Consider the following 55,469-nt stretch of genomic DNA (forward strand, 5'->3'; position numbering starts at 1 on the left):
ACGACCGTCAGCAAGGTCGACGGCAAGCACGGCGAACCGCCCGGAGCGGGCAGTGCCACCGTCGACGTCCCCGGCGAGAAGGGCAAGGCGGTCAAGGCCGGCACGCTGCCGGTCGCGGTCTCCTCCGCCGGCTCGGTGGGCAAGGCGAAGGTCGAGCTGCTCGGCCAGGACGCCGCCACCAAGGCCGGGATCCACGGCGTGCTGCTGACCGTCTCCGGCGCCGACGAGAACAGCGGCCTGGCCGTCGACTACTCGTCCTTCGCCCAGGCGGCCGGCTCCGGCTTCGGCTCGCGGCTGAAGCTGGTGCGCCTGCCCGAGTGCGCGCTGACCACGCCCAAGCGGCCCGAGTGCCGGGTCCAGACCTCGCTGCCGGGCGGCAACGACGTCGAGCGCCAGACGGTGGCCGCGGACGCCCTGACCAGCGCCCCGGCCGGGTCGATGCGGCTCGCGTCGGCTCCGGGGGCGATGGTGCTGGCCGCCACGACCGGCAGCTCCGGGCCGAGCGGCGACTACAAGGCGACCCCGCTGTCCTCCGCGTCGACCTGGTCGACCGCGCTGAACAGCGGCTCGTTCACCTACAACCGTCTGCCGAACTGGAGCGCCGGCAAGTCGGAGACCAAGTCCGTCTACACCGTCCCGGTGTTCGGCAACAACGCCGGTGAGCCGTGCAACGGCGCCGCCCGGGCCCCCGTGGCCGCGCGCGCCGCCGAACGCGGGCGGGCATGGCAGACGTTCGCCGCGGGGTTCCCGCCCGCCGTGCCGTTCGAGGTCTTCGCTGAACGCGCCCGCCAGGACCTCGTCGGCTACCCCGTCGCCCGCGCCCGCGCCGACTACTACGAGCAGCCGCTGATCAGGGCGGCCAACGACTCGCCCGAGGTCTGCGGCCTCTTCCCGCGCCTGACCGACCCGCTCCACCACTTCCGGGGCGACCTGGCGGAGTTCGTCCGCCGTGAGACGGAACGGGTCATCCCGACGAACTGCCTGCTGCTCCTGGACGGTCAGTGGATCGACGGCACCGTCGAGGACTGGGGTCGGAAACTCGGCCGGTCCGGTGACTACCACCGGTTCGCGGACGACTACCTGGAGACCCTGCCGGGGGACTGCCTGGTGATCCGGCTCCGCTTCCACTACTGACGCAGCGCGTGCCCGCACGCGCAGTGCAAAGGGCGGCCCCGGCCGTTCCACCAGCGCCAGGCGCCCTTCGCAGCGCCGTACCTGACTCCGCCGTGTTGGCACGGACTCCGTTTACTGCAAGGACCTCTGTCGTTCCATCAGGTATCGTCGCACCTCGCTGAAATCCGAGCGTCAGTTCGAAGAGTCTGTGAGGAACCATGGACGCGCAACAGAGGGTGGACCAGCCGCGCGAGGTGCTGCTGACCGGTGCCGCCGGCCGTATCGGGACCTGCCTGCGGGAGCTCCTGCCCGCCTACGGCTACCGGCTGCGCTGCTTCGACCGCGCCCCGGTGCCCGGTGAACCCGAGGCGATCATCGCCGACCTGCGGGATTCCGCGGCGCTGGCCTCGGCGACGGACGGCGTCGATGCCGTCGTCCACCTGGCCGGGATCCCGGGGGAGGCGCCGTTCGCCGACATCCTCGCCGCCAACATCGAGGGCACGTACCGGCTCTACGACGCCGCCCGGGCGGCGGGCGTGCGGCGGATCGTCAACGCCGGCAGCAACCACGCGGTGGGTTTCACCGAGCGGCCCGCCGACGGCGCCACCGTGCCGGTGGACACCCCGCAGCGGCCCGACACCTACTACGGGCTCTCCAAGTGCTTCGGCGAGAACCTCGCCTCGCTGTACGCCGACCGGCACGGGATGGAGACGGTCTCGCTGCGGATCGGTTCCTTCACCGCCGAGCCCCGCAGTGTCCGGATGCTCGCCACCTGGCTCAGCCCCGGCGACTGCGCCCGGCTGGTGCACGCCGCGCTCACCGGGCCGGTGGCCGGCCACACCGTGGCCTACGGCATCTCCGCCAACACCCGGGCCTGGTGGGACCTCGCGTCGGCCCGGGCGCTCGGCTACCAACCGCTCGACGACGCCGAGGTGTTCGCCGCCGAGCTGATCGCGAAGCTCGGTGAGCTGCCCGCAGACGACCCGGAGTTCCGCTACCTCGGTGGCGGATTCACGCAGGCCGGGCGCTGATTCCCGAGAATTCGCCCGAGGCGCCCCGAGGATCGGGCGTCACATCCGCCGGACGCGCAGCACGCCGGTCAGCATGGGCAGGGTGAACTCGCCGTCGCCGGTTTCCGGTCGGCTCGCGAGGTAGGCGCGGGTCCGGGCCAGCGCGGCCTCCCGTTCCCGTTCCGGCATGACCAGCATGCCCGCCTTCGTCCCGAGGGTCGCGACGAGGGAGTCGGCGGTCCGGCGCTGCCCGTGCGGGAACTCGGCCTGCTCCGGCGAGTCGAACCGGGCGTCCCCACCCGCCGTGGGACGGTGCAGGCCGGCCGTCTCGGCACGCCAGCCGGCGGGCACGTCGCGCGGGCCGACGGCCGCGCTGCCGCTGACCCGCGCGAGCCCGGCCACCCAGTCGACCCCGTCGTCGAAGACGTTCCACAGCCCGGCCAGGACCCCGCGGGGGGAGAGGACCCTGGCGATCTCCGGGCCCGCGAGGTCCATGTCGAACCAGTGCATGGCGTTGCCGGACACCACGGCGTCGACGGACCCGTCCGGGAGCGGGATCGCCTCGGCGCTGCCCGGCAGCGCGCGCACGGCCGGGAGGCCTCGGCGCAGCTCGGCCAGCATCGCCGGGTCGGGCTCGACCGCGACGACGTCGACGCCCATCGCGAGCAGTGTGCCGGTCAGCTTGCCCGTCCCGGCACCGAGGTCGAGCACCCGCGGCCCGGGCGCCGGTTCGAGCGCCCAGCGCACGGCGGCCTGCGCGTAGTCCGGGCGGTGCTCGGCGTAGGCGCCCGCCGCCGCGCCGAACGACGAGCTGTGGAGCAGCCGTTCATCCATCGCAACTCCTCTGACGTCACTGAGGTGACTGACCTGACTGTCAATGACTGACGCGACCGGGGTAGCCCAGCGTATCGGTGCGACGTACGACGCAAGGGTCCAGTTCTGCTGACCCGACCTCAGAACGCCATGAGAAGGCGGTGCCTCGCCCGACCCGGGCGAGGCACCGCTCAGCGGGACTGCTCAGAGGAGCCCGAAGTCGAACTCCCCGGTGGCGACGGCGTTGACGAAGGCGGAGTGGGCGGCGCGGTCGAAGGACAGGGCGGGGCCACTCGGGTCCTTCGAGTCACGGATGCACGTGGTCGATTCGTTCGGGATGGCGATTTCGACGCAGTTGTCGTTACCCCCGCTGTAGCTCGACTTCTTGAAGGCGAACCCGGTGGTAGAGGCGTCGGGGTGGTGGTGAGTCACTTGATCTCGTCCCTCTGTGCGGTGATGAAGTCGAGCGATGAGTCGACTGACAGGGCCTCGGCCGTGATCTCCTGAAACTTCGCTCGGTAGAGCTCGACGTCGGCTGGTTCCTCAACCCAAAGGCTGCTGATCAGAGCTTCGACGAGGACGACGTCCAGGTCCGCACGTTGGGGAAACCCGAGCAGGGCGAACGCACCGGCCATGCCGGGATGGACTGCTGCTCCTGCCGGCATGACCTGGATGTTGACATTGGACAGGCGGCTCAACGAGATCAGCTTGTCCAGCTGGCCGGACATGATGTCGGGCCAGTTGGCATTCGTCCGGAGTGCGGCTTCATGAATGACGGCCCAGACCTGGACGGGATTCGGCCGGGTGAGGATCGACTGCCGCGCCATCCGGACCTGAACCATGTCCTCGACCGTGCCGCTGGACTCGGTTCGAAGCCGGTCGATGACGATGCGGGCGTACTCGGGAGTCTGGAACAGTCCGGGGATGAACGCCGGCTCGTATGTCCTCAGCGTCGAGGCGTCGGACTCCAGCAGGATCAGATCCGTTGCGGTCGCGTGAAGGACGTCTCGGTAGCTCAGCCACCAACCTCGCTTGCTCCCGTCCTTGGTGATGGCGATCAGTCCGGCCCGGAAGTCCTCGTCGTCACATCCGTAGTAGTCGAGGAGCTTGTTGACGTCCTCGATCTTGGCCGCAGTGTGAGCTGTCTCGATCCGAGTGAGCTTGGGCTGGCTCATCCCGGTGGCCTCTGCGACCACCTCTGCGGTGAGCTTCCGTTCCTCGCGAAGCTTCCGCAGCATGCCGCCGAGCCTCCGCCGCCGAACGGTCGAGACTGCCATGTTGTCCCCTCCTGAGCTGTCAGTTGACCAGTCTGCCTGTGTGAACGGCACCAGCGCTACCAACAACTGGCAGCCTGGGCCGCCGAATTCAGGTTCGATTTGTATATATGCGAGTGGAGGTCTCTTCGTGTTCTCCCTCGAACTTCCCCCTGACTGGTCGGCCGCGCGCGAGGAGTTGCGCGAGGCGACGGCGCGCGCCGGGTGGCAGTCCGACCTGGGCGCCGACGCGGAGCTCGCGTTGCTCGAACTGTTCGTCAATGCCTGGCGGCACGGCGGCAGTCCGTCGCCGCTCGTCGTGATCGTGGTGCTCGACCGGGTCCTCCGGGTCTCCGTCAGCGACGCGAGCCCCGTCCTCCCGATCCAGCGGGACGACTCGGACCCCTACGCCGTCTCCGGCCGGGGGCTGCACCTCGTCCGCTCCCTCACCCACCGCTTCGGCACCGGGCCCCGGAAGTCCGGGAAGTCCTGCTGGTTCGAGCTGGACGCCGCCGCGTGACCGCCGCCGATGGCCGCCCGATCGAGCCGGCCGACCCGCTGATGCGGACCTACACCGAGCCGGAGGTCGCCTACCTGATCGCCGAACTCCAGGAGCGCGGCCGGAAGTTCGGCCTGCTCTGGCCGTCCGTCACCACGGACAGCGTCGTGGACGGCCGCGTGCTCGTCCGCTTCGGCAACGCCCCGGCCGGCACTGTCCTGAACCTGCTCGCCCTCCTTCGGGAGCACGGGAAGGCCGAGGCCCCGTGCGACTCCTGATCGGCCTCGCGGCGTTCCTCGCCATCGCGGTCGTCGCGCTCGGCGCGGTGGCCGCCCGGGGGATGCCCCACCGCCCCGACCGCGAGCGCCGATCGGTGGCCTGACCCACAGCCCGACTCCAGCCGCCCGGCCGGGCCCGCCGGGCGGCCGAAGCATGGCCCTGCCATCGCGTAGCGGTCGTCTCTTGGGGTGTTACCGTTCGCGCGCTACTCGTTACTCGTTCGGGTGTTACTCGTTCGTGCGCTACTCCGTGGTGTCCGGTGCGTCGCTGAGCCCGAGCCGCAGGTGCTCGATGTGGTAGACGGCCTGGTCGAGGAGTGCCGCGACGTGGTTGTCGTACAGCGCGTAGACCACCGAGCGGCCCTGGCGCTGCCCGACGACGAGGCCGAGGTTGCGCAGCAGCCGCAGTTGGTGGGAGCAGGCGGACTGTTCGAGGCCGACCTCGGTGGCGAGTTCGGTGGCGGCGCAGGGGCCCTCGCGGAGGCGGGAGAGGATCAGCAGGCGGGAGGGGGTGGCCAGGGCCTGGAGGGTGGTGGCCACCCGGGCAGCGCTGACGGCGTCCAGGCGTGTGTGCTGGACGGCGGTGGCGGGGGCGGCTCCATGACCCATGCGGCCAATACTACAACTCATCCATGAAGGAGCGTTCATATGTTCATGTATGGTGGATGAGTCCTTGGCTCGCCCTGCCCCGAAGGTCCTCCCCGCCATGCCCTCCTCCACCCTGACCGAGCGCCCCGCACCCCCGGCCGCCCGGCGCCCGGACCCCGCGCCCCGGCGGCGCACCCGGGTGCTCTCGCTGCCCGAAGCCCGCTGGGCCGCCACCGCGACGGCGCTCTTCCTGATCGCCCTGCCGCTCCAGCTGACCGGCGCCCCCGCCTGGGCCTGGGGCCCGCCGGCCGCGCTCGCGTACGCCACCGGCGGCTGGGAGCCCGCCTGGGCGGGCCTGCAGGCGCTGCGCGAGAAGACCCTCGACGTCGACCTGCTGATGATCGTCGCCGCGCTCGGCGCCGCCGCCGTCGGCGAGGTCATGGACGGCGCGCTGCTGATCGTCATCTTCGCCACCTCCGGCGCCCTGGAAGCGCTCGCCACCGCCCGTACCGCCGACTCCGTGCGCGGGCTGCTCGACCTCGCCCCGGCCACCGCCACCCGGCTGCTGCCCGACGGCCGGGAGGAGACCCTGCCGACCGGGGAACTGGCCGTCGGCGACACCGTCCTGGTCCGGCCGGGAGAGCGGATCGGCGCCGACGGGCGGGTGCTCGACGGCGCGAGCGACGTCGACCAGGCCACCATCACCGGCGAACCACTTCCCGTTGCCAAGCAGATCGGCGACGAGGTGTTCGCCGGTACCCTCAACGGCACCGGCGCGCTGCGCGTCACGGTCGACCGGGACGCTTCGGACTCGGTGATCGCCCGGATCGTCGCGATGGTCGAAGAGGCCTCCGAGACCAAGGCGCCGACCCAGCTGTTCATCGAAAAGGTCGAGCAGCACTACTCGATCGGCATGGTGATCGCCACCCTCGCCGTCTTCGCCGTGCCCCTCGCCCTCGGCGCGGCCTTCACCGGCTCACTGCTGCGGGCGATGACCTTCATGATCGTCGCCTCGCCGTGCGCCGTCGTCCTGGCCACCATGCCGCCACTGCTCTCCGCCATCGCCAACGCCGGACGGCACGGCGTACTGGTGAAGTCCGCTGTGGTGATGGAACGCCTCGGACAGACCGACGCCGCCGCCCTGGACAAGACCGGCACCCTGACCGAAGGCACACCCCGGATCAGTGACATCCACCCGCTGAGCGGATCCGGCCTCTCCGACGACGACCTGCTCGCACTCGCGGCCGCCGCCGAACACGCCAGCGAACACCCGCTCGGCCGCGCCGTCGTCGACGCCGCCCGCGCCCGAGGACTCACCCCGGCGCCCGCCGAGGACTTCGCCGCCGTCCCCGGGGCCGGCGTCACCGCCACCGTCGGCGGGCGGGTCGTCGCGGTCGGCGCGCCGGCGCGGCTGATCAACGACCGGACCGACACCGCCTCCACCGAAGCCGCCGAACTCGCCGCCGAACTGGAGGAAGCCGGCCGTACCGCCGCCCTGGTCGAGGTCGACGGCATCCCGGTCGGCCTGCTCGGACTCGCCGACCGGCTGCGCCCCGACGCCGCCGCCACCGTCACCGCGCTGACCCGGCTCACCGGCCGCACGCCGGTGCTGCTCACCGGCGACAACCCGCGCGCCGCCGCCCGGGTCGCCGCCGAGGTCGGCATCGACGAGGTCCGGGCCGGGCTGCTGCCGAGGGAGAAGGTCGCCGCCGTACGGGAACAGGAAGCGGCCGGGCGCAAGGTGCTGGTGGTCGGCGACGGCGTCAACGACGCGCCCGCGCTGGCCGCCGCGCACACCGGCGTCGCCATGGGACGGGCCGGCTCCGACCTGGCCCTGGAGACCGCCGACGCGGTCGTCGTCCGCGACGAACTCGCCACCGTCCCGGCTGTGGTGGCGCTCTCCCGGCGGGCGCGGGGCCTGGTGGTGCAGAACCTGGTGATCGCCTCGGTGTTCATCTCGACCCTGGTGGTCTGGGACCTGGTCGCCACCCTGCCGCTGCCGCTCGGCGTGCTCGGCCACGAAGGCTCCACCGTCATCGTCGGCCTCAACGGGCTGCGGCTGCTGCGCGAGGCCGCGTGGGCCAAGGCCTCTGCCGAGGACGGAAGCTGAGGCCCGGCCAGGCCCAGGCCCGGCTGCCGTACCTCGCCCGGGGGAGGAGCCGCCTCCCCCGGGCGAGGGCTACTTGACCTCGTCCTTGGCCTCGTTTTCGGCAGGGGCGGAGGTGGTGGAAGGAGCGGAGGTGGTGGCGGGAGCGGCGGCGGCCTCCGGCTCGGGGGCCTGGGCCTGAGCGGCCTCCATCGCGGTCATCCGGGGCAGCAGGAAGAGCACGGCGACCAGGAGGACGAGCAGCAGGGTGCCGCCCGTGACGAGCGGGGTCCGGATGCTGGTGACGGAGGCGATCCACCCGCTGAGCGCGGCGCCGCCCATGATGCCGAGTCGGCTCAGCAGCATGTAGCAGCTGTTGACCCGGCCGAGCAGCTCCTTCGGGATGGCCTGCTGGCGCAGCGAGAGCGCCTGGATGTTCCAGGTCACGATGCCGAAGCCGATCACGCCGTACAGCGCCGCGATCTCGAACACCGAGGTGCTGAACGCCATCAGGATCAGCGAGACGCCCATCAGCAGGAAGGAGAGGGCGATCCGGGTGCCCCGGCTGAGCAGGCTGCTGAGCCGGCCGGCCAGGGTGCTCGCGGCGGTGCCGCCGATCGCGCCGGCCGCGAGGACGATGCCGTAGGAGGCGGCGGGGGCCTTCACGACCTTGGTGACCATCAGCACCATCATGGTGGTGCCCATGAAGCAGGTCAGCGCGCCGAGGGTGGAGAGCACGGCGAGCATCCGCACCTCGCGGTGGCGGAACAGCCAGCTGACGCCTTCGCGGATCTCGGTGAGCACCGGGCGGCCGGCCTTGGCGCGGGCGGCGGTGGAGCGGCCGGTCGCGGCGACCAGGACGGCGGCGAGCGCGAAGGAGACGCCGTCCACCGTGAAGGGGAAGCCGGCGGCCACGGCGAACAGCACCGAGCCGAGCAGCGGGCCGATCAGGTTCCCGCCGACGAGCATGTTGGCCTGCATCCGGCCGTTGGCGGTGTCCAGCTGGTCGGGGCGGACCAGCTCCGGGACGGCCGAGGTGGCGGCGTTGGAGAAGACCGTCTCGCCGCAGCCGAGCAGGAAGGCCAGTGCGGCGAGCGCGACCAGCGGCGGGGTGGCGAGGAAGACCCAGCAGGCGAAGCCCAGGACGACGACGGCGCGCAGGGCGTCGATCGTCCACATCAGCCGTCGCCGGTCGGCCCGGTCGGCGAGTACGCCGCCGTACAGCGACATCAGCAGGAAGGGCAGCGACGCGGCGACGGAGACCACCGAGACTGCGCTGGGCGAGTCGGAGACCGCCACCGCCAGCAGCGGCAGGGCCGAGTCCCGCATGCCGTCGCCGACCGAGGAGATCGCCGAGGCGGACCACAGCAGGGTGAACTTCCGGCCCAGTTGCGGACGGCTTTTGGGTGGCTTCTCGGCCAGGTCTGCTGCGGTCACCGACGCAGTATGTCATGTCCGCGGAGGGTCTTTCGGGCGGATTCCGAACTGCCCGTGGTGTCCCGAACTGCCCGTGTCGGCAAGGAAGTCGGGGTCGTCCCGAGCTGTCCGGACTGTCCTGCCGGTTTGCGAACCCTTGACGGCGTTCCCGGCCGGCCAGAGCGGCGGGCTGTCGGGGCGGGCCCGGGGTGTGTGGGTGGCGGCGGGCCCGCCCGGTGGGGTGGTGCGGGTGGGGGTGGTCAGTGCTTCGGGACGGCGTCGGCGGTGTCCGGGAGCGGGTAGGCGGCGGGGTCGACGGGGCCCGGGAGGTCGGTCGCGGGGCGGCCGGGGGCGGCCGGGTCGGGCAGTGACGGCTGGGCGGGCGGGGCCGGGACCTGGCTGAACGGGATGCCGGGCGGCGCCTGGACCGGGGTGGTGCGGCCGGCGGGTACCGGGCCGCGACCCTGGACTCCGCAGCCGGCCACGGCCTCCAGGTTCTCCGGGCTCTGCACGGCGGGCTGGTTGCCGGTGAAGCAGTTGCCCGGGTCGACGGAGGCCATGGTGAGGTCGGTGCCGTTGCCGGTGGCGCGGTTGCCCTCGACGCGGTTGCCGCTCGCCGGGTGGCCGGGCGGGTCGGTGATGACGATGCCGACGGCGCGGTTGCCCTGGACGAGGTTGCGCTGCACCTGGTTCGCCGTACCGCCGCCGATGCCGATCCCGATGCCGTAGCCGCCGTCGGCCTGTTCGGGGGTGTCGGCGGCGTTGTTGTCGGTGACGGCGTTGCCCGCGATGACCGCGCCGTGCTGCGGGGCGAGGGCTTCGAGGTCGTTGGAGTTGACGGTGACGCCGACGCGGTTGCCGGTGACCCGGTTGCCGAGGATGCTCAACCCGTCGGAGGCGTTGGTGAGTTCGATGCCGACGGCGTTGCGCTCGACGGTGTTGCCGCGCACCAGGGTGTCGCAGGGCTTGCACTGGCCGACGTAGATGCCGGAGTCGGCCTGCCCGGAGGCGTACGAGTCCTCGATGACGCCGCCGCGCGCGTCGAAGGCGTAGATCCCGTACAGGCCGTTGTTGTAGGCGGTGACGCGGGTCGCGCGGAAGCCCTGGACGACGGGGAATCGGGCGGTGTCCAGGGGGTCGTAGGCGGAGCCGCCGGCGCCGCGCTGCTGCAGTTTCTCGTCGGTGACGCCGGTGAACAGGACGCCGTTGGCCAGGTAGCCGTGGACGGTCAGGTTCTCGACCACCGAGCCCGGGCCGGTGACGGTGACGCCGTTGACGAGCCGCACGCCGCCGTCGAGGACCACGGTGTTGCGGTCGGTGCCGCGCAGCACGATCCGGGGCTTGGTGATCCGGACGCTCTCGCGGTAGGTGCCCGGCTCGACCAGGACGGTGTCGCCCTCGCGGGCCACGTCCACGGCCTGCTGGATGGTCGGGAAGTTCTGCGGGACGCGAACGACCGTGCCTTCCGGGTGTTGTGCATCGGACGAGGTCGAACCGGTGGACGAGCAGCCGGAGACGGCGAGCGCGGCGGCGGTGAGCAGGGCGGGGAGGAGGTGGCGGAGCGCGGCTCCCCGTGGGGGTGTTGTGGCGGGCGTTGTAGCGGGCGTCGTAGCGGACGTTTCGGTGGACGTTGTGGCGGACCGAAATTGACGTGTGGTCAAAAGTTGCATAAGGCGTGTTCTATCGTCTCCAATGTCGCCCATGCATGCCGAAAACGGAAAGGCGCAGAACCGGCCACGAACTGTCCGAACTGTCCCAAGCGGCGTGGACCGCAGGGCCCTGCTCGCGGGCGGGGCGGTGCTGGCCGCCGGGGTCGGTGCGGGCGTCGGCGCCGGGGTCACGGCGCTGGCCCGCGGGGGCGACGGCGGACGGGCCGCGGCGCCGCCGCCCGAGCCGTCCGTCCCCTTCCACGGCGAGCGGCAGTCCGGGGTGACGGCCCCGCAGCAGCCGGCCACCCAGCTGCTCGCCTTCGACCTGGCGCCCGCCGCGACCTCGGACGGCCGGACCGCCCTGCGGGGCCTGCTCGGAGAGTTGACCCGGGTGCTCGCCGAAGCCGTCGGCGGCACGTCGGCGGACGCGCGCCTGCGCGGCGGCGAACCGGCCCGGCTCAGCAGCCTGCTGGGGGTCGGGCCGGGGCTCGCCTCCCGGCTGGGGCTGAACGTTCCGGCGCCGGTCCTCGCGGAGCTGCCCGCCTTCCCGGGGGACCGGCTCGACCCGGCGCGGGGCGGCGGCGACCTGCTGGTCCAGCTGTGCGCGGCGGACCGGTGGCCGCTGTCCGTCGTCGCCGAACAGGTCGGCGCGGCGGCCGCGGCGGCGGGCGCCGCCGTGCGGTGGACACAGTCCGGCTTCCTGCCCCGGACGGCCGCGGGCACCACGCCGAGGAACCTGTTCGGCTTCAAGGACGGCACGGCGAACCCCGACGAGGACGCCGCCCGGCAGTGGGTCTGGGGCCCGCCGGGCCCGCACCAGCACGGGACGGCCCTGGTCTACCGGCGGATCCGGATGGACACCGCCGCCTTCACCGCCCTCCCCGAGGACCGCCGGAACCTCGCGATGGGACGCCGGGAAGGCGACGGCGCCCCGCTCACCGGCACGGCCGAGCACGACGAGCCGGACATCTACGCGAAGAACCCCGACGGCTCGTACGTCATCCCGGCCACCGCCCACGTCCGGCTCTCCAGCCCCCGGCTGGACGGCGGCGCCCGGATGCTGCGGCGCGGCTACAGCTACGACGACGGACCGGGCGACCGGGGCCTGCTGTTCTGCGCCTTCGTGCGGGACCCGGCGCAGTTCACCCGGGTGCAGAACCGGCTGGCGGCGCGGGACGCGCTCAACCCGTTCCTGGAGCACACGGCGTCGGCGGTGGTGTACGTGCTGCCGGGGGTGACGGAGGGCGGCGTGCTGGGGGAGGGGTTGTTCGGGTGAACCCTCCCGGCGCGGCCCGCTGATCAGCAGTTGGCACGGCTCGCTGGGCATCAGCGGCACGGTCCGCTGGGCACCAGCGACACGGCCCGCTGATCACCAGTCGACGGGGATTCGGGCCGGGCTCCGGGTGGTGCTGCCGAGCTGCCAGGCGATGTCCGCGACCGGGGTGGTGAGGCGGAGGCGGGGCAGGGCGGCGGCCAGGCGGTGGAGGGACTCGCGCATTTCGAGCCGGACGCGCCAGGCGCCGATGCAGTAGTGGGGGCCGGCGCTGAAGGCGAGGGTGGGAGCGGCGAGGGGGAGGTCGAGGTCGGCGTCGAGGCCCTCGGGGTAGACGTCGGGGTCCCGGTTGGCACTGCCGAGGCTGATGGCGACGACGGCGTCGGCCGGGATGGTGGCGCCGCCGAGCTCGATCGGGGCGGTGGCGCGGCGGATGGTGGCCTCGTCGTCGCCGAGCGGGATGAAGTGGAGCAGGCGTTCGGCGGTGCGTTCGGCGGTGTCCGGGTCGGCGAGGCGGGGCCAGTGGTCGGCGCGTTCGCCGAGGAGGTAGACGAGGGCGTTGCCGAGGGCGCCGGCGACGCTCTCGTTGCCGCTCGCGGTGAGCCCGGCGACCAGGTGGACGAGTGACTCCTCGGGGATGCCGCCGTCGTGGTCGGCGGCCTGGACGAGCCGGCTGACCAGGTCGTCGCCGGGATCGCGGCGGCGGCGCTCGATCAACTCCGTGGTGAACGCGCCGTATTCGGCGAGGGCTTCGGCGTGCGCCGCGGCCTCGGTCCGGGCTTCGGTTCCGGTATCGGCCCCGCCCCCGGCCTTGGTTCCGTTCTCGGCTCCGTCGTCGCTGGAGGCCTCACCGCCGTCCCCCTGGGCGAGCAGTGCAAGCGTCCAGCGGTGCAGCCGGTCCTCGTCCAGGCTGTCCGGGCCGTCGCCGTCGAGTCCCATCAGCCGGGTGGTGACGGCGAAGGGCACCGGCCGGGTGAATGCGGCGACCAGGTCGGCGGGCGGTCCGGCGGCGACCAGCGCGTCCACGGACTGCTGGACGGCGGCCGCGACCCAGGGCTGCCAGCCGGCGATGGCGCGCGGGGTGAAGGCGCGCTGGACGGTGCCGCGCAGGCGCCGGTGGGCGGGGCCGTCCTGGTTGAACAGGGACGCCGGGTTGGCCGCCACGTCGGCGGTGGCGCCCGCGGTGCCGACGTCGTGCAGGTCGGACCGGGTGAGCCGGGGGTCGCCGAGGACCTGCCGGACGTCGTGGTAGCGGGTGACCAGCCAGGCGGGGGTGCCGTCGGGGAGGGTGGTCGGGTGGGGTGGTCGGACGGGGGAGACGGCGAGCCGGTGGAGCGGGGGGAGGGCGGTCCGGGTGTCGGCGGCGGAGTCCATGGGTCCCTTCGGGGTGGGTGCGACCTTCACATCCAACTGTCATATTTTCAGCCGTAGTTGGATGCTTTCTGCGGTTTTTCCCGTTACGGACCGATGGTAAGCGTCACCACCCCCGGTCGGGCGCCGGACCGGCGGGCAGGAACGGCCGGAGCGCGCCCAGGACGGCGCCGATGCAGGCGTCGCGCAGCTCGTCGCGGGTGCAGCTCTCCTCGGTCAGCCAGTCGATGACCAGCACCCGGACGAACACCAGCCAGCTGCGCAGGATCTGCGACACGGCCGGCCGCGCCGTCTCGTCCGCGAGCGGGAGGACGCCGAGCAGGCGGCCGCGCAGGGCGTCGAGCTCCTCGGTGATGATCGTCTGGATCACCTGGTCGCCGGCCAGGACGCGGTTGGCGGCGAGCACGGCGTGCCGGTTGGCGATGAAGTAGTCCAGGTGGGCGTCCATGCCCTCGACCAGCTGCTCGATCAGGCTGTCGGCGGGGTCGAACCGGGACCGGGCGAGCAACTCGTCGGCGGCCTGCCGGTAGACCTCCGCGAACAGGTCGTGCTTGCTCGGGAAGTGACGGTAGAGCAGGGCGCGCGAGACCCCGGCCTGCTCGGCGACCTCCTCCATCAGCACCTCCTCGTACGGGCGGGCGGCGAAGAGCCGGGCGCCGACGGAGAGCAGCTGGGCGCGTCGCTCGGCGGGGGCGAGCCGGCGGCGCCGTTCGTGGACTGACATGCGCGCCAGGCTACTTGACACGTGTCTACTTGTGGGCTTCAACTGGCTTAGTAGACGCGTGTCAACTAAGGCGGCGTCAACCAAGGCGCGGGTCAGCTGGGTCGCATGTCCATCGGGGCGCGCGCCGACCGGACCGACGACGGGTGGATGGGTCATGGCCAGGACACTGCGGGTGCTCGCATGGATGATGGGGGTCGCCGATGTGGCGATCGGGTTCTTCCATCTCCTGCTGGGGAACGTCGCGATCCCCGGGGCTGCGCACGCGGGCCCGACGGTCGACAGCTTCGGCCGCTTCATGGGTGCGATCTTCGCCGGGTACGGCGTGGCCTGGATCTGGGCGGCCCGGCAGACGCCGGTGCCCGCGCGGGTGGTGCGGTGGCTGGCGGCGGTGTTCCTGCTGGGCGGCCTCGGGCGGGTGCTGTCCATCGCGGCGGACGGGTGGCCGCACTGGTTCCAGGTGGTGCTGATGGTGATCGAACTCGGGCTGCCGGCCGTCTACTTCTGGCTCGCCGACGCGGACGAGCGGGCGTGCTCGTCCGCGTCGGGCGGGGTTCACACCACCGGGGCGTAGCCCCCGAGCTGCCCGGCGATGGTGCCCGGGTCGGCGGTGGCGCCGGTGAGTGCGACGTAGCCGTCCGGCCGGACCAGGACGACGGCGTCGCCGCGCAGCCCGTACGCCCGGGCGACGTGGCCGTCGGGGTCGAGGACGGCGGACCGGCGCAGGCCGGCCGCGCCGGGCAGGCCCGGGAGGGCGTACAGGCCGGCTTCGGTGGCCAGGCCGGCGTTGCCGGGCAGGTCGGCGTTACCTGGCAGGCCGGCCTCACTGGGCAGGCCGGTGAGTGACGGGTGCTCGCCGATGGTCAGCAGGGTGAAGTGCGGGCCGCGGAGGAGGTCGAACAGCCGGGTCGGTGTGCCGTCAGCGGTGGTGCAGGGCGCGTCGGGGGCGCGGTCGCCGGCCCGGATGCCGGTGGTGTCGTCGAGGTCGCGGCCGAGCGGGCCGCCCCGGTAGCCGACGGAGAGTCCGGTGAAGTCGGTGCCCGTGGCGGCCGGGTTGACGAACTGGTCGGTCAGCGCGCGGGCGCCGTCGGCGCTGAACAGCGCCTTGTGCTGGGCGGAGGTGGCGGCGAGGACGGCGCGGGCGACGGGCAGCCGCTCGTCCTGGTAGCTGTCGAGCAGCGCGTCGGGCGCGCCGCGCAGGACGGCGGCCAGCTTCCAGCTCAGGTTGTGCGCGTCCTGGATGCCGGTGTTCATGCCCTGGCCACCCGCCGCGGACTGGCAGTGCGCGGCGTCCCCGGCGAGTAGTACCCGGCCGTCGCGGTAGCGCTCGACCATGCGGACCGTCGGCCGCCAGACGCTGGACCAGATGGGTTCGTGCAGCGTGACTCCGGGCAGTCCGGCGCGTTCGGCGAACAGGCGGCGGAAGGTTTCCGCAGTCGGGGCGGGGATTTCGCCGTGCTCGTCCGGGTCGACGGCGGCGTGTACGGCCCAGTTGGTGTCCGCCCGCATCGGGATCATCGCCAGTGCGCCGACGCCGAGCCGGGGGTCGTTCCAGATGTGCATGGCGTCGGTGTCCAGGCCGTCGACGTCCATCGAGGCCATGAGGAACCGTTCCTCCTCCCAGGTCTCGCCGAGGAAGGGGACACCGGCCAGCTTGCGGACGGTACTGCGGCCTCCGTCGCAGCCGACCAGGAAGCGGGCGCTCAGCCGCTCGGTCCGGCCGCCGCGCCGGACGGTGGCGAGCACGCCGTCCGCGTCCTGGGTGTAGTCGAGCAGCTCGGTGTCCGTCTCGACGGTGACGCCGTGGTCGGCGAGCCGTCCGCGCAGCACCTCCTCGGTGTGGTGCTGGCCGAGCAGCAGCATGCCGGCGTACGGGCGGTCGGGGGTCGGCCGGTGGCCGGTCGCCGGGTCGGCCTCGCCGAGGAGCCGACTCCCTTCGTACGTACGGACCTTGAGGTCGAGTGTGCCGCGGTCGAGGATCGCTTCCGCGACGCCGAGGTCGTCGAACACCTCCAGCGTGCGCGGGTTGATGCCCTTGCCGCGGACGCCGCGGTCGCGGAACCGCGGCTCCCGCTCGATGACGCGGCAGCCCACTCCGGCGCGGGCCAGCCCGATGGCGAGTGCGAGGCCCACCGGGCCGGAGCCGACCACCAGGACCTCGGTCGTACGGGTGGTGTGAGTCGTCTGGGTGGCATGAGTCGTGTGGGTGGTGTGAGCAGTGCGCATGACGGATCTCCCCCTGGCCATCCGGCCATAAGATACGGCGCGTTTCTTGCCTTCGACTGTAGACTGACCTTGATAAGAAACGCAACGTATCTACGAGAGTCGGGTGCGGGACCAGTGCGAGACACGGTGCGGGCTTCGGCGGGGGACTCGGCGGTGGGCGACAAGCCGGTGCGGCGGCGCGGCGACGAACTGGAGCGGGCGATTCTGGACGCCGTCTGGGCCGAACTCGCCGACCACGGCTACGACCGGCTCACCATGGAGGGCGTCGCCGCCCGCGCGCGGACCAGCAAACCGGTGCTCTACCGCCGCTGGCCGAACCGCGCCGCCCTGGTCATCGCCGCCCTCGGCCGCAACGCCCCCGACTACCAGGAGCCGCCGGACACCGGCGAGTTGCGCGCGGACCTGGCGCGCTTCCTGGGCAGCCTGCTGCACCGCTTCGACGACCTGCCGACCGACGCCGTCCACGGCTTCCTGGTCGACCTGCTGCGCGACCCCGAGCTGCGCGCCGGCTTCACCGGCGGACTGACCGCCGAAGGGCCGGTCAGCAGCCTGGGCGTGATGATGCGACGCGCCGCCGACCGGGGCGAGATCAACCCGGCCCGGATCACCCCGCGCGTCGTCTCGCTCCCGCTCGACCTGCTGCGGGACGCGTTCCTGGTGGGCGGGGTCGTACCGTCCGACCGCGTGGTGGCGGAGATCCTGGACGAGGTCGTGCTGCCGCTGCTGACGGCGCCCACCACGGGCTGACCGGGTCGGGGCCGTGATCAGGGCTTGCGCGCGGGGCCTATGCTCGGGGCCGATCGAACGTACGTCCGCATGGAAGGTTCGAGCTATGAGCGGCATCGTGGTGGCAGTCAGCAGCAACGCCGAGTACTCGTTCACCAAGCCGAACCGGGACGGCATCACGCTGCTCGCCGGACTCGGCGTGGAGGGCGACGTGCACGCCGGGGTGACGGTCAAGCACCGCTCGCGCGTCGCCCAGGACCCGACCCGGCCCAACCTGCGCCAGGTCCACCTGATCCACCGCGAACTCCTCACCGAACTCGCCGAGTCCGGCTTCGACGTGGCGCCGGGCGCGCTCGGCGAGAACATCACCACCGAGGGCGTGGACCTGCTCGGCCTGCCGGTCGGCGCGGTGCTGCGGATCGGCACCGGGGCGGAGGTGGAGATCACCGGCCTGCGCAACCCGTGCGCGCAGATCGACAACTACCGCACGGGCCTGCTCAAGCAGGTCGTCGGCCGCGCCGAGGACGGCACGATCGTCCGCCGCGCCGGAATCATGGGCATCGTCCGTACGGGCGGCGCGATCCGGCCCGGCGACGCGATCGCGGTCGAGCTGCCGGACGGGCCGCATCGGGCGCTCGACCGGGTCTGAGGAGCCACGGCTCCGGGGGGCGCGAGCCACTTTCGGGCCGCGCGCTGGCGCTACGGCTCCCGGCCGCTGCGGCGCAGGTCGTAGAGGTACGACTTGCCGGCCTTCCAACTGCGCCAGGGGCAGAGCGGCGGGAACGGCTCCTCAGCCGTTCCGCCGGGCAGCGGCGCGGAGTTGGGCACCCCGTCGGCGTCGACCGTGCACCAGCCGCGCTCGGGAAGCCGGCGGCACCAGATGTCGAGGTCGGTCCGCTTGAACGACGGCCTGCCGTTGAAGGTGCCGTCCGCGTGGAAGCGGTAGACCAGGCCGTCCAGCCGGCGGACGAATTCGATCGTCGACACGGTGGATCCCCCCTTGTTCGGTCTGTCCTGCCCGGTCGGTGTCCGGTCGTCCCGCCCGTCCGGCGGGCCTTGAGCATACCCCCACCCCCTACCCGCGGGTGGTGAACAAGCGTGGGGCCCAGCAGACTTCGCTGCTGGGCCCACGCGTCGAACGGGTGCCGTCCTCCGGATGCCGTCCTCGCCGGATCAGGAGCGGACGAGGCGGGCGATGGCCTGATTGGCCTCGCGGATCTTGGTGCCCGCCTCCTGGCCGCCCTCGGCGATGGCGTCGCGGACGCAGCATTCGATGTGCTCGTCCAGGAGTTGGAGGGCGAAGGACTGGAGTGCGCGGCTGGCGGCGGAGACCTGGGTGAGGACGTCGATGCAGTAGGTGTCCTGTTCGACCATGCGCTGCAGGCCGCGGATCTGCCCCTCGACGCGGCGGAGCCGCTTGAGGAAGTCGTCCTTGTGGAGGCTGTAGCTGGCCATGGCCGTCTCCGGTTCCTGTGCGGTGAGGAGCGCTCTCACTCTACCGGGGCGCGGTAGCAGGGGAGTCGGCCCGGACCGAGGGGGCGTCCGGGCCGATGGCGGTAGGTCAGCCGTCGAGGCGGCCGACCAGGTCGTAGCCGGCCTCGTCGATGGCGGCGGCCACGTCGGCGTCGACGAGCGGCCGGGTGCTGCCGACGGTGACCTTGCCGGAGGCGAGGTCCACGGCGACGTCGGTGACGCCGTCGATCTTCTTCAGCTCGGCGGTGACCGAGGTGACGCAGTGGCCGCAGGTCATGCCCTTGACCTGGAAGGCCGAGGTCAGGTTCAGGTCCGACGCGGCGGGGGCCTCGGTGGCGCCGGTGCCGCACGAACCGCAGCAGGAGGAGCCCTCGGTGGTGGCCGACTCGACGGTGACGGTGGTCTCGCTCATGGCTGTGCTCCTGTCGTCAGTACCCGATGCCGCCCGGAGTTGGCCCGGTCGGCTGCTTCGCTTGAATATACTATACCCCCCTAGGGTATCGCAGGATGGCGCGAGCCTCTGGATGAAGGGCAGTGCAGGTCTCACGGGAAACGCGGCACCCCCACCCCCACCCGGCGGGCGACTGAGCCTCCCCGGTGGCGGCGCGGGGAGAGCGGGTCAGCGGACGGTAACCTGGATGCTCTTGGTGACGCTGTCGCACGCCGGATTCGGCGGCGTCCGCGATTCGGGGCACCGGCCCCGGTCGTGGAGTGCCCAGGTCAGCGTGGTGCTGCCGGGGGCGAGCGCGAGGAAGGTCTCGCCGCCCCCCGCGTCGCACCCGACCGAGTCCACCGGGCACCGGTCGGAGACGAAGTCCGGGCCGCGCCGCAGGACGGCACCGTCGCCCGGCGAGGTGAGCGTCCAGGTCACGGCCGTGACGCTGACCAGACTTCCAGGAACGCCGAGCCGCTGCCCGACGGCCAGCGTCACCGTGCTGGGCGGGTACGGGGAGGCGGCTTGGAAGGCCTCGGCCCGGGAGGGGAGGGCGATCTCCTGATCCGGCCGGACGGCCGATGGGACACTCTGCGTCGTCGGCCGGTCGGTGGGCGAACCGGACACCGGCGCCCAGAGGGATGGCCCGTCGGAGGAGCAGGCGGCGAGCAGCGGCACGGCGGCCAGGAGGGCCGCCGCACCGGCGATGAAACGACGCATCAGTTCCCGTCCTCCCGGACTCGGCGACGCATGGCGATGAGCAGCGCCACGGAGGCCAGCCAACGGGCGAACAGGACCTCGCGCTGGAGGTCCGCCCCGGTGGCGGCGGCCGCGCGCAGCCAGCCACGGACCAACTCGCCCGCCGCCCGGCCGATCACCGGCTCGGGCAGGTCGAGCGCGGCGGTGAAGCCGCCGGCGCGGACGTACTGGGCCAGGAAACCCAGCGGGTGGGGGCCGATGAGCAGTGCCTCGGCCTGGTAGGAGGCGGCGATCGCGGCCTCGTCGAAGAGCACCCGGCGCGGGGTGCCGTCGATCAGCAGCCCGCGGGTGACGGCGGCTTCCACGTCGTAGCCGGTCATCAGCTCGGCATCCAGTCGGACGGTCGTCATTTCGGCAGCTCCGCACCGTAGGGCATGTTGATGGCGGCGTTGTTCGTGAGGTGTCCGTCGTTCACATGACTGTGGATGAACTGGTCTTCCGTTATCCATTCGGATTGGCCCCAGGGGTTGTAGACCTGGAGCCGGTCGCCGTCCCGGGCGGTGATCACCATCTGGTGTGCCTTGGGATCGTCCTTGCTGGTGGGGTCGAGGGCGCAGAACGGCACGGGCTTGCCTTCGTCCACGGCCTTCTCGATCCGGGCAACGGCCGCACGTCGGTCGTCCTCGGTGCTGAGATTGACGTATTCGTACGTGTCGCCGGTCGCCTTTCCGAGGTTCTGGTTGGCGAGGAACGTGTTTCCCTTCGGGCCGACTCCCGCGTTCGACTGCGGGTAGATCTTCTCGTCGCCGTTGGCCGTCTGGCCCTGCTGGTACTGCGAGATGTAGAGCTGCTGGAGCCGATGCTCGAAGTTGGCCGACGAATCCGCTCCCGGGACGTCGGGTGTGTTGCCGGTGGTGATCCGGAGCATCGTGACCGGGTCCAGCTTGAGGGCGGCGACAACGGTGGAGGCGGCGACGCAGTCGCCGACGCCGCCCTGGCTGTACGAGCCGCCGCCGCTGCCGAGTCTTACGCCCGAGGTGGGGACTGCCTTGCCCTGGTAGATGAGTCCCGTGACGTCGGTGGTGGACTCCTGGCCGGCGTCGTCCGTACGGAGGGCCGGGACCAGGTGCTGGGCCAGCCAGGTCGGGTCGTCGCCGTGGGGGTGGATCAGTGCTCCGAACTGCTGGACCTCGGCCAGTGTGTGGCCGGCGGCCATGGCCTTCCAGAGGTAGGCGGCCTCCTCCGGTGACTTGGCGCCGGAGAGCATGCCCTGGAACGCGGCCTGGTCATCGGCGTTGAGTCCGGCCAGGAACCCGTTCGCGCGCGAGAGTTGGTCGGGGGTCAGGATGTAATCGCCGTCGTCCGTGCCACCGGGGCCCTTCTCGTTGGCCAGGACCAGCGCGGCGAGCGGATCGGTCTTGCCCTGCCCCGCGCGCTCGGCGCGGGCCCGGGCGGCGAACTGGTTGAGCATGCTCGCGGTGCGGGTGCCGCACATCTCCGCCCGCTCGGCGCCCATGAGCCGCCACGACACCCCGTCCAGGGCGTCCGTGAGGCCGGCGGCGGCGAAGGGGCTGAAAGCGATCGACTTCAGCGCCTGATTCAGGTCGTGCACGCCGATCTCGTCGTAGTTCCGGGCCGTACTCAGCTCTTCTGCCCAGGAGTTCAGCCAGGTGGCGGCCAGCTCCAGGGTCTTCTTCGAGACGTCCAGTTCGTTCGCCAGCGCCCGCACGGCTTCGGTTGCGTGCTCGGCGACGGCGCCGGTCCAGGCGCTCGGCAGTCTGGCGTCGGCGACCGTGCCGAGATCGGCGGATGCCTTCTCGTATGCCTTGGCGGCCTTCGCGTAGTCCTTGGCCCGGTCACGGATCGTGTCCGGAGCGCCGACCGGCCCGGGCACGGCCAGCGCCTTCTGGATGGCCTTCATCAGCTCGGCGGCGCCACCGCCGCTGAGCGGTTGAATCGCCTTCATGGCCTGCTGGGCTTGTTTGAGCTCGGTGACCTTGCTCATCAGGCGTGCTCGGGGGTCATCGACGAGGCGACCTCGGCTTCGGCGACGCGGTAGTTGCCGCTGGTCTTGGACACCTTCTGCGCCAGCTCGGTCACGGCGCGCTGGGTGACGTGCAGTTCCTTCGACCAGTTGGCGTCGAAGGCCGACCACGCCTGGTCCATCCCGAACTCGCCGAAGGCGCTGGACTCGTAGGTCACCAGCCCGGTGTAGGCAAGGTCGGCTGACGCCAGGTCGGTCGCGACGTTTTCGAGTGCTGTCGCTACGCCATCCAGCGCGCCGGGCTGGACGGTGTACCCCAAGGTGCCGGTCATCAGTTGGTCTCCCCCCATGAAGGCCCTTGCTCGCCGTGATCGAACGAGCACGATCGACGAGCATAGACGCCCGTCCGCCGGGGTGCGGGGGCGATACCCTTACCCGAATGTGCCTTTGGGCTCTTGGGCTTCTATGGATAAACATTACCCCCCTAGGGTATGCTCGCGCCGTTCTCGCCGGGTCGTGGACCGGCGTGCGGAGCGCGCGTTCCGCATGCCTGGTCGGCGAGTTGCGGCCGCCTCGGCTGCTGAGGCGCAGTCCGCGACGGTCGGGTGAGACCGTGCGACGCCCGGCTGGTCGTTGCCGCTCCGGGCGCTGGGCGTGCCAGGGTTCTCCATACCCCGTGCGGGTATAGCGTGATCAGCGCCCATCGGAGCCCCACGGCACAGCCGCAGGCTCCGGCACCGGCACCGGCACCACGGGAAGGCGGACCCTCATGCACGCGATCCTGCACGCGCTGTCCATCACCGGGTCGATGACCTGGGAGATCACCTGGGCCCTGATCCTCGGCTTCCTGCTCTCCGCCGTCGTCCAGGCCGTCGTCCGCAAGTCCACCGTCGTCCGGTTGCTCGGCGACGACCGCCCGCGCACCCTCGCCGTCGCCGCCGGTCTCGGCATGGCCTCCTCCTCCTGCTCGTACGCGGCCGTTGCGCTGACCCGCTCGCTGTTCCGCAAGGGCGCGAACTTCACCGCCGCGATGGCCTTCGAGATCGCCTCGACCAACCTGGTCGTCGAACTCGGCGTGATCCTGGCCCTGTTGCTCGGCTGGCAGTTCACCGCGGCCGAATTCGTCGGCGGGCCGGTGATGATCCTGCTGCTCGCCGTCCTCTTCCGACTGCTGCTGCGGGACCGGCTGCTGCGCGAAGCCCGCGAACAGGCGGAGCACGGCCGGGCGGGGTCGATGGAGGGCCACGCGGCGATGGACATGTCGGTGGCCGGGGAGGGCTCCTTCGCCCGCCGACTGCTGTCCGGCCGGGGGCTGACCTCGGTCTCGCACGTCTTCGTGATGGAGTGGGCGGCGATCCTCAGGGACCTGGTGATCGGTCTGCTCATCGCCGGCGCCATCGCCGCCTGGGTGCCGGATTCCTTCTGGCAGGCCTTCTTCTTCGTCGACCACCCGCTCGCCGGCAAGCTCTGGGGCCCGCTGGTCGGCCCGCTGGTGGCGATCGCGTCGTTCGTCTGCTCGATCGGCAACGTGCCGCTGGCCGTGGTGCTCTGGAACGGCGGCATCAGCTTCGGCGGGGTGGTCGCGTTCATCTTCGCGGACCTGCTGATCCTGCCGATCCTGAACATCTACCGGAAGTACTACGGCCCCCGGATGGCGCTCTTCCTGCTCGGCACCTTCTACGTCGCGATGGTCCTCGCGGGGTACGCCGTCGAGTTCCTCTTCGGCGCCCTCGGCCTGGTGCCGGACCAGCGGGACGCGGAGATCCCGATGTCCGGCGTCGAGTGGAACTACACCACCTGGCTCAACATCGCCTTCCTGCTCCTGGCGCTGGGACTGCTCATCCGCTTCCTCCGCACCGGCGGCGCCGCGATGCTACGGATGATGGGCGGCGCCCCGGATGCGGGCGAGCACGCGGGTCACGACCACCACTGACAACACGTGCGCGAGAAGTCGGCCTGGCCGACTTCTCGCGCAGGGGCGTTCAGGCGTTGGGGATATCCCCGGTCTTGATGGAGGTGACGAAGGCCGTCCAGGCGTCGGTGGGGAAGGTGAGCGCCGGACCGTGGGGGTCCTTTGAGTCACGGACGGGAACGATGCCGCTGTTGAGGAACGCGACCTCAACACATGCGGATTGTCCGTTGCTGCGGCTGGACTTGAACCACGCCGCTCCTGTCAGGTCAACCGTGTCCATAGCTTCCTGCCACTTCGGAGATCAGCAGCTTTCGACGCCTGTTCACTGAGCGCGGACGACATGTGTGAGAAGTCGGCGTGGCCGACTTCTCACACAGAGGCGTTCAGGTGCTGGGGAGTTCGCCGGTCTTGATCGCGGCGACGAAGGCCGTCCAGGCGTCGGGGGGGAAGATGAGCGCCGGACCGTGGGGGTCCTTGGAGTCGCGGACCGGGACGATGTCAACGAAGCCGTCCGCGACCTCGACGCAGTTCCCCTGGTTGGCGCTGAACCTGCTCTTTCGCCAGATGGCGCGGTGCAGGTCCTGGCTGCTCTGGTCGATGATCATCACTCAAGTTCCTTTGCGATCTGCGCGATAAGCCGCCGTGACGGCGCAACGTCGAGTGCTGCTGCCCGCAGCCGATCAAACGCCTGATCATAGGCAGCGACGTCGTTATCTCGTTCGAGATAGAGGCTACTCGTCAGCGCCTCGGTGTACACCACGTCGAGATCTCCCCGAACAGGAAACTCCAGAGTCGCGAACGACCCATGGACGCCAGCGTGAGCCCCAGCAGAGAACGGCACTACCTGCAAGGTCACGTGTGGCTCGCGGGAGGCGGCGATGAGCTGCTGCAACTGCTTGGCCATGGTGGCTTGGCTGCCGATCAGGCGCCGGAGCGCGGCCTCATCCACGATCGCCCATAGCTTCAGCGGATTCTCTCGCCGAAGTGTCGCGTTCTGGCGAGCCAAACGCACATCGACCAGTGCGTTGATCTCGTCAGGTGTGGCGTCGGACTCAAGCTGTCGGATCAAAGCACGCGCGTAGTCGGCAGTCTGGAGCAGCCCCGGCACGAGCGACGACTCGAAGTTCCGAATCGCCACGGCTTCCGCCTCGAAGCTGATGAACGAAGCGTAGTGCTGCGTGATCACATCGGAGTAGGGCTGCCACCACACCCTGCGTTTGCCCTCGCGTGCCAACGTCGCGAGAGCTTCGCGGGTCTCGGGATCGCTGACCTGGTAGACGTCGAGCAGCATCCCGACCTCGTTCGCGCGCACGCCATAGCGGCCGTTCTCCAGCCGGCTGACCTTGGATTGGTGCCAGCCGAGCCGGGCCGACACCTCGTCAACCGTGAGGCGCAGGTCCTCCCGAATCTTCCGGAGCTTCGCACCCAGCATTCGGCGGCGCACCGTCGGCATTGCAGTCACGCTCCGGCCTCCCCTCATCGCGTTCTGTCGTTGCATCACAGTTTGGCGTGACGGACGGAGTGTCGTCACATCAGATTTGAAAGAGCATATGCGAATTGACGTTCAGGGTTGCGAGATGACATCCGCAAGGGGCATGCTACTTGGCGTAGTGAACCGAGCTACACAGCGTGATCTTCGCGGCTCATCGCTCGGGCATCCCTTTGCCCTCCGCCGCCCTTCGGATCGCGAACTTTCCCACCACTCCCGGAGGAGGCCCCGCCATGCCCGGAACGTTGGAGAAGCCGCCCGCTCCCACCAATCCGTACTCCTGGTGGCTGCCCAGGCACCACAAGTCCGCCGGCTTCGCCCGGCGGCTGCTCCGAACCTTCCTCACCAACCAGCTCGATGGTGAACGGTTCCTCGACACCGGCGAGTTGGTGCTCGGTGAGCTCGTCACCAACGCAGTCCTCCACGCCAAGACCCCGCCGGGGCGGCTCATCTTCATCTGGTTCGAGCTGTGCCCCGACTCGCTCCGCATCGAGGTGCACGACGCCGACGCCAACCGGCCGCCCGTGCCGCACCCCGCTGCCGAGTACGACGAGACGGGGCGCGGGCTCTGGCTGGTCTCCCATCTGGCGTCCGGCTGGGGGTGCTGCCCGCGTGCGGGTGGCGTCGGCAAGGTGATGTGGGCGCTGATCGGTGGGGGCGCGCAGTGAGTGTCGAACTCCCCTTCCCCGTCACCGTCGAGATCAAGGGCGTTACGAAGGTCGCCACCTTCGCCAAGCTCGCCGACGCCCTCGACGCCATCCGGACCAGCCTGGCCCGGCTCCCGTTGGACGACGACCAGGCCGGCTACCTCGCCGACTACTTCTCCCCGGCCTCCGAAGCCCGAATCGCCCACCAGCTGGTCGAGTTCGGCGAGGTGCGTGCGATCGCCTTCATCGGCGTCGAGTCCGCCCACCCGATCTGCCTGTGCGCGACGGCCCCCGAGTGATCCGTCGCCCCATCTGGGCCCGCATCGAGATGTGGTGGTGCCTCAGTGCCCAGTTCTCCCGTCCGGTCCGGGCCGTCAGCCCCCGCCGCCAGGCCGCCCACGCCGAGATACAGCTCTGGGCGGCCACCCCGGGTAACCCGGAAGCCCTTCTCCGCTCGGTGCTCCGGCAAGCCGCCCGACACCCGTTCGGGTAAACGCCGGTGCCGGGCGATCCCGTGTGGATCGCCCGGCCCTGTTCGTGCGGGTGTTGCTCAGTGCTGGTGGGCGCCGGCCGCCTCGGTCGGGTGGGTGGGGGCGGTCGGGGTGCCGTTCGTCGTCACGGTGAAGGCCGCCGTGTGGACGGTGCCCTGGTGCTGGAAGTCCAGGAAGAGGCGGTAACTCCCGGTGCTCGGGGCGGTGGTGGTGAAGCCGATCTCCGGGCCCGGGGTGGTGGTGTCCGGGTGGACGTGGAGGTAGGCGAGGTCGCCGGCGCGGAGCGCGACGAGGTGGCCGTAGGCGCCGAGGTAGGGCTGGAGGTCGGTGACCGGCGTGCCGTCCTTGCTGACGTTCAGGGTGAGCCGGCCGCTTCGCCCGGGGGTGAGGTCGCCGCCGAGGGCGACGGTGTAGCCGTCGACGGTGACGGTTCGTCCGGTCTCCGGCTGCGGGGCCGGGCGCAGGTCGCCGGCGGCGTGCAGGTCGGCGCCGAGGGTGAGGCCTTCGGCGTCGCCGGCCGGGGTGAAGTCGGCGAAGACGCGGTACTCCCCTGCGGCGGGTACGGCGGTCGGGGCGCTCCAGGTGCCGTCGGCGGCGAGGGTCGGGTGCAGGTGCTGGAAGGTGGACAGGTCGCGCGGGGCGACGATCAGGTGCAGTTCCTTGTCGTGCTGCTGCTGGTAGGCGGTGACCGGCTTGCCGTCGGCGCCGAGGATGCGGAACCGCAGGTCGGTGGGGGAGCCGGCGGTGACGATGGGGTTCTCGACGCTGAGCGTGTAGCCGCGTTCGGAGATCTGCAGCCCGCCCGGCAGGTGCTCGGTGGCTGCTCCGCCCCCCGCGTCCTCGGTGTGTCCGGCGTGTCCGCCGGCGTCGTGTCCCGCGTGCGTGGCGGGCTTGGGGGAGGGGCCGCTGCCGGTGGCGTTGCCGACGCCGAGGGCGAGGCCGAAGGCGGCGGCGAGGCCGGCGGTGAAGGCGGTGATGCGCAGCGCGGTGTTCATGGCGGGTTCTCCTCGGGCGGTCGTGTCGGCGGTCGTACGGACGGAACGGAAGGGGCTCAGGCGCGCATGAGCCGGGCGATGGCCTGGGAGGCCTCGGCGACCTTCGCGTCGGCTTCGTCGCCGCCGCCCGCGATGGCGTCGTGGACGCAGTGGGCGAGGTGGGAGTCGAGCAGTTGCAGTGCGACGGACTGGAGGGCTTTGGTGGCGGCCGAGACCTGGGTCAGTACGTCGATGCAGTAGGTGTCGGTGTCGACCATGCGCTGGAGGCCGCGGATCTGGCCCTCGACGCGGCGCAGTCTGCGCAGGAGCTGGTCCTTCTCGGTGCGGTAGCCGGCCATGTGGTCCTCCTCGGGATTCCGGCGGGGTGTGCGGGGGTGCAGGAGGCGCGGGGCTGCGCGGCCCCGGCTCGACACCCTCGAGTGAATACCCCATGGGGGTATCAAGTCAAGCGGTCGGGCGCCGCGAAAAATACCTGCCAGGGGTATCGCTCGGGGCTTGCCCTCGATACCCCATGGGGGTATAAATGAACCCGGCACCGCTTGCTACCCCTCCTGGGTATGAAGGCCCGGCCGCCGAACGAACCGCACGACGACTGTGACGAGGAGCGACGATGACTACGCAGGCACCCGCCTCCGCGGAGGTGGAACTCTCGATCGGCGGAATGACGTGCGCCTCCTGCGCGGCCCGCATCGAGAAGAAGCTCAACCGGATGGACGGGGTCACCGCCAGCGTCAACTACGCCACCGAGAAGGCGAAGGTCTCCTTCGAGGACGGCGTCGAGGTCACCGACCTGATCGCCACCGTCGAGGCCACCGGCTACACCGCGGCGCTGCCCAAGCCCCCGGCCGCCGACGGCCGGACCGACTCCGGCGAGCCGGCCGAGCCGGCGGACGACCTGGCCCCGCTGCGCGCCCGGCTGTTCACCGCGCTGGCGCTCGCCGTGCCCGTGATCGCGATGGCGATGGTGCCGGCCCTGCAGTTCGACAACTGGCAGTGGCTGTCCCTGACCCTGGCCGCCCCGGTGGTCACCTACGCCGCCTGGCCGTTCCACCGCGCCGCCTGGACCAACCTGAAGCACGGCGCCGCGACGATGGACACCCTGGTCTCGCTCGGCACCGGCGCCGCGTTCCTGTGGTCGCTGTGGGCCCTGTTCTTCGGCGACGCCGGGATGCCCGGCATGCGCCACGGCTTCGAATTCACCATCGCCCGCAGCGACGGCGCGTCCAACATCTACCTGGAGGCGGCGGCCGGCGTCACCGCCTTCATCCTGGCGGGCCGCTACTTCGAGGCCCGCTCCAAGCGCACCGCCGGCGCCGCGCTCAAGGCGCTGCTGGAACTGGGCGCCAAGGACGTGACGGTGCTGCGCGGCGCGACCGAGGTCCGCATCCCGATCGCCGAACTCGCCGTGGGCGACCGCTTCGTGGTCCGGCCGGGCGAGAAGATAGCCACCGACGGCGTGGTGGTCGAGGGCGCCTCCGCGGTGGACGCCTCGATGCTGACCGGCGAGTCCGTCCCGGTCGAGGTCGGGGCCGGCGACAACGTCACCGGTGCCACCGTCAACGCGGGCGGCCGACTGGTGGTCGAGGCCACCCGGGTCGGCTCGGACACCCAGCTGTCCCGGATGGCCAAGCTCGTCGAGGACGCGCAGAACGGAAAGGCCGCCGCGCAGCGCCTCGCGGACCGGATCTCCGCGGTCTTCGTACCGATCGTGATCACCCTCGCGGTGGCCACCCTCGGCTACTGGCTGGGCACCGGCGAGGGCTGGACCGCCGCCTTCACGGCAGCAGTGGCCGTGCTGATCATCGCCTGCCCGTGCGCCCTCGGCCTGGCCACCCCGACCGCGCTGCTGGTCGGCACCGGCCGCGGCGCCCAGCTCGGCATCCTCATCAAGGGCCCGGAGGTCCTGGAGTCCACCCGCAAGGTCGACACCATCGTCCTCGACAAGACCGGCACCGTCACCACCGGCCAGATGACCCTGCTCGCCGTCCACACCGCCGGCACCACCACCGAGGCCGAGGTGCTGCGCCTGGCCGGCGCCCTGGAGCACGCCTCCGAGCACCCGATCGCCCGGGCCGTCGCCAACGCCGCCGCCAAGGCCGGCGAACTGCCCGCCGTCGAGGGCTTCGAGAACGTCCCGGGCCTGGGCGTCCAGGGCGTGGTGGACGGCCACGCGGTGGTGGCCGGCCGGGAGGCGCTGCTCAACGAGTGGTCGCAGTACCTGCCGGAGGGCCTGGCCGAGGCCAAGCGCACCGCCGAGGCCGCCGGCCGTACGGCGATCGCGGTCGGCTGGGACGGTGAGGCGCGGGCCGTCCTGGAGGTCGCCGACGCGGTCAAGCCGACCAGCGCCGAGGCGATCCGCAAGCTGCGCGAACTGGGCCTCACCCCGGTGCTGCTGACCGGCGACAACCGGCTGGTCGCCGAGGCCGTGGCGGCCGAGGTCGGCATCAAGCCGGAGCACGTGATCGCCGAGGTCATGCCCCAGGACAAGGTCGACTCCGTCAAGCGGCTGCAGGCCGAGGGCAAGGTCGTCGCGATGGTCGGCGACGGCGTCAACGACGCCGCGGCCCTCGCCCAGGCCGACCTGGGCCTGGCGATGGGCACCGGCACCGACGCCGCGATCGAAGCCGGCGACCTCACCCTGGTCCGCGGCGACCTGCTGGCCGCGGCGGACGCCATCCGGCTCTCCCGCAAGACCCTCGGCACCATCAAGAGCAACCTGTTCTGGGCCTTCGGCTACAACGTCGCCGCGCTGCCGCTGGCCGCCGCCGGGCTGCTCAACCCGATGATCGCGGGGGCGGCCATGGCCTTCTCCTCGGTCTTCGTGGTCGGCAACAGCCTCCGGCTCCGCCGCTTCCGCTGAGTCCGACTCCTGCGGGCGAGGCCCCGGAACCGACACCGGTTCCGGGGCCTCGGTGCGTCCTGGGTCGCCGGGTCGCCGGGTCGCCGGGTCGCCGGGTCGCCGGGTCTCGGGGCTGCCGTTACGCACCGTAGCGGGGGGCGATGGCCGGCCGACTCCTCCCAGGTGGGCGCTTCCTCCCGTTCCGGCCTGTTCTTGAAGGGTGTTTTGCGTTCACTTGGGGTAGCGCTCACCGAAGTCCTACCCTGTCGCGACCGGACCGAGATGTGACGCTCCGACACTTGTTAGGCAAGCCTTCCCTGCCCTAGGTTCTGGTGTCGCCAGCCCGGTCCCCCGCGTCGACCGCGGGCCCGTACGGCCGACCCCCGCCACCCTCGGAGGACCCTCACCATGCCCGGAACCACCCTGCCCGGCACCGTCCGACCCCTCGCGGCCCTGTCCCTCCTCGCCGCCTGCGCGCTCTCCCTCACCGCCTGCGGCAGCAGTGGCTCCGGGAACACACCCACGGACTCCGGCACGGCGTCGGCCGGCCAGACCATCACCGTCTACAGCGGCCAGCACGAGCAGACCGTCAAGGCCCTCACCGAGGACTTCACCAAGCGCACCGGCATCAAGGTCGAGCTGCGCTCCGGCGACGAGGCCGAGCTCGCCAACCAGATCCTCCAGGAGGGCGGCGCCTCCCCGGCCGACGTCTTCTACGCCGAGAACCCGCCCGCACTCACCGTCCTCGGCGACAAGGGCCTGCTCTCCAAGGTCGCCCCCGACACCCTCAAGTCCGTTCCGGCCGCCGACAGTTCCGGCAACGGCGACTGGGTCGGCATCTCCGCCCGCACCTCCGCCTTCCTGGCCGGCACCGGCAAGGGCGCCGACACCGCGCCGCCCGCCTCGGTGCTCGACCTGGCCAAGCCCGAGTGGAAGGGCCGCCTGGGCATCGCCCCCGGCGAGACCGACTTCGCCCCCGTCGTGACCCAGGTCCTCAAGGCCAAGGGTGAGGACGCCGCCAAGCAGTGGCTCAAGGGCCTCAAGGACAACGCCAAGGTCTACGACAGCAACGAGGACCTCTCCGCCGCGATCAACAGCGGCGAGGTCGAGGGCGGCGTCATCGACCACTACTACTTCTACCGGATGCGCGACGAGAAGGGCGCCGCCGAGACCCACGCGACCCTGCACTACTTCCCCAAGGGCGACCCGGGCTCGCTGGTCGACGTCTCCGGCGCCGGCGTCCTCAAGCACGGCAAGCACCAGGCCGCCGCCCAGGCCTTCCTCGGCTACCTCGCCTCCGCCCCGGCCCAGACCGTCATCGCCGACTCCGCCAGCTACGAGTACCCGCTGGTCCCCGGCGTCCAGGGCAAGCCCGAACTGCCCGCCCTGGACGGCCTCGGCACCGTCGCCGACCCGGCCCAGCTCGGCGACGGCAAGCAGGCCCTGGCCCTGCTGCAGGACGCCGGACTGCTCCAGTGACATTCCCCCGCGACCCGCTTCGCGCCAAGGGCCCGTCCCCGCTCCGGCGGTGGCGGGCCACCGGCCTGCTCGCACCCGTCGCCGTCGCCGTCGTCGCGGTTGTCGCCTCGCCGCTCGGCTTCGTCATCGCCCAAGCCGCCCAAGCCGGTTGGGGTCAGACCCGGCGGCTGCTCGGCCGCCCGCTGATCGCCACCCTGCTCGGGCACACCCTCGGCCTGGCCGCCGCCGTCACCCTCGCCACCGCCGTCCTCGGCTTCGGCGCCGCCTACCTGGTCGAACGCACCACCATTCCCGGCCGCCGCGCCTGGACCGTCGCGCTCGCCCTGCCGCTCGCCGTACCGGAGTTCGTCCGCGGCTACTCCTGGGTCTCGCTGTTCCGCTCCGTCCACGGCTACTGGGGCGCGGTCCTGGTGATGACCTGCTCGCTCTACCCCCTGGTCTTCCTCCCGGTCGCCGCCGCCCTGCGGCACGGCGACGCCGCCGCCGAGGAGGTCTCCCGCTCGCTCGGCCGCGGCCGGCTCGCCACCCTGTGGCGAGTCACCCTCCCGCTCACCCGGCCCGCCCTGGCCGGCGGCGTCCTGCTCGTCTCGCTCTACCTGCTCGGCGAGTACGGCGCCTTCGCGATGCTGCGCTACACCACCTTCGCCACCGCCGTGTTCACCCAGTACAAGCTCGGCTTCGACGCGGCCTCCGCCTCCCTGCTCACCCTGGTGCTGGTCGGACTCGCCCTGCTGCTCGTCGCCCTCGAGGCCTGGGCCGGCCGCCAGGCCCGGATCACCCGGCACGGCGCCCTCGCCCGCCCCGCCGTACCCGTACGCCTCGGCGGCTGGACGCTCCCGGCCCTGGTCGCACTGGCCACGCTGGTCGGCGTCTCGCTCGGCGTGCCGCTGTACGCGCTGGCGTACTGGCTGGTCAAGGGCAGCTCCACCACCCTGCCCTCCGCCTCCGTCCTCGGTGCCACCCTCGCCACCCTCGGGTACGCCCTCGGCGCGGCCCTGGTCGCGACGGTCTGCGCCATCCCCGTCGCCCTGTACGGCTGGCGGCGCGGCACCCGGCCCGCCCGCGCCGTCGAGCGGATCGCGTACCTCACCCGGGCGCTGCCCGGCATCGCGGTCGCCCTCTCGGTGGTGTTCTTCGCCGTCCGCTGGGCCCAACCCCTGTACCAGCAGCCGCCGATGCTCATCCTCGGGTACGTCCTGCTGTTCTTCCCCCTCGCCCTGACCGCGGTACGCGCCGCCCTCGCCCAGGTACCGCCCGGCGTCGAGGAAGCCGCCCGCTCGCTCGGCACCCGGCCCCTCGCCGTCCTCGGCCGGGTCACCCTGCCACTGGTCCTGCCCGGCCTCGGTGCCGCCGTCGCCATGGTCGGCCTCACCGCCTCCACCGAACTCACCGCCACCCTGCTGCTGCGCCCGACCGGCACCCAGACCCTGGCCACCCAGTTCTGGGTCTACACCAGCGGCCTCGCCTACGGGGCGGCCGCGCCGTACGCGGCGCTGATGGTGGCACTGTCCGTCCCCTCCGTCCTGCTGCTGACCCGTCGAAGCCTAGGGAGCACCCGATGACCGGGTTGTCCGTCGTCGACCTGCACGCCGCCCACGGGCGCAGCCCCGTCCTGCACGGCATCGACCTGACCGTGCCGGACGGCGCCCTCGCCTGCGTCCTCGGCCCCTCCGGCTGCGGCAAGTCCACCCTGCTGCGCGTACTGGCCGGCTTCCATCCGGCCGCCGCCGGGCAGGTCGTGCTGCACGGCCGCGTCCTGGACGACGGCCGCAGCCGGCTCGCCGCCGAACGCCGGGGCATCGGCCTCGTCCCGCAGGACGGAGCCCTGTTCCCGCACCTGAGCGTCGCCGCCAACATCGGCTTCGGACTGCCGCGTTCGCAGCGCCGTGCCCGGGTCGAGGAGCTGCTGGAGCTCGTCGGCCTGCCCGGCCTCGGCGAACGCCGCCCGCACCAGCTCTCCGGCGGCCAGCAGCAACGCGTCGCCCTGGCAAGAGCGTTGGCGCCCCGCCCCCGACTCCTGCTGCTCGACGAGCCGTTCGCCGCCCTGGACGCCGCGCTGCGGGCCGAACTGCGCCGCGAAGTCGCCAGTACCCTGCGGCAGTCCGGCACCACGGCGGTCCTGGTCACCCACGACCAGGACGAGGCGCTCTCCTTCGCCGACACCATTGCCGTGCTGCGGGATGGCCGGATCGCCCAGTCCGGCAGCCCCGACGAGCTCTACCACCGCCCGGCCGACGCCGCCGTCGCCGGCGTCCTCGGCGAGGCGAACCTCATCCCCGCCGAGGCCGGGGGAGTCGACGCCCGCACCGCCTTCGGTGTCCTCCCGCTCGCCACCCCCGCCTCCGGAAGTGCCCTCGCCCTGCTCCGCCCCGCCCAACTCCGCCTCACCGCCACACCGGTGGCGGGCGCCGTCCCGGCCAAGGTGCTCGGCAGCGACTTCCGTGGCCACGACCACCGGGTCGAACTGCGACCCGAGGCTGGCGACCTGCCGGACGGGCTGATCGCTTCCGCCGACCGCCCGTGGCCGGTCGGCGGCGAGGCGTACGTGAGTGCGGTCGGCCCGGTCCACGTCCTGCCGGAGGCCTGATCGGGCCTCGACCCGGGCCGCCTTCGGCGCGGTGAACGACGCGGCCGACCTCCGCTGAGCAGACGGGCGGCCCTACGGCTCCTCCGGCAGCTCGACCGCCTGCCAGCGGTAGGCCGCGTCCTCCTGCCACACCTGCAACTCGCCCTCCACCACCGCCGCCAGGCAGAGCCGCCAGTCGTCGCCCATCGCGAGCGCGACGCGGGTGGCCGGGCGCAGGGTCGGCCGCCACCAGCGCGGCCGGCGGGAGGCGCCGCCGGCCGGCAGCCGCAGCCGTACGCCGCCCGCACCGGCCAGCGCGATGGTCGGGCCGCCGCGGTGGCCCGCCATGGCGATGCCGAGGGAGGGCTCGCCGTCGCCGATCTCGGTGCCCGGCCCGGCGGTGCCGAGGGTGTGCAACTGGACGGAGCCGTCGGGTCGCAGGGTGGCGGCCTGCGATCCGGCGGAGGTGCGGGCCAGTGCCCCGGCGCGCGGCGCGCCGCTCGGGCCGAGCGGGGCGGGCGGTTCGGCGGAACCGGGCCGCCAGCTCAGGACCCGGCCGCGGTGCTCGACCAGGACCAGCCACCAGCCGGGCCGCTCCTCGACGGCCGCGAGCACCCGGTCGGCGGGGCAGCCGGGCAGCTCCTGGCCGGTGAGGGTGAGGCCGGGTGCCCAGCGGTAGGAGCGCAGCGCGCCGCCGACGGCCGTCCAGACCGTCATCTCCCCGGCCGGACCGACCGCTCCGGCCAGCCCGTTGACCCCGCGCGCGGCCTCCCACCAGCCGGCCGACGTGCCGATCCACAGGGTGTTGCCGCGGTCCTCGGCGCAGACCACCAGCTCGCCCTGGCGTCCCGCCCAGCCGGCCATCAACTCCCGTACGGCGCCCGGCCCCTGGCCGGTGGGCAGTCGGTGCCCGGCGCGGCCGGGGCCGGCCAGCGCGGTGCCGTCACCACCACCGGTGACCACCAGGGGGCGCCCGGCCCGGTCGGGCAGGACGGCCAGGCCGGCGGTGCGGGCCACCGGCCGGTGGGCGCGGAGCAGTTCGCGGCCGCGGCCGGCCCACGGGCCGAGCGGGGAGGGGCGGCGTTCCGGGGCGCGGGCCAGCGGCTCGCACGCCCAGCGCGCCAGCTCCTCGCGGTAACCGGCCGCGAGCAGTTCGGCGCGGGCCTGTTCGGCGGCGAGCCGGTGGTCGAGCCGGCCGTGGTCGGGCAGCAGCAGGGTGCGGGCGAGGGTGCCGACCGCGAACAGGTCCTTGGCGGTGGTCGGGAAACCGCCGACCTGTTCGGCCTCCGGCGGGACGTGCCCGGGGGTGAACACCGCGACGGTCAGGGTGTGGTCGAGCGGGGCGAGGAAGGTCAGGTCGATCAGCTTGACGTGGCCCTGGCCGTCCACCAGGACGTTGGCGGGGGAGATGTCGCGGTGCACCCAGCGCTTGCGGTGCAGCTCGTCGACGATCCGGCAGAGCCCGGCCAGGACCTCGGCCACCGCCGCCGGACCGCCGCGCTGGGAGCGGGCCCAGGTGTGCAGCGGCACGCCCTCGACCCAGGGCGAGATCTGGTAGCCCAGCAGCGCGCCGGAGGGCACCGCGCCGGGCCGGTGCGGGGAGGGGCCGAGCAGGAAGCTGGGCACCACCAGGTCGGTGACGTCCAGCCGGTGCGCGTTGTGCGAGACGTCGTCCCAGCGCCCGAGCCAGCGCCGGACCTCGGAGGGATCGCGCTCCAGCATGATCTTCGCGGCGACCAGCTCCTTGCGGCCGTTGTGGCCGGTGCGCACCGCCCGCCACACCTCGGCCTCGCCGCCCCGGTGGTGGAATTCGAGGAGTTCGTACTGCTCGGGGTCGAACTCCGGCCCGAACCGGAGCCCGGGTACCCAACGAGACTCGGACACAGGACCCCCGACGCTTCTGACCGCTCGACGCTGACCGCTCGACGCTGACCGCTCGACGCTTCCGACTGCTCGGCGCTTTTGACCGCCCGCCGCTTCCGACCGCAGTTGACGCGCTTGTTCACGTCCTGCTGACGCGTTGCCCAGGATAGTGCTCTTCGCTGTTCGTCTGTCCGACCGAGGGCCTATTCTGATGGCGCCCGAGCAACATCACGACACAACGTCAACTCATGATCGGTCGAACCTCATTGATCATGGAGTGGGCGACATCCTGACACAGGGGGACGGTGCATGGCGCTGCTAGCGGTGCTGCTGATCGTGGTGGCACTGGCCGGAGCGGCCGCCGTCGTACTGGCGCGCCGCCGACGGGCCCTGGACGCCGCGACGGTGACGAAAGCCCTGGCCACGGCCGCCGAACGGCTCGCCGCCGGCAAGGCCGCCCAGGCCCGGCGCCGCTACGCCCGGCTGGCGAAACAACTGGCCGCCGGGCCCGCGGAACTGGGCCCGCAGCGCGGCCTCGCGCTGATCGGCCAGGCCGAGGCCACCCTCCCCACCGGCGACCAGCAGGCCACCCTCGCCCTGCACCGCGAGGCCTTCCCACTGCTCCCCGACCCGGCCCGCCAACTGCCCCGGTGGAGCCTGCGCCTCCTCGCCGAGGAACGGATACAGGCCCCGGACGGCGACCTGGGACCGCTGCTCGCCTTCCTCCAGGCCACCGCCGCCGGCGCCGAGCCCGGCGAGGAGACCGACGCCGCCGCCCGCACCCTCGACTGGCTGCAGCGCCGGTGCCGCGACGGCGCCCCCGGGCAGCGCGACGACGCCACCGCCCGCGCCCTCGCCGCCCTGCCCGGCCGCGACTGGCCGGTGCTCGCCCGCGCCGCCCTGCTCCGCGACACCGACCGGGCCGCCGAGGCCGAGGCCCTGCTCGCCGCCGCGGCCCCCGCCGGCAGCGGCGAACTCTGGTTCCGCTGGGGCGCCCAGCTGTACACCCTGCACCGGGACGAACCCGCCATCGCGGCCTTCGACGAGGCGCTGCGGCACGACCCCGGCGAGCCCTCGCCATGGGGACGCGGCCCGGCGCTGCGCACCGACAGCCTGCTCTTCCGCGGCCTGGCCCGGCAGCGGCTCGGCGCCACCGGGACCGCCTGGACCGACTTCGCGTCCGCCACCGTCGAGAACCCGACCGACCCCCGCCCCCGCTACGCCCTCGGCCGGCTCGCCCTGCTGCTCGGCGCCGACGACCAGGCCCGGGAACAGTTCACCGCCGCCCTGACCGTCCAACCCTCCTTCGCCCCGGCCCGGTTCGGCCTCGCCCTGGTCCACGAACGGGCCGAGCGCCCCGCCGAGGCCGCCGCCGACTACCGCGCCGGCCTCGGTCAGACCCCCGACTGGCGCCCCGCCCGGGTCCGGCTCGGTGCCGCCCTGCTCGCCGCCGGGCAGGCCGAGGAGGCCCAGCCGCTCCTGCGCGCCGAATCCGACACCGAACCCGGCTCCCGCTGGACCCGGATCGCCGCCTTCCACCACGGCCTCGCCCTCGCCCGCACCGACGACCCGGCCGGCGCCCTCGCCCGCTGGGAACCCCTGGACGACGCGGACCTGCGCGAGCGCCAGGCCCTGGCCCGCGACACGCTCGCCCGCACCCGCCTGGCCACCGACCCGGTCGCCGCCCGCGCACTCTGGCAGCGGGCCACCGCCGAACACCCCGCCGCCCCCGGCTACCGCACCGCGCTGCGCGAAGCCGCCCTGCGCGAGGCCGCCCACCTGCTGGTCACCGGCCGCGACCGGCCCGAGCAGCGCGAACGCGCCACCGCCGCGCTCGCGCTCGCCGACACCCTGCCCGGCGCCCTCACCCACCGGCAGGCCCGGCTGCGCGCCGCCCTCGCCCTCGCCGAGGGCACTCCGGAGACGGTCACCACCCTGCTGGACGCCGCCGGCGGCCTGCGCGACCGCTACCACCTGGCCGCCGTCGCCCTGCTGGCCGGCCGCCCGGCACAGACGATCGCCCTGCTCGGCCCGCCCGACCCGACCGGCGACCCGGCGATCGCCCGGCTGCGCGCCCTGCTCGCCGAACGGGCCGGCAACTGGGCCGCCGCACTGGACTGGTACCGACACTTCCTGACCGCAGGCACCGCCCCTTCCCCGGGCACCACCCCGTCGGGTTCAGCGGAAGCCGCCGGCGACTGCGCGGTCTGCGACCGGCCCGCCACCGGCTCCTGCGGCGGCTGCGGCCGCGAGGCCTGCACCGACCACCTGCACACCCCCGACGGCGCCGGCTCACCCCGCTGCGTCCGCTGCGCCGGCCCCGCGCTGCGCGCCGTCCTGGACTGCGCCCGCCGCGTCGGCACGCCCGAGCAGGCCGAACCCGTCCTCGCCGCCTGGGCGGCGGCGCTCGGCGACAGCGCCGCCGCCGCGCCGGTCCGGCTCGACCTCGCCCTGCTGCGCGCCGAACTCGGCCGCCACGACGAGGCGCTGGCCGAACTGCCGCCGGACGCCACCGCCGTCCGCGCCGCCGTCCTGGTCCGCCGGGCCGGCGCCGCCCTCGCCGCCGAACAGCCCGGACGGGCCGCGGGGGACCTGCGCCAGGCCCTCGCCCTCGCCCCCGTTCACCCGCAGGCGGCGGGCACCCTGGTCCTGCTCGCCGAGCACGAGGCGCACCAGCACGCCACCGAGGGCCGCCACCGCGAGGCCTGGGAGGCCTACCGCGAGCTGCTGCTCAAGGACCCGGCCCACCCACGGCTGCTGCACGCCCTCGGCCTGGCCGGCTACCGCCTCGCCGCCGCGTCCGCCGCCGCCTCCGCCGCCGCCGCCGACGACGCCACCACCGCCTCCGGGACAGCGGACGAGGAGGTCTGGGCCTGGACGCTCGGCTGCCTGGTCGCCGCCCTCTACCAGCCCGAGCTGTGGGCCGAGTCCGCCCGGATCACCGGCCGCACCGCCGAACCGCAGCGGCTGGCCGCCGCCCGTACCGGGCTCATCGACCGCCTCCGGGACGACCTGCGCGCCGTCGACCGGGCCGCCGGCCGCAGCGGCGACGAGGTGAGCGCCTGGACGCTGCTCCTCGGCATGGAGGCCCACAGCGCCGACGCCTTCGCCGGCGAGGACGTCCGAATAGCGCTGCCCGGCCGCCCCGCCCGCCGCCTGACGGCCGGCCCCACGCTCGACCGGCTGCTCCGCGCCGAGCCCGAACTCGCCGCCTGGGGCGAGGCCTTCGAGCAGGCCGTCCTGGCCTGGCGGCGGCCCGCCGGCCCCGACGCCCCCGCGCCCACCCGCGCCCTCGCCCTGTTCGGCGTCCTCGGCCCGCAGCGCTACCTGCAGCTGCAGGGCCGGCAGGCGGCCGCCGTCGCCGCCCTGGACGCGGTGGCAGAGAGCGAGCGCGGCGAGGGCTGGCAGGCGCTGCTCGGCGAGTCCCTGGTCAGCCAGGCCCGCGAGCACCACCGCAACCAGGACTGGCGCGAGGCCCTGGACTGCCTCACCCGCGCCCGTTCCGTCCCCGGCGCCGTCCTGCCCGCCGACGCCGCCGCCATCGCCGCCGAGTCCGGCGTGCGGGCCGCCCGCGCGCTGCTCAAGAAGACCGTCGACGACCAGCCCGGCGCGGCCGAGCTGCTGGAGAAGGCGTTCGCGCTGGCCCCCGACGACCCGGAGGTGCGCGGCGACCTCGGCGCCACCTACGCCCAGTGGGCCCGCAAGATCAACAACGAGGACAAGGACTACACCCGCGCCCTCGACCTGCTGCAGAAGAGCATGGAGCTCGTCCCCGGCGACCCGACCGCCCGGCACTTCCTGGAAGCCGCCCTCGGCAACCGAGCCGGCCAGCTCAGCCGCCCCGAATCGACCGACGCGGAGCTCGAGGAGGCCGCCGACGCCTGGCGGAAGCTGATCGACCTCAACTCCGACCCGGACCACAGGCTCGGCCTCGCCTTCGTGCTGCGCCAACTCGCCCGCTCCGCCGCCTTCGCCGACGACCGCGTCCGCGCGGTGCGGCGGATGGCCGAGGCGCTGGACGCCGACCCGGAGTGGGACGGCGACGTCGAGCGCGAGGCCCCGCGCCGGGTCGCGGTGATGCTCGCCAACCACGTGCTGGACGCCATGCAGGACAAGCCGTTCACCGCCCAGGCCGCCATGCTGCAGAAGGCCAAGTCCTACGACGACTCGACCGACATCCGCCGCCTGATGGTCAGCGTCTGGCGCGGCGAGGCCATCGGCCACTACGAGGCCCGCCGCTACCCCGAGGCGATCCGGCTGCTGGAGGAGGCGGTCAGCCTCTCCGACACCCCGGAGGACACCGGCAAGCTGCACCGCGAACTGGGCATCGTCTGCGGCTCGTTCGCCGTCCAGCGGGCCAACGCCCGCCAGCTGCGGGAGGCCCGCGACCTGGCCCGCAAGGCCGTCGAGTACAGCCCGGAGGACACGGAGCTGCGAGCGATGCAGCGACGGATCAACTCGCTCTACTGACCACCCCGACCGGCGGCAACCGCAGGGCAGTTGCCGTCGTCCTAGACCGTGCGCGCCACCGGCCCGTCCGACCGTCGTCCCAGCCGTACCGATCGACCGGCCGTACCGATCGACCTGCTGCACCGAGCGTCCCCGTCGTACCGATCGACCCCGTCGCCGTGAGGAGAGAGACCGCCCGCCATGCCACTGCCTGAACCGTCGCCGTACGAGGTCCTGGGCATCCCGCTCACGGCCGGTGTGCGCGAGATCAACCTCGCCGTCGGACCGGCGATGCGCACGGCCCGCTACACCCGCCAGCAGATCCAGGAGGCCGCCGCGCTGCTGCGGAACCCGGACCGGCGGCTGGAGTCGGACCTCCAACAGCCTCTCCCGCCGGAGCCCGTCGGCCAGGCCGCCGAACTGCTCGCGCCCGCCCTCGCCGAACCGCTGCTGGTGATCGAGCGCCCGCCGCTGCCGCCTGTCCCCGCCCTGCTGGCCCTGCACCGTGCCGAGCTGGCTGCCGACTTCGCCGAGCCCGCCCCGGGCGGCGCCGACCCCGAACCGCCCGTCCCCGCCCGCTACGCGGCCGACCTGTCCGTGCTGCCGCAGATCGAGGTACCCGAGTGACCGAGGCAACGACCGCATCCCTGCTCGACGGCCATCAGCGGCTGGAGCTCCCCACTGGCGTCGAGGATGTCGACCTGGAGCAGAAGTTCGGCCAACTGCTCTTCCGGGCATCCCTGTTGGGGAACAAACTGGCCGAGCAGCGGCAGACCGCCCGGGCCGAGCAGCGCGAACTGCTGGGCATCCTGGTCGACGTGGACGACGCGCTCGCCGCCCTCGGCCTGGACCGCGAACTGGTCGCGCTCGGGCGCGGCGAGGGCATCGAGGCCACCCGGCGACGGCTGCTCGGCCGGCTCGCCAAGGCCAAGGTCCGCCCGATGCGGCTGGAGGGCATGACGGCGGACCCGGATCTGGCCGAGATCGTCGGCGTCGAGGCCCGGCCGGGGGTGGCACCGGAGACGGTGGTGCGGACGGTCGTCACCGGGTTCTTCTGGGAGAACGAAGTGCTGCGGCGGGCCCAGGTTGTGGTCGCCGCACCGGAGTCGGCGCAGGAGCCCGCCGTGCCCGTGGCACCCGCCGAGTCGGACGTGCCCGTGGCACCCGCCGAGTTGGACGTGCCCGTGGCACCCGCCGAGCCGGACACGCCCGAGGCGGTGTCGCCCGACAGCGCCGACGCCAGTACGCCCGAATCCGCCGCCGCACCAGCCGTCCGCGCCCAGCCCAAGGCGGCCCCGCCCCGGGCCCGTCGCAAGGTCACGGTCGCGGGCAAGCGGGCCAAGCGCAAGAAGTAGCCAGAACCACGAGGGGCAAGAGGGGAACGACATGTACCGCACACTCGGCATCGACCTGGGCACCACCAACTCCGTGGTCGCCCACCTGCGCCGGGGCGAGCCGGAGATCATCTTCAACCGGCAGAACCAGGAGGCCACGCCCTCCGTGGTCGGCAGCGGCCGCAAGGGCGAGCTGCTGGTGGGCTCCACCGCGCGCGGCCGGGTCGCCATCGACGGCGCCAACGTGATCCGCTCGGTCAAGCGCTTCATGGGCCGCAAGTTCAAGGACCCGCAGGTCCAGGCCGCCCTGAAGGAGGTCGACTACAAGGTCACCGCGGGCACCGACGGCGACGTCAACGTCTGGTTCAACGGCCGCTCCTACACGCCGATCGAGATCTCCGCGATCATCCTGCACCGGCTCAAGGAGGACGCCGAACAGCGCTTCGGCGAGCCCTTCCCCCGGGCCGTCATCACCGTCCCCGCCTACTTCGGCGAGCGGCAGGTCGCGGCCACCCAGGAGGCGGGCCGGATGGCCGGCCTGCACGTGCTGCGGATCATCAACGAGCCGACCGCGGCGGCGCTCGCCTACGGGATCACCTCGGAGGCGGGCGACGAGGGCAAGACCGTACTGGTCTACGACCTCGGCGGCGGCACCTTCGACATCTCCATCCTGCTCCTGGTGCCCGGCTCGGTCTCGGTGCTCGGCATCGAGGGCGACAACCTGCTCGGCGGCGACGACTTCGACCGCGCGATCACCACCGCGCTGCTGGAGGACATCCGCGAGGAGTACGGCTCGGACTACCAGCCCGACCTGCGCGACCGCCCGAAGATCGCCTCCACCGCCGAGACCATCAAGATCGAGCTGTCCAACCAGGAGTCCTCCGAGGTCATCCTGCCCGGCCTCGGCGCCGGACAGCTGGTGCTGGAGACGGAGTTCGAGCGCGCCCGCTTCGAGGAGCTGATCGAGGCCCAGATCGAGCGCACCATCGAGCTGACCCACAAGGCCATCATGCAGGCCAACCTGACCGTCGGGGACATCGACGAGGTGGTGCTGGTCGGCGGCTCGACCGCGATCCCGCTGGTCGCGCGGCGGCTCGGCGAGGTGTTCGGCCCCCGCCGGATCCGGCGCGGCGTCAACCCGATGCAGTGCGTGGCGCTCGGCGCGGCCGTGCAGTCCGCGCTGGTCGGCGAGGTGGAGTGCCCCGAGTGCCGGGCCCCCGGCGACCTCTCCGCCTCCAACTGCGCCAACTGCGCGACCTCCCTGCTCGGCGGCGACCGGGTCTCCTGCCCGACCTGCCACATCCCGGTCCACTCCGAGGCCGCCGACTGCCCCAAGTGCGGCCAGGACATGGCCGGTTCGGGCGCCGGCGGCACGGCCATCCCGAAGCAGGCGCAGGCCGCCACCGTGGTGCGCAGCGACAACTGCCCGCGCTGCGGCACCCCGGCCGCGCCCGGCGTCACCGCCTGCGAACTGTGCGGCGAGGCACTCAACTCGGCGGCCCCCGGCCAGACCAAGGTGATCTCCACCGCCGCCGAGGACGTCGGCCTGCGCTGCGCCTCCTGCGGCCAGGTCAGCCCGCCCGGCAGCGAAATCTGCACCGGCTGCGGGGAGTTGATGCAGGTCACCAACCCCTTCGACATCACCCCGAAGAACCTCGGCATCGAGCTCAACGACGGCCGCCTCGCCGTCATCATCCCCAAGAACTCCAGCTACCCGACCAGTTCGCCGGTCAGCCGGGAGTTCGTGGTCTCCGGCAGCGGCCGCCAGCGGCTGGAGATCGCGGTCTACGAGGGCGAGCACGAGATCGCCCAGCAGAACGAGCTGATCGGCCACCTCACCCTGCGCCTGCCCGAGGGCCTCGGCGGCCGTACCCCGGTCGACGTCTCCTTCGGCCTCGACCGCGACCGCACCATCACCCTGTCCGTACGGATCCAGGGCGGCGCGGAGAAGACCGTCAAGCTGGAGCGGGTCACCCTGGACCCCGAGCTGAAGGTCCAGGTCGAGGAGCAGCAGCGGCAGATCGAGACCTTCACCGACCGCTGGGGCGGCGAGCTGACCGAGGCCGAGATGCGCGAGGCCCAGCGGCTGATGGACGCCCTGGACGACCTGGCGGCCGGCCAGACCCGCGGCCAGTCGGTGGACGAGGCGCTGGAGCGGGCCCAGCGCCAGCTCAAGGCCCAGCGCTGGGTGCGCGGCTCGGAGGCGTACCTGAGCCTGTTCATCCACTACTGCGAGAAGCACCTCGACCCGAGCGACCTGGACCGGCTCCGGTCGGTCTCCGCCGAGCTGCGGCTGCGCCGCGAGGCCGCCGACTGGGAGGGCGCGATGCGCGCGGCCCAGCGCGCGGACGAGCTGTGCGACGCGCTCGGCCACACCATGCGGATGCTCACCATGTGCAACGTCTACGTGACCCAGAACATGGTCTCGCCCGCCCTGGGGCAGCTGATCATGGCCGAGCTGCGGGGTCTGGACGCCGCGGTGGAGGCGCCCAACATGGAGGAGGTCAACAAGCACATGTCGAACCTGCTGGCCCTGTACGCGCAGGCGCAGCGCGAGCTCGGAAGTGAGCCGGCCGCCGAGTCGCTCGGCCCGGTGCGCCCGGAGGAGGCGGGGCCGCGATGAGCGCCGTGGCGGACCTCGAGGTGCCCTGCCCGCTGTGCAAGGTCGCGGCGGACCCGCAGAGTCTGTGCTGCCCGTCCTGCCGGGAGGACCTGTCCGCGCTGTTCCGGCTGCGTTACGCCGGTCGGATCGATTACAACCGGGCGCTGGAGGCCCTGGCGGCCGGTGACGAGGCGACGGCGCGGTTCCGGCTGCGCGGCGCCCTGGAGGCGGAGCCGGGGCTGCATCCGGCCCGGGAGCTGCTGGAATCACTGAGCGTGGCTGGGCCCGCCGGGCCCGCGCCGGCGGGGCGGGACGGCGACACGCCCTCTGAGTGACCAATTCGGACGCTCCCGGCCTGCCGTCGAGTTCGATCGGTGCGAGTGTGATCGTCACACGGATGTTCGCCACCCTCACAAGGAGTGACGCAATGCGTCTTCGCACCTACCTCGCCGCCCCGGCCCTCGCCGCGGTGTGCGTGCTCGCCGGTGCCGGTACCGCCGCCGCCGACGCCAACGCCCATGGTGTCGCCGTCGGCTCGCCGGGTGTCCTGTCCGGCAACGTGATCCAGATCCCGATCCACATCCCGATCAACGTCTGCGGGAACTCGGTCAACCTGTTCGGCATCGCCAACCCGGCCATCGGCAACACCTGCGTCAACGCGTGACCCGAGCACTGGGGCCGTCCGTCGAGCACGACGGACGGCCCCAGCGCTGTGCCCGGCTCGCGTCGTGCCCGGCTCACGTCGTGTCGTGCGCGGGTACCCCCGTTCGGGGGTGGCGGGGTGGCCCGTGGACCGGGACCATGGTCCCCGACCCGCCCCGCCGTACCCAGGAGTCACCACGTGCCGACCACGCCGACCCCGCGCAGCTACGCCTCCGGCACCTCGGACGTCCCGCTGCTCGGCGACACCATCGGGGAGAACCTCGACCGCGCGGTACGCGCCTTCCCCGACCGCGACGCCCTGGTCGACCGCCCCACCGCCCGCCGCTGGACCTACGCCGAACTCGCCGCCGACGTCGACGCCCTGGCCCTCGGCCTGCTGGAACTCGGCATCGCCAAGGGCGACCGGGTCGGCATCTGGGCACCCAACTGCCCCGAGTGGACACTCACCCAGTACGCCACCGCCAAGCTCGGCGCGGTCCTCGTCACGGTCAACCCCGCCTACCGCGCGCACGAGTTGGAGTACGTGCTGAACCAGGCCGGCATCCGTTTGCTGGTCGCCGCCGATCGGTTCAAGACCTCCGACTACGCCGCGATGGTCGAGGAAGTCAGGCCACGCTGCGCCGAGTTGGAGCGCGTTCTGCTGATCGGCAGCCCGGCCTGGGACGACACGCTCGCCGCCGGCCGACGGGCCACCCCGGCGCTGGCCGCGGAATTCGCCGAACGCCAGGGCGAGTTGGCCCCCGACGACCCGATCAACATCCAGTACACCTCGGGGACCACCGGATTCCCCAAGGGTGCGACCCTGTCGCACCACAACATCCTCAACAACGGGTACTTCGTCGGCGAGCTGCTCAACTACACCGAGCAGGACCGGATCTGCATCCCGGTGCCCTTCTACCACTGCTTCGGCATGGTGATGGGAAACCTGGCCGCCACGTCGCACGGCGCCTGCATGGTCATCCCGGCCCCCTCCTTCGAACCCGGCGCCACCCTGGCCGCCGTCGCCGCCGAGCGCTGCACCTCGCTGTACGGCGTGCCGACCATGTTCATCGCCGAACTCGCCGACCCCGACTTCGAGCGCCACGACCTCGGCAGCCTGCGCACCGGCATCATGGCCGGCTCACCCTGCCCGAGCGAGGTGATGAAGGAGGTCATCGGGCGGATGGGCATGGCCGAGGTCTCCATCTGCTACGGCATGACCGAGACCTCGCCGGTCTCCACCCAGACCCGGGTCGACGACTCGGTCGAGCGCCGGGTCTCCACCGTCGGCCGGGTCGGCCCGCACCTGGAGGTCAAGGTCGTCGACCCGGCCACCGGCCGCACCGTCCCGCGCGGCGAGCCGGGCGAACTGTGCACCCGCGGCTACTCCGTCATGCTCGGCTACTGGAACGAGCCCGAGCGCACCGCCGAGGCCGTCGACGCCGCCCGCTGGATGCACACCGGGGACCTCGCGGTGATGGACGAAGACGGCTACCTCGCCATCACCGGGCGGATCAAGGACATGGTGATCCGCGGCGGCGAGAACCTCTATCCGCGCGAGATCGAGGAGTTCCTCTACACCCACCCGGACATCCTCGACGTCCAGGTCATCGGCGTCCCCGACCCGAAGTACGGCGAGGAGCTGATGGCCTGGGTCCGGATGCGCGAGGGCGCCGAACCGCTCACCGCCGAGGCCGTCCGGGCGTACTGCACCGGCCGGCTCGCGCACGTCAAGATCCCGCGCTACGTGCACGTGGTCGAGGAGTTCCCGATGACGGTGACCGGGAAGATCCGCAAGGTCGAGATGCGAGAGGCGGCGCTGCGGATCCTGGGGCTGTAACGCCCCGGGGCGGTGGTGCGTCGGGCCGGTGGTTGCGTCGGGCCGGTGGTTGCGTCGGGCCGGTGGTGCGTCGCATGGCGGGGCGGCGCGTGCCGGTGGTGTGCGCTCGTCCGGGTGGGTGGAAGAGCGGGCCATGGAGAATGCGGCACCGTCGGGGTGCGCACAGTCCAGCCATGACCGCTCACACCCCGGTCCGCTCGCTACTCGCGGACGCCGCCCTCGCCGTGGTCCTCGCCCTGGCCCTCGCGTACCCGGCCGCGCCCGCCCTCGCCGACCCGGCAGGACCCACGGCCGCCTGCGCCCGCAACCCCGTCGACCGGCACCCCGTCGACCGGCACGGCGACGCCGCCGACCCCGCGCCGGCCGGCCCCTGCGCCCGCTGACCGGGCCAGTCCGGAGAGCGGACCCCCACACCCGGCGGGACAGTGTGATCATGCCCCTCGACGTCACAGTGGAACACCTGATCCCCCTGCCGCCCGCCACCGTCGCCGGCTACGCCATGGACTGGCGCCACGACCACGAGTGGACCCAGGGCATCCGCAACGCCACCCTCACCCGGGAGGCCGACACCGGCGGCTTCGGCGTCGGCGCCGAGGTCACCCGGACCGCCCACTTCCTCGGGCGGCGCTTCGACTACGTGCTACGGGTGGCGGGCTACCACCCGCCGCAGATGCTCGACATGGTCTCCGTCGCCGGGCCGATGCCCATGCACGTCACCTACACCTTCGAACCCACCCAGGCCGGCACCTTCGCCCGCATCCGCGTCCGCGGCGGCACCTCCGTCCACCACCGGCTCGCCGCGCCGCTGATGTCCCGCCAGGTCCGTACCGCCCTCACCAAGGACCTCCGCGCGCTCGAGGCCCGCCTCACCAACTGACCTCCTCACCAACCGGCCGCCTCACCTCCTGGCCGCCGCATCGACGTCGCACCTGCACCTTCGCCCTGTCCCCGCCCCCGCCCGTCCACTGCCGTTCCACTTCCTCCGGTATCGTGCGCCGTCGTCCGGGCCCGACGAGGAGAGGTGCAGGTCGATGAGTGGGGCGGCGCCGGGGTCGGCGGCCGGGTCGGGTGAGCTGCGGCGGCACCTGGGCGTGTTCGACGCCGTGGTGATCGGGCTGGGGTCGATGGTCGGCGCCGGCGTGTTCGCCGCGCTGGCGCCCGCAGCGGCCGCCGCCGGGTCCGGGCTGCTGATCGGGCTGGCGCTGGCCGGCGTGGTGGCGTACTGCAACGCGACCTCCTCCGCCCGGCTCGCCGCCCGCTACCCGCAGTCCGGCGGCACGTACGTCTACGGCCGCGAGCGGCTCGGCGAGTTCTGGGGCTACCTCGCAGGGTGGGGCTTCGTCGTCGGCAAGACCGCCTCCTGCGCGGCGATGGCGCTCACCGTCGGCTCGTACGTCTGGCCGGCCCAGGCGCACGCCGTCGCGGCCGCCGCGGTCGTGGCGCTGACCGCGGTCAACTACGTCGGCGTACAGAAGGCGGCCTGGCTGACGCGGGCGATCGTCGCCGTCGTGCTGGCCGTGCTCGCCGCCGTGGTCGTGGCCTGCCTGACCGGCGGCGACGCGGACACGGCCCGCTGGGCGGTCGGTGCCGACGCTGGCTTCCACGGCGTGCTGCAGGCCGCCGGCCTCCTCTTCTTCGCCTTCGCCGGGTACGCCCGCATCGCCACCCTCGGCGAGGAGGTCCGCGACCCGCAGCGCACGATCCGCCGCGCGATCCCGCTCGCGCTCGGCATCACCCTGGTCGTCTACACCGCCGTCGCACTCGCCGTCCTGGCCGTCCTCGGCCCCGAACGCCTCGCCCACGCCGCGGCGCCGCTGGCCGACGCGGTCCGGGCCGCCGGGGCGCCCGGACTGGTCCCGGTGGTGCGCGCCGGGGCCGCGGTCGCCGCCCTCGGCTCGCTGCTCGCGCTGATCCTCGGCGTCTCCCGCACCACGCTCGCGATGGCCCGCGACCACCACCTGCCGCACCCCCTCGCCGCCGTCCATCCCCGCTTCGGCGTGCCGCACCGCGCCGAGCTCGCGGTCGGCGCGGTGGTCGCCGTCGTCGCGGCCGTCGGCGACGTGCGCGGCGCGATCGGCTTCTCCTCCTTCGGCGTGCTCGCCTACTACGCCGTCGCCAACGCCTCCGCCTGGACCCTCACCCCCGCCGAAGGCCGCCCGGCAAGGCCCGTCCCGATCGTCGGCGCGGCCGGCTGCCTCACCCTGGCCCTCGCCCTCCCGGCCGCCTCGGTCCTCTGGGGCGCCGCCGTCCTCACCCTCGGCGCCGCCGCCTACGGCGCCCGAAAGGCGGCGGCCCGCCGCTGACGGCCGCTCGGCCGACGCAGCAGACGCTGCCCGGCACCTCGGCGAACGCGTCGCCGTTCGCGGTGACGACGCACACCTCCCAGCGCTCACGGCCCGGGCACCGCCGCTTGCTCGTACGTCCGAAAACGCCGACGGCCGGCGCGGCCTTTCCGCCTCGCCGGCCGTCCGTGGGTCGTGGGGGTTACCGGGCGCCCCACTCCTGGTCGGTGTGGACGATCTCGCGGCCGAGCGGCATCAGGGAGATCGGGATCATCTTGAGGTTCGCCCAGCCGAAGGGGATCCCGATGATCGACAGGAACAGCGGAACGCTGGTGATCAGGTGTGCGAGGGCCAGCCACCACCCGGCGAACACCAGCCAGATGACGTTGCCGACGCAGGACGCGGCCCCGGCGTCCGGCCGCTCGACCGCCGTCCGCCCGAACGGCCACAGGATGAAGCCGGCGATCCGAAAGGACGCAATGCCAAATGGGATGGTAATGACAAGCAGGCAACAGATAATTCCGGCGACAATATAGGCCAGGGCCATCCAAATTCCGCAGAAAACCAGCCAGATGACATTGAGAATGAATTTCACCGCACTCATACTTGGCACCTTCTCACGGCTGATGGCGTTGCACTACGACCGTGCCATGCCCACTGGCGAGCGTGTCTACGCCCTCAGGGGTTGTTCCTCAGGGGGCGGTCCGGGTGCCAGCCTCAGGTAGGGGTTCCTTCGGCCTCGGCAGCCGCCAAGGAGGGCCACGTGTGCGGGGCCGACTTCGAGGAACTGTGGATTGTCCTCCTTCTCTCCGTGGCAGTGTTTCGGACGGTCCTCCGGGCGGGGCACGACGCTGCTCCCGTTCACCGAGCGTTCCTGAGCTGCAGCCACTGTCCAAGAGGATCGCGCGGCTGGAATCCCTGCTCGGTACCGAACTGGACGGTCACCACTTCTCCGGGGGTAGTCGGGGACGGCCGGGGTGGCCGGTCATGCGCCGTCTCGGGTCGGCCGCCGGTGCGCTGGCCATCGTCGTGGGCGGCGGGCTGCTCGCGGCCGCTCCGGCCTCGGCCGCCGACCGGCCTCCAGTGGACAGCTACGGCCGGTTCGCATGCCGGTGCCCCGGTCCGACGGCCGTCGGCCGGGGCACCGCCGTCGTGCCGTGGGGTCAGGCCGGGCGGGGGAGGTACGCCAGGCCGTGGGCGCCGGGTTCGGCGAGCTTGGGGACGGTGAGGCGGGAGACGGGGGTGAGGGTGTCGAGGTCGATGACGTCGACGGTGGAGGAGACGACGCAGGAGACGTAGCCGAGGCGGCCGTCGGGGGAGGAGGTGATCGTCAGGGGGAAGAGGCCGACCTGGACGGAGCCGAGGCGGCGGTGGTCGTCGGCGGAGAAGACGGTGAGGCGGCCCGGGAGTTGGCGGGCCGGCTTGGAGTCGGGGTCGGGCGCGGAGCGGACCTCGCCGGCCAGGAGCTTGCCGGTGGAGGTGAGGTGGACCGGGAGGGCGGCGGACTCGGTGGGGAGGGTGGCGACGACCGAGGCCGACCGGGCGTCGATCACGCGGATACCGGGGGTCGCGTCGGGCAGCGCTGCGTAGCCGAGGTAGGGCCCGGCGACGTAGGCCCGGGTGCCGTCGGGGGAGACGGCGAGGCCCTCGCTCCCGGGGACCTCGACCTTGGTGGTCATGACACCCCGGTCGAGGTCCACGATCGAGACGAACGAGGCCTCCTTGTTGGTGGCGAAGCCGGTGCGCCCGTCCGGGGAGATGGCGAACCAGTGCGGGCCGGGGGCGCCGGTGTCGATCCGGCCGATCGGGCGGCGGGTCTCGGTGTCGATGACCACGACGCCGCCGGGGCGGTCCGGGCCGCCCTCCACACTGACGTAGAGGCGGCGGTGATCGGTGTCCAACGCCAGCCCGTGCGGGCCGTGTTCGGGGGCGAGGTCGATCACCTCGACGACGCGGCGGGTGTCGGCGTCGATCACGGTCAGTTCGGTGCGGCGGCCGTTGTGCGCGTGGTAGTAGCCGGAGTTGTAGGCGGTGGCGCACCAGAGCAGCCGCTGGGTCGGGTCGAAGCACAACTCGTGGGGCTCGGCGATGACTTCGAGGGTGTCGAGGAGCCGGTCGGTGGCTGCGTCGAAGAAGGAGACGGTCGGGCCGCTCTGGCTGACGACGGCGAGGACGTCACCGGCGAGGTGGGAACGGTCGGTACGGACGGTTGACACAGGTGCTCCTTGCGGCGGGTTTCCGTGCGGACGCTTCCAGTCTCGGCGCCCCGGGTCGGGCAACACCATGCAAGGATTGGCAGGGAATAGTTGACCAGAACGCAAAAGTGCAGCTCAGGAGCCATGGATGGACCTCAATCTGCTGCGGGCCCTGGACGCCCTGCTGCAGGAGAACAGTGTGACCCGGGCCGCCGAGCTGCTCGGCACCTCGCCGGCGGCGGTGAGCCGGACGCTGGCCCGGCTGCGCCGCGCGGTCGGGGACCCGCTGCTGGTGCGGGCCGGGCAGGGGATGGTGCCGACCCCGCGGGCGCTCGAACTCCGGGAGGAGGTGGGCGCGTTGCTGCGCGGCTGCGAGAACGTGCTGCGGCCCGGGGCGGGGTTCGCGCCCGTGCACCTGGAGCGGACGTTCACCGTGCAGACCAGCGATGTGGTGCTGGTCCGGGTGGCCGGGCCGGTGACCGAGCGGATCCGCGCGGAGGCGCCGAAGGTCGACGTGCTGTTCCTGCCGGAGGCGCTGGAGGGCGGGCCCGCGCTGCGACAGGGGCCGGTGGACGTCGAGGTGGGGGTGCTCGGGCAGTTGGATCCGGAGATCCGCACCCGGCCGCTGGTCCGGGCGCCGCTGGTGGGCGTGGCCCGCAGCGGCCATCCGCTGTTCGAGGGGCGGATCACCGCCCGGCGCTTCGCCGCGGCCGACCACATCGGCATCTCGCGGCGGGGCAAGCAGCTCGGGCCGATCGACGCCGCGCTGGCCGAGCGCGGGCTGCGCCGCCGGGTGGCGGTGGTGGTGCCGAGTCACACCAGTGCGATGCTGCTGGCCCGGGACAGTGACCTGGTCACGCTCGGCCTGGCGGACTGGCTGCCGCAGACGATGGCCGCGCTGGGTCTGCGCACCTTCCCGATCCCGCTCGAACTCGCCCCGCTGGAACTGGGGATGGCCTGGCATCCGCGCAACTCGGCGGATCCGGGCCATCGTTGGTTCCGCGAGCACCTGGCAGCGGCGGTCCGGCAGGCGCGGGGGGACTGAGCGAGGCGTTGAGGGGATGTGGGCCGGGCGCGGTACGGATCCCACTGTCCGTACCGCGCCCGGGAATCAGCTGAACCGTCGGCTACCGGCGGAGCGGTCCCTCGCAGGTGTAGTCGGCGGTTCCGGCCTTGCCGTTGGTCCAGACGTCGACCTTGCCGAAGCTGCAGTTCATGTCGTTGAGGTTGTTCGCTTCCTCGACGTTCTTGGTGCGGGTGAGGATGAAGTAGTCCACGGTGTCGGACATGTCCTTGAAGACCTTGTCCGGGTTCTTGGCGTCGGAGAGGTTGGCGGTGATCTTGCCGGTGCAGATGAAGCGCATCGGCTTGTTCGCCCAGTCGCCGTTGTTCTTGCAGGTGGGGGTGGCTCCGGTGGCGTCGGCGAACTCGTCCTGGACGTCGGAGGCGTCGGAGAGGTCGAGAGCGCCGTCGGCTATGAAGGAGGTCGACGGGACGTACAGGTTGTCGACGTTCTTGATCTGCGCGTCGAGGAAGGCGGAGTACTCGCCCTGCAGGGCGGCGTCGGCGCCGACGCGGTCGCGCCAGGCGTCGAAGCCGGCCGGGTCGTCGGCGCGCTGGTAGCCGTACATCTCGCGCAGCAGCGAGGGGTGCTGCTGCCAGAGGAACTCGAAGAAGGTGCCGGCGTAGTTGTAGAAGTGGAACGCCGGGGTGTCGGTGTAACGGGCGTGCAGGAGTTGGGCGATGGTCATCCGGGGGATGCCGGCGGCCTCGTCGGCGGCGAGTTTGCGGACCAGCGACTTGCGCACCAGGATGCCCTGGTCGCGGGTGGAGCCGTCGAAGAACTCGGCGGTGCCCTCGTCCATCGCGGTGGTCTTGTCGTTGGCGTACCAGCGCGGGTCGCCGAAGTAACCCGGCACCGCCCAGCGGCCGTTGAGGTAGTGCACGTACTCGTGGCGGAACAGTTCCTCGAGGGTGAGCATCGAGTCCTGCGGGACGCGCCGCTGGTAGGTGTAGAAGGTGGCGCCGCTCTCGATGTACATGCCGCCGTTGCTGGTGCTGTAGCCGGTGAGGATCGGCTGGTAGACCTCGTAGTCGGCGCGCGAGGCGTACAGGTGGATGTGCAGGGTGGAGTTGACGTCGCCGGCGAGCGGCTGGTCGGTGCCGAGGACGCGGAAGTACTGGCTCTTGACCTGCTTGCTCGCGTAGTACATCTGGTCGACGGTGGCCTTGTCGAGGGCGGTGCGGACCTCGATGGCGCCGTTGTCGTAGGTGTACGTGTGCGGGAAGAGCTTCGTCTCCAGGTCGGAGATGCAGACGCCGTACTGCTTGCAGACGCCGTAGGTGTTGGCCCAGCCGATGGCCTTGGCCCACGGGTCGGACCACTCGCCGAAGGCGGTCTTGGTGGCGGCGATCACCGGGCCGAGGTCGGCGAGGGTGGCGTCGCGCAGGGCCGGGACCTGCCCGAAGCGGCCGTACTCGGCGACGGCGTCGCGGGCGGCCCAGGCGTTCTTGGTGCCCTTGAGGTGACCCCAGGAGGCGTAGGCGCGGAACGCGGCGCGGTAGTCGGCGTCGGCGGCGACGGCGGCGAGGAAGGCCGGGTCCTGGTTGTAGATGCCGAGGTAGTTGAGGTTGAGCGCCTGGAGGACGGCGTTGCCCCAGGGGCCGCTGTCGGCGACGGTGGTACCGGGGGCGAGGACGCCCAGGATGCGCCGGGCGAGGCCGAGGTTGTGCTGGCGCAGGCCGTCGGCGCCGGCGGTGATAGCGGTCTCACGCAGGATGTTCGCGGCGAGGTCCGTGCGGTCGAAGGCGTGCGCGCTGCCCGCGTACGCCGTGATCGCCTGCTGGACGGAGCCGAGGGTGGCCGGGTCGCCGAGGTTCAACTCGTGGTGGCCGTAGGCGTGGTAGGCCGTGGCGTGCAGATACGTCCACAGCTCGTAGAGGTGTGAGGCGCCGGTGCCGTCGTCGGTGGCGGACAGCTGGGTGATCCGGTCGGCGACCGCCCGGACGTGGGCGTTGTCCATGGTGGTGGTGAAGCGGGCGTCCCAGGTCCAGAGGACGGAGCGCAGGCAGCCGTCGGCGGTGACGGCCGGGTCGGTGAGGAAGGCGGTCAGCTGGTCGGCGCCGAGGCCGGTGAAGCCGTCGACGGTACAGGGCACGCCGGCGGCGGTGCGCGGTGCGGTGGCGGAGGGTGCGGCGGCCACCTGGTCGGCGGTGGGGGCGGGGGCGCCGACGTGGTCGGGCAGCAGGCCGGGGACGAGGCCGGTGCCGAGCGAGCCGCCGCCGGGGGCCGGGGCGGGGGCGCCGGGCTTGGCGGTGGCGGTGCCGAGGTGTTCGGCGTCGTCGTACGCGGTGGGCTGGTCGGCCGTGGCCGGGGTGGCCGGGCCGGCCGGGGTGGGGTTGGCAGCGGCCGTTGTGGTGGAGGCAGTGGCGGAGGGGGAGGTGGTCGGGGGTGTCGGGGTGAGGGCCTGGGCCGTCTGCAGGGTGGGCAGGGTGAGGGTGACGGCCATGGCGGAGGCGAGCAGGACTCGCCTGGCAACGCGGGAAGTTGACACCGAATCTCCTGGAGGGGAAGTGGCAGGGCGGTGCGCGGCGGCAGTGCCGTGGGTTCCGGCCCGGGACTGCCGGGGGAGGCGAGGGCGGGCGTTGCGGGGTTGGGGCGCCCTCGAGTGAGCCGTAACATAGCAATGTGAAATTGCACCTGCCAAGAGGGTGAACGGAGTTGACTCCGAGTCGGCCCGCCGCCCCAGTTCGCGATACCCTGCGGGGGTACATGCGGGCGGAAGTGGAAGCGGAAGCGGTCGGGAGGCGGAGGATGGCGCAGCGGCAGCCGTTCGGTCCCCCGGTGCCGTGGGCGCTTCGCCTGCTGCTCCTCGCCGCGCTGCTGCTCGGTGTCGTGACGATGCACACGCTCGGCCATCCGACCGGTGGACACGGGGGTCGTGGCGGACACGGCGGGTACGCGGATCACGGCGGGCACGGGGATCCGGGGCCTCGTGCGGTCGCGGCGCAGCAGCCGCCGGAACACCACGTGATGGCCGGCCGGCCCGGACCTGCCGAGCCCGTCCGGTCCGCGACCGCCGACCCGGCCTCCTCCGCCGGCGGCATGGACCCGATGACGGTCTGCCTCGCCGTCCTCGCCGGCTGGACCCTGGTGCTGCTCGCCGCCGGCCCGCTGCTGCGCCGCCGTGGCGACGCGGCCGCCGACGTGCGGGCCCGCCTGCTGCGGGCCGT

At 72.7% G+C, this 55,469-nt stretch carries 53 protein-coding genes (2 of these 53 only partly in view); 28 read left to right on the forward strand and 25 right to left on the reverse strand.

Annotated elements, in window-relative coordinates; translation table 11 throughout:
* Both ACZ51D_RS11060 and ACZ51D_RS11065 read left to right on the forward strand, forming a co-directional pair.
* On the forward strand, nt 1-1,134 hold the 3' end of the coding sequence (locus ACZ51D_RS11060) for a LamG domain-containing protein (RefSeq protein WP_465661940.1). 1,254 nt of this gene lie to the left of the window's left edge; 1,134 of the gene's 2,388 nt are visible here — the last part of the coding sequence; its start codon lies off the left edge, out of view; the stop codon is at nt 1,132-1,134.
* A 215-nt stretch (nt 1,135-1,349) separates the two neighbouring features.
* A complete protein-coding gene (locus tag ACZ51D_RS11065; RefSeq protein ID WP_465662037.1) occupies nt 1,350-2,144 on the forward strand; it encodes an NAD-dependent epimerase/dehydratase family protein in 795 nt (264 codons plus the stop codon).
* A gap of 39 nt (nt 2,145-2,183) precedes the next feature.
* On the opposite strand, the gene ACZ51D_RS11070 is transcribed toward ACZ51D_RS11065, so the two are convergent.
* The 3 genes from ACZ51D_RS11070 to ACZ51D_RS11080 form a co-directional block, all read right to left on the reverse strand.
* Nucleotides 2,184-2,957: a class I SAM-dependent methyltransferase gene (locus ACZ51D_RS11070; RefSeq protein WP_465661941.1), complete on the reverse strand. Its 774-nt coding sequence runs from the start codon at nt 2,955-2,957 to the stop codon at nt 2,184-2,186.
* Between the two features lie 183 nt (nt 2,958-3,140).
* Complete coding sequence (locus tag ACZ51D_RS11075) at nt 3,141-3,368, reverse strand: DUF397 domain-containing protein (RefSeq protein WP_465617280.1); 228 nt, start codon at nt 3,366-3,368, stop codon at nt 3,141-3,143.
* Nucleotides 3,365-4,213, reverse strand: a complete 849-nt coding sequence (locus ACZ51D_RS11080; RefSeq protein WP_465617282.1) for a helix-turn-helix domain-containing protein — start codon at nt 4,211-4,213, stop codon at nt 3,365-3,367. The genes ACZ51D_RS11075 and ACZ51D_RS11080 overlap by 4 nt, the downstream gene beginning before the upstream one ends.
* A gap of 127 nt (nt 4,214-4,340) precedes the next feature.
* Between ACZ51D_RS11080 and ACZ51D_RS11085 the strand changes: the two genes are divergently transcribed.
* Both ACZ51D_RS11085 and ACZ51D_RS11090 read left to right on the forward strand, forming a co-directional pair.
* On the forward strand, nt 4,341-4,709 hold the full coding sequence (locus ACZ51D_RS11085) for an ATP-binding protein (protein WP_465661943.1): 369 nt from the start codon (nt 4,341-4,343) through the stop codon (nt 4,707-4,709).
* Nucleotides 4,706-4,966: a hypothetical protein gene (locus ACZ51D_RS11090; RefSeq protein WP_465661945.1), complete on the forward strand. Its 261-nt coding sequence runs from the start codon at nt 4,706-4,708 to the stop codon at nt 4,964-4,966. Before ACZ51D_RS11085 ends, ACZ51D_RS11090 begins: the two co-directional genes overlap by 4 nt.
* Before the next feature lie 243 nt (nt 4,967-5,209).
* On the opposite strand, the gene ACZ51D_RS11095 is transcribed toward ACZ51D_RS11090, so the two are convergent.
* Nucleotides 5,210-5,575, reverse strand: coding sequence for an ArsR/SmtB family transcription factor (locus ACZ51D_RS11095; RefSeq protein ID WP_465617288.1), 366 nt, complete (start codon nt 5,573-5,575; stop codon nt 5,210-5,212).
* Nucleotides 5,576-5,672: 97 nt separating this feature from the next.
* On the opposite strand from ACZ51D_RS11095, the gene ACZ51D_RS11100 reads away from it, so the two are divergent.
* Entirely contained in the window at nt 5,673-7,664 is a 1,992-nt protein-coding gene (locus tag ACZ51D_RS11100; RefSeq protein ID WP_465617290.1) for a heavy metal translocating P-type ATPase, read from the forward strand.
* Nucleotides 7,665-7,733: 69 nt separating this feature from the next.
* Here the strand turns inward: ACZ51D_RS11100 and ACZ51D_RS11105 are convergent, their stop codons facing one another.
* Nucleotides 7,734-9,077, reverse strand: a complete 1,344-nt coding sequence (locus ACZ51D_RS11105; RefSeq protein WP_465617292.1) for an MFS transporter — start codon at nt 9,075-9,077, stop codon at nt 7,734-7,736.
* A gap of 239 nt (nt 9,078-9,316) precedes the next feature.
* Complete coding sequence (locus ACZ51D_RS11110) at nt 9,317-10,726, reverse strand: right-handed parallel beta-helix repeat-containing protein (RefSeq protein WP_465661947.1); 1,410 nt, start codon at nt 10,724-10,726, stop codon at nt 9,317-9,319.
* Nucleotides 10,727-10,820: 94 nt separating this feature from the next.
* Between ACZ51D_RS11110 and ACZ51D_RS11115 the strand changes: the two genes are divergently transcribed.
* A complete protein-coding gene (locus ACZ51D_RS11115; protein WP_465661949.1) occupies nt 10,821-11,981 on the forward strand; it encodes a Dyp-type peroxidase in 1,161 nt (386 codons plus the stop codon).
* Between the two features lie 93 nt (nt 11,982-12,074).
* On the opposite strand, the gene ACZ51D_RS11120 is transcribed toward ACZ51D_RS11115, so the two are convergent.
* Both ACZ51D_RS11120 and ACZ51D_RS11125 read right to left on the reverse strand, forming a co-directional pair.
* Nucleotides 12,075-13,352: a cytochrome P450 gene (locus ACZ51D_RS11120; RefSeq protein WP_465661950.1), complete on the reverse strand. Its 1,278-nt coding sequence runs from the start codon at nt 13,350-13,352 to the stop codon at nt 12,075-12,077.
* 103 nt (nt 13,353-13,455) lie between these two features.
* Nucleotides 13,456-14,073, reverse strand: coding sequence for a TetR/AcrR family transcriptional regulator (locus ACZ51D_RS11125; RefSeq protein WP_465617300.1), 618 nt, complete (start codon nt 14,071-14,073; stop codon nt 13,456-13,458).
* Nucleotides 14,074-14,227: 154 nt separating this feature from the next.
* Between ACZ51D_RS11125 and ACZ51D_RS11130 the strand changes: the two genes are divergently transcribed.
* Complete coding sequence (locus ACZ51D_RS11130; protein ID WP_465661951.1) at nt 14,228-14,644, forward strand: DUF4345 domain-containing protein; 417 nt, start codon at nt 14,228-14,230, stop codon at nt 14,642-14,644.
* Here the strand turns inward: ACZ51D_RS11130 and ACZ51D_RS11135 are convergent.
* Complete coding sequence (locus ACZ51D_RS11135; RefSeq protein ID WP_465661952.1) at nt 14,626-16,296, reverse strand: FAD-dependent monooxygenase; 1,671 nt, start codon at nt 16,294-16,296, stop codon at nt 14,626-14,628. The two genes, ACZ51D_RS11130 and ACZ51D_RS11135, sit on opposite strands and share 19 nt — an antisense overlap.
* A gap of 153 nt (nt 16,297-16,449) precedes the next feature.
* On the opposite strand from ACZ51D_RS11135, the gene ACZ51D_RS11140 reads away from it, so the two are divergent.
* Both ACZ51D_RS11140 and ACZ51D_RS11145 read left to right on the forward strand, forming a co-directional pair.
* Nucleotides 16,450-17,043, forward strand: coding sequence for a TetR/AcrR family transcriptional regulator (locus tag ACZ51D_RS11140; protein WP_465661954.1), 594 nt, complete (start codon nt 16,450-16,452; stop codon nt 17,041-17,043).
* Nucleotides 17,044-17,128: 85 nt separating this feature from the next.
* The gene (locus ACZ51D_RS11145) at nt 17,129-17,671 is read left to right on the forward strand and encodes an MOSC domain-containing protein (RefSeq protein WP_465661955.1); all 543 of its coding nucleotides are present in this window, start codon (nt 17,129-17,131) and stop codon (nt 17,669-17,671) included.
* A 50-nt stretch (nt 17,672-17,721) separates the two neighbouring features.
* On the opposite strand, the gene ACZ51D_RS11150 is transcribed toward ACZ51D_RS11145, so the two are convergent.
* The 7 genes from ACZ51D_RS11150 to ACZ51D_RS11180 all read right to left on the reverse strand — a co-directional run bounded on the left by ACZ51D_RS11150 (nt 17,722) and on the right by ACZ51D_RS11180 (nt 21,943).
* Nucleotides 17,722-18,009: a hypothetical protein gene (locus ACZ51D_RS11150; RefSeq protein WP_465661957.1), complete on the reverse strand. Its 288-nt coding sequence runs from the start codon at nt 18,007-18,009 to the stop codon at nt 17,722-17,724.
* Between the two features lie 186 nt (nt 18,010-18,195).
* Nucleotides 18,196-18,477 (reverse strand): metal-sensitive transcriptional regulator, encoded by a 282-nt coding sequence (locus ACZ51D_RS11155; protein ID WP_360492100.1) that lies wholly within the window; start codon nt 18,475-18,477, stop codon nt 18,196-18,198.
* 106 nt (nt 18,478-18,583) lie between these two features.
* Nucleotides 18,584-18,907 carry a heavy-metal-associated domain-containing protein gene (locus ACZ51D_RS11160; protein WP_465661959.1) on the reverse strand — a complete coding sequence of 108 codons (324 nt, stop codon included), beginning with the start codon at nt 18,905-18,907 and terminating at the stop codon, nt 18,584-18,586.
* A gap of 207 nt (nt 18,908-19,114) precedes the next feature.
* Nucleotides 19,115-19,648: a hypothetical protein gene (locus tag ACZ51D_RS11165; protein WP_465661960.1), complete on the reverse strand. Its 534-nt coding sequence runs from the start codon at nt 19,646-19,648 to the stop codon at nt 19,115-19,117.
* A complete protein-coding gene (locus ACZ51D_RS11170; protein ID WP_465661961.1) occupies nt 19,648-20,037 on the reverse strand; it encodes a hypothetical protein in 390 nt (129 codons plus the stop codon). The genes ACZ51D_RS11165 and ACZ51D_RS11170 overlap by 1 nt, the downstream gene beginning before the upstream one ends.
* Complete coding sequence (locus ACZ51D_RS11175; RefSeq protein WP_465661962.1) at nt 20,034-21,632, reverse strand: hypothetical protein; 1,599 nt, start codon at nt 21,630-21,632, stop codon at nt 20,034-20,036. The genes ACZ51D_RS11170 and ACZ51D_RS11175 overlap by 4 nt, the downstream gene beginning before the upstream one ends.
* A complete protein-coding gene (locus tag ACZ51D_RS11180) occupies nt 21,632-21,943 on the reverse strand; it encodes a type VII secretion target (protein ID WP_465661964.1) in 312 nt (103 codons plus the stop codon). The genes ACZ51D_RS11175 and ACZ51D_RS11180 overlap by 1 nt, the downstream gene beginning before the upstream one ends.
* 437 nt (nt 21,944-22,380) lie before the next feature.
* On the opposite strand from ACZ51D_RS11180, the gene ACZ51D_RS11185 reads away from it, so the two are divergent.
* A complete protein-coding gene (locus tag ACZ51D_RS11185) occupies nt 22,381-23,544 on the forward strand; it encodes a permease (protein ID WP_465661965.1) in 1,164 nt (387 codons plus the stop codon).
* A 49-nt stretch (nt 23,545-23,593) separates the two neighbouring features.
* Here the strand turns inward: ACZ51D_RS11185 and ACZ51D_RS11190 are convergent, their stop codons facing one another.
* The 3 genes from ACZ51D_RS11190 to ACZ51D_RS11200 all read right to left on the reverse strand — a co-directional run bounded on the left by ACZ51D_RS11190 (nt 23,594) and on the right by ACZ51D_RS11200 (nt 24,976).
* Nucleotides 23,594-23,803 carry a DUF397 domain-containing protein gene (locus ACZ51D_RS11190; RefSeq protein WP_465661966.1) on the reverse strand — a complete coding sequence of 70 codons (210 nt, stop codon included), beginning with the start codon at nt 23,801-23,803 and terminating at the stop codon, nt 23,594-23,596.
* Nucleotides 23,804-23,906: 103 nt separating this feature from the next.
* Nucleotides 23,907-24,128 carry a DUF397 domain-containing protein gene (locus ACZ51D_RS11195; RefSeq protein ID WP_465661968.1) on the reverse strand — a complete coding sequence of 74 codons (222 nt, stop codon included), beginning with the start codon at nt 24,126-24,128 and terminating at the stop codon, nt 23,907-23,909.
* A complete protein-coding gene (locus ACZ51D_RS11200) occupies nt 24,128-24,976 on the reverse strand; it encodes a helix-turn-helix domain-containing protein (protein ID WP_465662039.1) in 849 nt (282 codons plus the stop codon). Before ACZ51D_RS11200 ends, ACZ51D_RS11195 begins: the two co-directional genes overlap by 1 nt.
* A 269-nt stretch (nt 24,977-25,245) precedes the next feature.
* Here ACZ51D_RS11200 and ACZ51D_RS11205 point away from each other — a divergent pair, with 269 nt between their 5' ends.
* Together ACZ51D_RS11205 and ACZ51D_RS11210 are read left to right on the forward strand one after the other, a co-directional pair.
* Nucleotides 25,246-25,680, forward strand: coding sequence for an ATP-binding protein (locus ACZ51D_RS11205; protein WP_465661970.1), 435 nt, complete (start codon nt 25,246-25,248; stop codon nt 25,678-25,680).
* Nucleotides 25,677-25,958, forward strand: coding sequence for a hypothetical protein (locus tag ACZ51D_RS11210; RefSeq protein ID WP_465617333.1), 282 nt, complete (start codon nt 25,677-25,679; stop codon nt 25,956-25,958). The genes ACZ51D_RS11205 and ACZ51D_RS11210 overlap by 4 nt, the downstream gene beginning before the upstream one ends.
* Nucleotides 25,959-26,209: 251 nt before the next feature.
* Here ACZ51D_RS11210 and ACZ51D_RS11215 read toward each other — a convergent pair whose 3' ends face one another.
* Complete coding sequence (locus ACZ51D_RS11215; protein WP_465661971.1) at nt 26,210-27,145, reverse strand: hypothetical protein; 936 nt, start codon at nt 27,143-27,145, stop codon at nt 26,210-26,212.
* A 56-nt stretch (nt 27,146-27,201) separates the two neighbouring features.
* On the reverse strand, nt 27,202-27,483 hold the full coding sequence (locus tag ACZ51D_RS11220) for a metal-sensitive transcriptional regulator (RefSeq protein WP_360492073.1): 282 nt from the start codon (nt 27,481-27,483) through the stop codon (nt 27,202-27,204).
* A 272-nt stretch (nt 27,484-27,755) separates the two neighbouring features.
* Here ACZ51D_RS11220 and ACZ51D_RS11225 point away from each other — a divergent pair, with 272 nt between their 5' ends.
* The 4 genes from ACZ51D_RS11225 to ACZ51D_RS11240 all read left to right on the forward strand — a co-directional run bounded on the left by ACZ51D_RS11225 (nt 27,756) and on the right by ACZ51D_RS11240 (nt 34,050).
* Nucleotides 27,756-30,005 (forward strand): heavy metal translocating P-type ATPase, encoded by a 2,250-nt coding sequence (locus ACZ51D_RS11225; RefSeq protein WP_465661972.1) that lies wholly within the window; start codon nt 27,756-27,758, stop codon nt 30,003-30,005.
* 387 nt (nt 30,006-30,392) lie between these two features.
* Nucleotides 30,393-31,463, forward strand: coding sequence for an iron ABC transporter substrate-binding protein (locus ACZ51D_RS11230; protein ID WP_465617339.1), 1,071 nt, complete (start codon nt 30,393-30,395; stop codon nt 31,461-31,463).
* Nucleotides 31,460-33,025: an ABC transporter permease gene (locus ACZ51D_RS11235; protein WP_465617341.1), complete on the forward strand. Its 1,566-nt coding sequence runs from the start codon at nt 31,460-31,462 to the stop codon at nt 33,023-33,025. Before ACZ51D_RS11230 ends, ACZ51D_RS11235 begins: the two co-directional genes overlap by 4 nt.
* Nucleotides 33,022-34,050, forward strand: a complete 1,029-nt coding sequence (locus ACZ51D_RS11240) for an ABC transporter ATP-binding protein (RefSeq protein ID WP_465617343.1) — start codon at nt 33,022-33,024, stop codon at nt 34,048-34,050. The genes ACZ51D_RS11235 and ACZ51D_RS11240 overlap by 4 nt, the downstream gene beginning before the upstream one ends.
* Before the next feature lie 72 nt (nt 34,051-34,122).
* On the opposite strand, the gene ACZ51D_RS11245 is transcribed toward ACZ51D_RS11240, so the two are convergent.
* Nucleotides 34,123-35,913 (reverse strand): protein kinase domain-containing protein, encoded by a 1,791-nt coding sequence (locus ACZ51D_RS11245; protein ID WP_465617345.1) that lies wholly within the window; start codon nt 35,911-35,913, stop codon nt 34,123-34,125.
* A gap of 288 nt (nt 35,914-36,201) precedes the next feature.
* Between ACZ51D_RS11245 and ACZ51D_RS11250 the strand changes: the two genes are divergently transcribed.
* The 10 genes from ACZ51D_RS11250 to ACZ51D_RS11295 all read left to right on the forward strand — a co-directional run bounded on the left by ACZ51D_RS11250 (nt 36,202) and on the right by ACZ51D_RS11295 (nt 49,062).
* Nucleotides 36,202-40,362 carry a CHAT domain-containing protein gene (locus ACZ51D_RS11250; RefSeq protein WP_465617347.1) on the forward strand — a complete coding sequence of 1,387 codons (4,161 nt, stop codon included), beginning with the start codon at nt 36,202-36,204 and terminating at the stop codon, nt 40,360-40,362.
* A gap of 180 nt (nt 40,363-40,542) precedes the next feature.
* Complete coding sequence (locus tag ACZ51D_RS11255; protein WP_465617349.1) at nt 40,543-40,968, forward strand: hypothetical protein; 426 nt, start codon at nt 40,543-40,545, stop codon at nt 40,966-40,968.
* Nucleotides 40,965-41,696: a nucleotide exchange factor GrpE gene (locus ACZ51D_RS11260; RefSeq protein WP_465617351.1), complete on the forward strand. Its 732-nt coding sequence runs from the start codon at nt 40,965-40,967 to the stop codon at nt 41,694-41,696. Before ACZ51D_RS11255 ends, ACZ51D_RS11260 begins: the two co-directional genes overlap by 4 nt.
* A 31-nt stretch (nt 41,697-41,727) precedes the next feature.
* A complete protein-coding gene (locus ACZ51D_RS11265) occupies nt 41,728-44,298 on the forward strand; it encodes an Hsp70 family protein (RefSeq protein ID WP_465617353.1) in 2,571 nt (856 codons plus the stop codon).
* A complete protein-coding gene (locus ACZ51D_RS11270; RefSeq protein ID WP_465617355.1) occupies nt 44,295-44,612 on the forward strand; it encodes a hypothetical protein in 318 nt (105 codons plus the stop codon). The genes ACZ51D_RS11265 and ACZ51D_RS11270 overlap by 4 nt, the downstream gene beginning before the upstream one ends.
* Before the next feature lie 92 nt (nt 44,613-44,704).
* Nucleotides 44,705-44,941 (forward strand): chaplin, encoded by a 237-nt coding sequence (locus tag ACZ51D_RS11275; protein WP_465617357.1) that lies wholly within the window; start codon nt 44,705-44,707, stop codon nt 44,939-44,941.
* 177 nt (nt 44,942-45,118) lie between these two features.
* Nucleotides 45,119-46,759, forward strand: a complete 1,641-nt coding sequence (locus ACZ51D_RS11280) for an AMP-binding protein (RefSeq protein WP_465617359.1) — start codon at nt 45,119-45,121, stop codon at nt 46,757-46,759.
* Nucleotides 46,760-46,932: 173 nt separating this feature from the next.
* The gene (locus ACZ51D_RS11285; RefSeq protein WP_360492036.1) at nt 46,933-47,142 is read left to right on the forward strand and encodes a hypothetical protein; all 210 of its coding nucleotides are present in this window, start codon (nt 46,933-46,935) and stop codon (nt 47,140-47,142) included.
* 50 nt (nt 47,143-47,192) lie between these two features.
* A complete protein-coding gene (locus ACZ51D_RS11290; protein WP_465617361.1) occupies nt 47,193-47,636 on the forward strand; it encodes an SRPBCC family protein in 444 nt (147 codons plus the stop codon).
* A gap of 154 nt (nt 47,637-47,790) precedes the next feature.
* Nucleotides 47,791-49,062, forward strand: coding sequence for an APC family permease (locus tag ACZ51D_RS11295; RefSeq protein WP_465617363.1), 1,272 nt, complete (start codon nt 47,791-47,793; stop codon nt 49,060-49,062).
* 181 nt (nt 49,063-49,243) lie between these two features.
* On the opposite strand, the gene ACZ51D_RS11300 is transcribed toward ACZ51D_RS11295, so the two are convergent.
* A complete protein-coding gene (locus tag ACZ51D_RS11300; protein ID WP_465617365.1) occupies nt 49,244-49,645 on the reverse strand; it encodes a YccF domain-containing protein in 402 nt (133 codons plus the stop codon).
* A gap of 559 nt (nt 49,646-50,204) precedes the next feature.
* A complete protein-coding gene (locus ACZ51D_RS11305) occupies nt 50,205-51,257 on the reverse strand; it encodes a YncE family protein (protein WP_465617367.1) in 1,053 nt (350 codons plus the stop codon).
* Nucleotides 51,258-51,384: 127 nt separating this feature from the next.
* On the opposite strand from ACZ51D_RS11305, the gene ACZ51D_RS11310 reads away from it, so the two are divergent.
* Entirely contained in the window at nt 51,385-52,281 is an 897-nt protein-coding gene (locus tag ACZ51D_RS11310; protein WP_465617369.1) for a LysR family transcriptional regulator, read from the forward strand.
* Nucleotides 52,282-52,363: 82 nt separating this feature from the next.
* Here ACZ51D_RS11310 and ACZ51D_RS11315 read toward each other — a convergent pair whose 3' ends face one another.
* Nucleotides 52,364-54,790, reverse strand: coding sequence for a collagenase (locus ACZ51D_RS11315; protein ID WP_465617371.1), 2,427 nt, complete (start codon nt 54,788-54,790; stop codon nt 52,364-52,366).
* 260 nt (nt 54,791-55,050) lie between these two features.
* Between ACZ51D_RS11315 and ACZ51D_RS11320 the strand changes: the two genes are divergently transcribed.
* Nucleotides 55,051-55,469 carry the 5' portion of a hypothetical protein gene (locus ACZ51D_RS11320; protein WP_465617373.1) on the forward strand. 67 nt of this gene lie beyond the right edge of the window, so 419 of the gene's 486 nt are visible here — the first part of the coding sequence; its start codon is at nt 55,051-55,053; the stop codon falls past the right edge of the window.

It is taken from the genome of Kitasatospora sp. NPDC033851 (assembly GCF_055576085.1).

Coding starts and splice junctions, on each gene's coding strand:
- ACZ51D_RS11070 (WP_465661941.1), bottom strand. CDS start 2,957: ATGGATGAACGGCTGCTCCACAGCTCGTCGTTCGGCGCGGCGGCGGGC.
- ACZ51D_RS11080 (WP_465617282.1), bottom strand. CDS start 4,213: ATGGCAGTCTCGACCGTTCGGCGGCGGAGGCTCGGCGGCATGCTGCGG.
- ACZ51D_RS11095 (WP_465617288.1), bottom strand. CDS start 5,575: ATGGGTCATGGAGCCGCCCCCGCCACCGCCGTCCAGCACACACGCCTG.
- ACZ51D_RS11100 (WP_465617290.1), top strand. CDS start 5,673: ATGCCCTCCTCCACCCTGACCGAGCGCCCCGCACCCCCGGCCGCCCGG.
- ACZ51D_RS11110 (WP_465661947.1), bottom strand. CDS start 10,726: ATGCAACTTTTGACCACACGTCAATTTCGGTCCGCCACAACGTCCACC.
- ACZ51D_RS11120 (WP_465661950.1), bottom strand. CDS start 13,352: ATGGACTCCGCCGCCGACACCCGGACCGCCCTCCCCCCGCTCCACCGG.
- ACZ51D_RS11125 (WP_465617300.1), bottom strand. CDS start 14,073: ATGTCAGTCCACGAACGGCGCCGCCGGCTCGCCCCCGCCGAGCGACGC.
- ACZ51D_RS11130 (WP_465661951.1), top strand. CDS start 14,228: ATGGCCAGGACACTGCGGGTGCTCGCATGGATGATGGGGGTCGCCGAT.
- ACZ51D_RS11135 (WP_465661952.1), bottom strand. CDS start 16,296: ATGCGCACTGCTCACACCACCCACACGACTCATGCCACCCAGACGACT.
- ACZ51D_RS11145 (WP_465661955.1), top strand. CDS start 17,129: ATGAGCGGCATCGTGGTGGCAGTCAGCAGCAACGCCGAGTACTCGTTC.
- ACZ51D_RS11155 (WP_360492100.1), bottom strand. CDS start 18,477: ATGGCCAGCTACAGCCTCCACAAGGACGACTTCCTCAAGCGGCTCCGC.
- ACZ51D_RS11160 (WP_465661959.1), bottom strand. CDS start 18,907: ATGAGCGAGACCACCGTCACCGTCGAGTCGGCCACCACCGAGGGCTCC.
- ACZ51D_RS11165 (WP_465661960.1), bottom strand. CDS start 19,648: ATGCGTCGTTTCATCGCCGGTGCGGCGGCCCTCCTGGCCGCCGTGCCG.
- ACZ51D_RS11170 (WP_465661961.1), bottom strand. CDS start 20,037: ATGACGACCGTCCGACTGGATGCCGAGCTGATGACCGGCTACGACGTG.
- ACZ51D_RS11175 (WP_465661962.1), bottom strand. CDS start 21,632: ATGAGCAAGGTCACCGAGCTCAAACAAGCCCAGCAGGCCATGAAGGCG.
- ACZ51D_RS11180 (WP_465661964.1), bottom strand. CDS start 21,943: ATGACCGGCACCTTGGGGTACACCGTCCAGCCCGGCGCGCTGGATGGC.
- ACZ51D_RS11185 (WP_465661965.1), top strand. CDS start 22,381: ATGCACGCGATCCTGCACGCGCTGTCCATCACCGGGTCGATGACCTGG.
- ACZ51D_RS11190 (WP_465661966.1), bottom strand. CDS start 23,803: ATGGACACGGTTGACCTGACAGGAGCGGCGTGGTTCAAGTCCAGCCGC.
- ACZ51D_RS11195 (WP_465661968.1), bottom strand. CDS start 24,128: ATGATCATCGACCAGAGCAGCCAGGACCTGCACCGCGCCATCTGGCGA.
- ACZ51D_RS11200 (WP_465662039.1), bottom strand. CDS start 24,976: ATGCCGACGGTGCGCCGCCGAATGCTGGGTGCGAAGCTCCGGAAGATT.
- ACZ51D_RS11205 (WP_465661970.1), top strand. CDS start 25,246: ATGCCCGGAACGTTGGAGAAGCCGCCCGCTCCCACCAATCCGTACTCC.
- ACZ51D_RS11215 (WP_465661971.1), bottom strand. CDS start 27,145: ATGAACACCGCGCTGCGCATCACCGCCTTCACCGCCGGCCTCGCCGCC.
- ACZ51D_RS11220 (WP_360492073.1), bottom strand. CDS start 27,483: ATGGCCGGCTACCGCACCGAGAAGGACCAGCTCCTGCGCAGACTGCGC.
- ACZ51D_RS11225 (WP_465661972.1), top strand. CDS start 27,756: ATGACTACGCAGGCACCCGCCTCCGCGGAGGTGGAACTCTCGATCGGC.
- ACZ51D_RS11230 (WP_465617339.1), top strand. CDS start 30,393: ATGCCCGGAACCACCCTGCCCGGCACCGTCCGACCCCTCGCGGCCCTG.
- ACZ51D_RS11240 (WP_465617343.1), top strand. CDS start 33,022: ATGACCGGGTTGTCCGTCGTCGACCTGCACGCCGCCCACGGGCGCAGC.
- ACZ51D_RS11250 (WP_465617347.1), top strand. CDS start 36,202: ATGGCGCTGCTAGCGGTGCTGCTGATCGTGGTGGCACTGGCCGGAGCG.
- ACZ51D_RS11255 (WP_465617349.1), top strand. CDS start 40,543: ATGCCACTGCCTGAACCGTCGCCGTACGAGGTCCTGGGCATCCCGCTC.
- ACZ51D_RS11265 (WP_465617353.1), top strand. CDS start 41,728: ATGTACCGCACACTCGGCATCGACCTGGGCACCACCAACTCCGTGGTC.
- ACZ51D_RS11270 (WP_465617355.1), top strand. CDS start 44,295: ATGAGCGCCGTGGCGGACCTCGAGGTGCCCTGCCCGCTGTGCAAGGTC.
- ACZ51D_RS11275 (WP_465617357.1), top strand. CDS start 44,705: ATGCGTCTTCGCACCTACCTCGCCGCCCCGGCCCTCGCCGCGGTGTGC.
- ACZ51D_RS11285 (WP_360492036.1), top strand. CDS start 46,933: ATGACCGCTCACACCCCGGTCCGCTCGCTACTCGCGGACGCCGCCCTC.
- ACZ51D_RS11290 (WP_465617361.1), top strand. CDS start 47,193: ATGCCCCTCGACGTCACAGTGGAACACCTGATCCCCCTGCCGCCCGCC.
- ACZ51D_RS11295 (WP_465617363.1), top strand. CDS start 47,791: ATGAGTGGGGCGGCGCCGGGGTCGGCGGCCGGGTCGGGTGAGCTGCGG.
- ACZ51D_RS11300 (WP_465617365.1), bottom strand. CDS start 49,645: ATGAGTGCGGTGAAATTCATTCTCAATGTCATCTGGCTGGTTTTCTGC.
- ACZ51D_RS11310 (WP_465617369.1), top strand. CDS start 51,385: ATGGACCTCAATCTGCTGCGGGCCCTGGACGCCCTGCTGCAGGAGAAC.